At 67.3% G+C, this 57,671-nt stretch carries 48 protein-coding genes, 2 tRNA genes and 1 other RNA gene (2 of these 51 cut by a window edge); 38 read left to right on the forward strand and 13 right to left on the reverse strand.

Annotated features, from left to right (window positions below):
- Positions 1-827 carry the 3' portion of a carbamoyltransferase gene (locus HYZ11_00475; GenBank protein MBI3126063.1) on the forward strand. It extends 958 nt beyond the left edge of the window, so only the last 827 of its 1,785 coding nucleotides appear in the window; its start codon lies off the left edge, out of view; the stop codon is at positions 825-827.
- 605 nt (positions 828-1,432) lie between these two features.
- Here HYZ11_00475 and HYZ11_00480 read toward each other — a convergent pair.
- The 5 genes from HYZ11_00480 to HYZ11_00500 all read right to left on the reverse strand — a co-directional run bounded on the left by HYZ11_00480 (position 1,433) and on the right by HYZ11_00500 (position 7,477).
- Entirely contained in the window at positions 1,433-2,257 is an 825-nt protein-coding gene (locus tag HYZ11_00480; GenBank protein ID MBI3126064.1) for a hypothetical protein, read from the reverse strand.
- 185 nt (positions 2,258-2,442) lie between these two features.
- A complete protein-coding gene (locus tag HYZ11_00485; GenBank protein MBI3126065.1) occupies positions 2,443-3,939 on the reverse strand; it encodes a TM0106 family RecB-like putative nuclease in 1,497 nt (498 codons plus the stop codon).
- A gap of 231 nt (positions 3,940-4,170) precedes the next feature.
- Complete coding sequence (gene terL / locus HYZ11_00490) at positions 4,171-5,676, reverse strand: phage terminase large subunit (protein MBI3126066.1); 1,506 nt, start codon at positions 5,674-5,676, stop codon at positions 4,171-4,173.
- Positions 5,677-5,679: 3 nt separating this feature from the next.
- On the reverse strand, positions 5,680-6,132 hold the full coding sequence (locus HYZ11_00495) for a hypothetical protein (GenBank protein ID MBI3126067.1): 453 nt from the start codon (positions 6,130-6,132) through the stop codon (positions 5,680-5,682).
- Positions 6,122-7,477, reverse strand: coding sequence for a ParB N-terminal domain-containing protein (locus tag HYZ11_00500; GenBank protein MBI3126068.1), 1,356 nt, complete (start codon positions 7,475-7,477; stop codon positions 6,122-6,124). The genes HYZ11_00495 and HYZ11_00500 overlap by 11 nt, the downstream gene beginning before the upstream one ends.
- A 936-nt stretch (positions 7,478-8,413) precedes the next feature.
- Here HYZ11_00500 and HYZ11_00505 point away from each other — a divergent pair.
- Positions 8,414-8,584 carry a hypothetical protein gene (locus HYZ11_00505; protein MBI3126069.1) on the forward strand — a complete coding sequence of 57 codons (171 nt, stop codon included), beginning with the start codon at positions 8,414-8,416 and terminating at the stop codon, positions 8,582-8,584.
- Between the two features lie 53 nt (positions 8,585-8,637).
- Here HYZ11_00505 and HYZ11_00510 read toward each other — a convergent pair whose 3' ends face one another.
- Positions 8,638-8,856 carry a helix-turn-helix transcriptional regulator gene (locus tag HYZ11_00510; protein ID MBI3126070.1) on the reverse strand — a complete coding sequence of 73 codons (219 nt, stop codon included), beginning with the start codon at positions 8,854-8,856 and terminating at the stop codon, positions 8,638-8,640.
- A gap of 290 nt (positions 8,857-9,146) precedes the next feature.
- Between HYZ11_00510 and HYZ11_00515 the strand changes: the two genes are divergently transcribed.
- The 5 genes from HYZ11_00515 to HYZ11_00535 all read left to right on the forward strand — a co-directional run bounded on the left by HYZ11_00515 (position 9,147) and on the right by HYZ11_00535 (position 13,767).
- On the forward strand, positions 9,147-11,195 hold the full coding sequence (locus tag HYZ11_00515; protein ID MBI3126071.1) for an ATP-binding protein: 2,049 nt from the start codon (positions 9,147-9,149) through the stop codon (positions 11,193-11,195).
- A 10-nt stretch (positions 11,196-11,205) separates the two neighbouring features.
- A complete protein-coding gene (locus tag HYZ11_00520) occupies positions 11,206-12,168 on the forward strand; it encodes a WYL domain-containing protein (protein ID MBI3126072.1) in 963 nt (320 codons plus the stop codon).
- Positions 12,169-12,185: 17 nt separating this feature from the next.
- Positions 12,186-12,944 (forward strand): PD-(D/E)XK nuclease family protein, encoded by a 759-nt coding sequence (locus HYZ11_00525; protein MBI3126073.1) that lies wholly within the window; start codon positions 12,186-12,188, stop codon positions 12,942-12,944.
- A 214-nt stretch (positions 12,945-13,158) separates the two neighbouring features.
- Complete coding sequence (locus HYZ11_00530) at positions 13,159-13,485, forward strand: hypothetical protein (protein ID MBI3126074.1); 327 nt, start codon at positions 13,159-13,161, stop codon at positions 13,483-13,485.
- Positions 13,486-13,518: 33 nt separating this feature from the next.
- Positions 13,519-13,767, forward strand: a complete 249-nt coding sequence (locus HYZ11_00535) for a hypothetical protein (protein MBI3126075.1) — start codon at positions 13,519-13,521, stop codon at positions 13,765-13,767.
- A 1,001-nt stretch (positions 13,768-14,768) separates the two neighbouring features.
- Here the strand turns inward: HYZ11_00535 and HYZ11_00540 are convergent.
- From HYZ11_00540 to HYZ11_00555, 4 genes are all read right to left on the reverse strand, one after another.
- The gene (locus HYZ11_00540) at positions 14,769-15,146 is read right to left on the reverse strand and encodes a DUF5615 family PIN-like protein (protein ID MBI3126076.1); all 378 of its coding nucleotides are present in this window, start codon (positions 15,144-15,146) and stop codon (positions 14,769-14,771) included.
- Positions 15,143-15,370, reverse strand: coding sequence for a DUF433 domain-containing protein (locus HYZ11_00545; GenBank protein ID MBI3126077.1), 228 nt, complete (start codon positions 15,368-15,370; stop codon positions 15,143-15,145). Before HYZ11_00545 ends, HYZ11_00540 begins: the two co-directional genes overlap by 4 nt.
- A 338-nt stretch (positions 15,371-15,708) precedes the next feature.
- Positions 15,709-16,377, reverse strand: a complete 669-nt coding sequence (locus HYZ11_00550; GenBank protein MBI3126078.1) for a hypothetical protein — start codon at positions 16,375-16,377, stop codon at positions 15,709-15,711.
- Between the two features lie 13 nt (positions 16,378-16,390).
- The gene (locus tag HYZ11_00555) at positions 16,391-16,585 is read right to left on the reverse strand and encodes a hypothetical protein (protein MBI3126079.1); all 195 of its coding nucleotides are present in this window, start codon (positions 16,583-16,585) and stop codon (positions 16,391-16,393) included.
- A gap of 397 nt (positions 16,586-16,982) precedes the next feature.
- Between HYZ11_00555 and HYZ11_00560 the strand changes: the two genes are divergently transcribed.
- The 4 genes from HYZ11_00560 (at position 16,983) to HYZ11_00575 (ending at position 22,799) form a co-directional block, all read left to right on the forward strand.
- Complete coding sequence (locus HYZ11_00560) at positions 16,983-17,171, forward strand: hypothetical protein (protein ID MBI3126080.1); 189 nt, start codon at positions 16,983-16,985, stop codon at positions 17,169-17,171.
- A 362-nt stretch (positions 17,172-17,533) separates the two neighbouring features.
- The gene (locus HYZ11_00565; protein ID MBI3126081.1) at positions 17,534-18,940 is read left to right on the forward strand and encodes a hypothetical protein; all 1,407 of its coding nucleotides are present in this window, start codon (positions 17,534-17,536) and stop codon (positions 18,938-18,940) included.
- 249 nt (positions 18,941-19,189) lie between these two features.
- On the forward strand, positions 19,190-21,487 hold the full coding sequence (locus HYZ11_00570) for an LPS-assembly protein LptD (protein ID MBI3126082.1): 2,298 nt from the start codon (positions 19,190-19,192) through the stop codon (positions 21,485-21,487).
- 199 nt (positions 21,488-21,686) lie between these two features.
- The gene (locus HYZ11_00575) at positions 21,687-22,799 is read left to right on the forward strand and encodes a DegT/DnrJ/EryC1/StrS family aminotransferase (GenBank protein ID MBI3126083.1); all 1,113 of its coding nucleotides are present in this window, start codon (positions 21,687-21,689) and stop codon (positions 22,797-22,799) included.
- 220 nt (positions 22,800-23,019) lie between these two features.
- Here the strand turns inward: HYZ11_00575 and HYZ11_00580 are convergent, their stop codons facing one another.
- The gene (locus HYZ11_00580) at positions 23,020-23,919 is read right to left on the reverse strand and encodes a DMT family transporter (protein ID MBI3126084.1); all 900 of its coding nucleotides are present in this window, start codon (positions 23,917-23,919) and stop codon (positions 23,020-23,022) included.
- 173 nt (positions 23,920-24,092) lie between these two features.
- Here HYZ11_00580 and HYZ11_00585 point away from each other — a divergent pair, with 173 nt between their 5' ends.
- The 8 genes from HYZ11_00585 (at position 24,093) to HYZ11_00620 (ending at position 34,834) form a co-directional block, all read left to right on the forward strand.
- On the forward strand, positions 24,093-25,196 hold the full coding sequence (locus HYZ11_00585) for a prolyl oligopeptidase family serine peptidase (GenBank protein MBI3126085.1): 1,104 nt from the start codon (positions 24,093-24,095) through the stop codon (positions 25,194-25,196).
- 857 nt (positions 25,197-26,053) lie between these two features.
- Positions 26,054-26,806 carry a hypothetical protein gene (locus tag HYZ11_00590; GenBank protein ID MBI3126086.1) on the forward strand — a complete coding sequence of 251 codons (753 nt, stop codon included), beginning with the start codon at positions 26,054-26,056 and terminating at the stop codon, positions 26,804-26,806.
- Between the two features lie 292 nt (positions 26,807-27,098).
- Positions 27,099-28,193, forward strand: a complete 1,095-nt coding sequence (locus tag HYZ11_00595; GenBank protein MBI3126087.1) for a hypothetical protein — start codon at positions 27,099-27,101, stop codon at positions 28,191-28,193.
- A 134-nt stretch (positions 28,194-28,327) separates the two neighbouring features.
- On the forward strand, positions 28,328-29,626 hold the full coding sequence (locus HYZ11_00600) for a hypothetical protein (GenBank protein MBI3126088.1): 1,299 nt from the start codon (positions 28,328-28,330) through the stop codon (positions 29,624-29,626).
- Positions 29,627-29,769: 143 nt separating this feature from the next.
- Positions 29,770-30,078 carry an MliC family protein gene (locus HYZ11_00605; protein ID MBI3126089.1) on the forward strand — a complete coding sequence of 103 codons (309 nt, stop codon included), beginning with the start codon at positions 29,770-29,772 and terminating at the stop codon, positions 30,076-30,078.
- A gap of 217 nt (positions 30,079-30,295) precedes the next feature.
- Positions 30,296-31,537, forward strand: coding sequence for an aminopeptidase P family protein (locus HYZ11_00610; protein MBI3126090.1), 1,242 nt, complete (start codon positions 30,296-30,298; stop codon positions 31,535-31,537).
- A 249-nt stretch (positions 31,538-31,786) separates the two neighbouring features.
- Positions 31,787-33,649: an ATP-dependent metallopeptidase FtsH/Yme1/Tma family protein gene (locus HYZ11_00615; protein MBI3126091.1), complete on the forward strand. Its 1,863-nt coding sequence runs from the start codon at positions 31,787-31,789 to the stop codon at positions 33,647-33,649.
- A 9-nt stretch (positions 33,650-33,658) separates the two neighbouring features.
- The gene (locus HYZ11_00620) at positions 33,659-34,834 is read left to right on the forward strand and encodes a glycosyltransferase family 4 protein (GenBank protein MBI3126092.1); all 1,176 of its coding nucleotides are present in this window, start codon (positions 33,659-33,661) and stop codon (positions 34,832-34,834) included.
- Between the two features lie 127 nt (positions 34,835-34,961).
- Here HYZ11_00620 and HYZ11_00625 read toward each other — a convergent pair whose 3' ends face one another.
- Positions 34,962-36,134, reverse strand: a complete 1,173-nt coding sequence (locus HYZ11_00625) for a cobalamin-independent methionine synthase II family protein (protein ID MBI3126093.1) — start codon at positions 36,132-36,134, stop codon at positions 34,962-34,964.
- 262 nt (positions 36,135-36,396) lie between these two features.
- Complete coding sequence (locus HYZ11_00630; GenBank protein MBI3126094.1) at positions 36,397-37,392, reverse strand: amidohydrolase; 996 nt, start codon at positions 37,390-37,392, stop codon at positions 36,397-36,399.
- Between the two features lie 231 nt (positions 37,393-37,623).
- Here HYZ11_00630 and HYZ11_00635 point away from each other — a divergent pair, with 231 nt between their 5' ends.
- From HYZ11_00635 to HYZ11_00725, 19 genes are all read left to right on the forward strand, one after another.
- The gene (locus tag HYZ11_00635; GenBank protein MBI3126095.1) at positions 37,624-37,959 is read left to right on the forward strand and encodes a hypothetical protein; all 336 of its coding nucleotides are present in this window, start codon (positions 37,624-37,626) and stop codon (positions 37,957-37,959) included.
- Between the two features lie 20 nt (positions 37,960-37,979).
- Positions 37,980-38,795 (forward strand): GTP cyclohydrolase I FolE2, encoded by an 816-nt coding sequence (locus HYZ11_00640; protein ID MBI3126096.1) that lies wholly within the window; start codon positions 37,980-37,982, stop codon positions 38,793-38,795.
- Positions 38,796-38,975: 180 nt separating this feature from the next.
- Positions 38,976-42,686 carry a methionine synthase gene (gene metH / locus HYZ11_00645; protein MBI3126097.1) on the forward strand — a complete coding sequence of 1,237 codons (3,711 nt, stop codon included), beginning with the start codon at positions 38,976-38,978 and terminating at the stop codon, positions 42,684-42,686.
- 485 nt (positions 42,687-43,171) lie between these two features.
- Positions 43,172-43,256 (forward strand) — tRNA-Leu (locus HYZ11_00650).
- 51 nt (positions 43,257-43,307) lie between these two features.
- Complete coding sequence (gene tig / locus HYZ11_00655) at positions 43,308-44,636, forward strand: trigger factor (GenBank protein MBI3126098.1); 1,329 nt, start codon at positions 43,308-43,310, stop codon at positions 44,634-44,636.
- A 56-nt stretch (positions 44,637-44,692) separates the two neighbouring features.
- Complete coding sequence (gene clpP, locus HYZ11_00660) at positions 44,693-45,334, forward strand: ATP-dependent Clp endopeptidase proteolytic subunit ClpP (GenBank protein MBI3126099.1); 642 nt, start codon at positions 44,693-44,695, stop codon at positions 45,332-45,334.
- A 66-nt stretch (positions 45,335-45,400) separates the two neighbouring features.
- The gene (gene clpX / locus HYZ11_00665) at positions 45,401-46,642 is read left to right on the forward strand and encodes an ATP-dependent Clp protease ATP-binding subunit ClpX (protein MBI3126100.1); all 1,242 of its coding nucleotides are present in this window, start codon (positions 45,401-45,403) and stop codon (positions 46,640-46,642) included.
- Between the two features lie 97 nt (positions 46,643-46,739).
- Positions 46,740-49,187, forward strand: coding sequence for an endopeptidase La (gene lon / locus HYZ11_00670; protein ID MBI3126101.1), 2,448 nt, complete (start codon positions 46,740-46,742; stop codon positions 49,185-49,187).
- A 75-nt stretch (positions 49,188-49,262) separates the two neighbouring features.
- Positions 49,263-49,337: transfer RNA gene (locus tag HYZ11_00675), tRNA-Val, on the forward strand.
- Between the two features lie 143 nt (positions 49,338-49,480).
- The gene (thrS, locus tag HYZ11_00680; GenBank protein ID MBI3126102.1) at positions 49,481-51,304 is read left to right on the forward strand and encodes a threonine--tRNA ligase; all 1,824 of its coding nucleotides are present in this window, start codon (positions 49,481-49,483) and stop codon (positions 51,302-51,304) included.
- Position 51,305: 1 nt separating this feature from the next.
- Complete coding sequence (locus tag HYZ11_00685; protein MBI3126103.1) at positions 51,306-52,007, forward strand: translation initiation factor IF-3; 702 nt, start codon at positions 51,306-51,308, stop codon at positions 52,005-52,007.
- On the forward strand, positions 52,000-52,200 hold the full coding sequence (gene rpmI, locus HYZ11_00690; GenBank protein MBI3126104.1) for a 50S ribosomal protein L35: 201 nt from the start codon (positions 52,000-52,002) through the stop codon (positions 52,198-52,200). Before HYZ11_00685 ends, rpmI begins: the two co-directional genes overlap by 8 nt.
- Positions 52,201-52,384: 184 nt before the next feature.
- Positions 52,385-52,738, forward strand: coding sequence for a 50S ribosomal protein L20 (gene rplT / locus HYZ11_00695; protein MBI3126105.1), 354 nt, complete (start codon positions 52,385-52,387; stop codon positions 52,736-52,738).
- A 78-nt stretch (positions 52,739-52,816) separates the two neighbouring features.
- Entirely contained in the window at positions 52,817-53,923 is a 1,107-nt protein-coding gene (pheS, locus tag HYZ11_00700; protein ID MBI3126106.1) for a phenylalanine--tRNA ligase subunit alpha, read from the forward strand.
- A 275-nt stretch (positions 53,924-54,198) separates the two neighbouring features.
- Entirely contained in the window at positions 54,199-56,634 is a 2,436-nt protein-coding gene (locus tag HYZ11_00705) for a phenylalanine--tRNA ligase subunit beta (GenBank protein MBI3126107.1), read from the forward strand.
- A 93-nt stretch (positions 56,635-56,727) separates the two neighbouring features.
- Positions 56,728-56,988 (forward strand): hypothetical protein, encoded by a 261-nt coding sequence (locus HYZ11_00710; protein MBI3126108.1) that lies wholly within the window; start codon positions 56,728-56,730, stop codon positions 56,986-56,988.
- A gap of 39 nt (positions 56,989-57,027) precedes the next feature.
- Positions 57,028-57,303 carry a cell division protein ZapA gene (locus HYZ11_00715; protein MBI3126109.1) on the forward strand — a complete coding sequence of 92 codons (276 nt, stop codon included), beginning with the start codon at positions 57,028-57,030 and terminating at the stop codon, positions 57,301-57,303.
- 81 nt (positions 57,304-57,384) lie between these two features.
- Positions 57,385-57,568, forward strand: a non-coding RNA gene (gene ssrS, locus HYZ11_00720) — 6S RNA.
- Positions 57,569-57,601: 33 nt separating this feature from the next.
- Positions 57,602-57,671: the 5' end (the start) of a 5-formyltetrahydrofolate cyclo-ligase gene (locus HYZ11_00725; protein ID MBI3126110.1), read on the forward strand. Its footprint extends 536 nt past the window's final position; only the first 70 of its 606 coding nucleotides appear in the window; it begins with the start codon at positions 57,602-57,604; its stop codon lies beyond the right edge, outside the window.

The raw sequence follows: 57,671 nt of genomic DNA on the forward strand, positions 1-57,671 counted from the left end.
GCCTGTGCATGGCGGGAGGCGTGGCCCTCAACTCGGTGGCGAACGGCCGCCTGCTCCGGGAGTCGGGTTTCAAGGAGATCTACATTCAGCCCGCGGCGGGGGACGGCGGAGGGGCCCTAGGGGCCGCCCTCTATGTCCACAACGCCGTGCTGGGCCTCCCCCGCTCACCCGTGATGGGGCACGCCTACTGGGGGGAGGAGTACGGCCCGGCCGAGGCGGCGGGCCAGCTCCGGGAGGCGGGCGCTCAGTGGGAGGAGATCGGGGACGAGGAGAAGCTCCTCGAACGCGTGGTGGACCGCCTGCTCCGGGGCGAGGTGGTGGGCTGGCACCAGGGGCGCTTCGAGTGGGGACCCCGGGCCCTCGGCAACCGCTCTATACTGGCCAATCCGGCGCGGGAGGAGATGAAGGAGATCGTCAACACCAAGATCAAGTTCCGGGAACCCTTCCGGCCCTTCGCCCCCTCGGTGCTGGCGGAGCGGGCGGGGGAGTTCTTCGAGCTGAAGGAGCCCGAACGACATTACCCGGCCCGGTTCATGCTGCTGGTGGCCCCCGTCCGCGAGGAGAAGCGAGATGTCATCCCCGCCACTACCCACGTGGACGGCACCGGGAGACTCCAGACCGTTTTCCGGGAGACCAACCCCCTCTACTACCGGCTCATCGAGCGATTCGGCGCCGTCTCAGGTATCCCGGTCGTCCTCAACACCTCCTTCAACCTCCGAGGGGAGCCCATCGTCAACACTCCGGCCAACTCCTTCCGCACCTTCATGGCCTCCGAGATGGACGCCCTCGTGATCGGAAATTTCCTGCTGTCGAAGAATGGTCTATAGACGGCCGCCCAAGGACATGCGGGATGGGATGACATCTCTTGGATTCCCTGCTTTGCAGACGTTTCCAACCGAACCAGGGCATGAGCAGCCCCGGTGAATGGGAAGCAACGATGAAGAGAGTTCGCCGAATCCAGTCTATTTCTCTTCTCATGTTCCTTGCCGTCCGTGCCGCTCACCACCCCATCCCTGAAACTGACGAGTTCCAGATGCGCGCTCCTGAACGAAATTTCCACTGGCCGGGGTCGTAGACTGGCATATCAAGAAAATATCATCTTTGGTCTTCGAGGCGGCACCTTATGCGGTTTCCAAGCCGATAACGTGCAAAAGGCTTTCCCGGCAAAGAAAGAAGGCGAAGCAGGTTCGGCAGAGGGAGTTCGCCAGCGTTCCCACCCAGCCCGCGGCGAGGGCCGTCTCTGCCGAAGGCTCCGTCGCCGCGTCGATGGGCTTGTCGACATCTGGATGACTGAGGGTGACGCCGCAATGATATTTGATATGAAAGTCTGGGAGATCCCTATTGCCGGAGTTTGGCGTGGTTCTGGGCACGATATTCCAGAACGATCAACCCGGATAAAGCCTAAGCGCTAAATTCTTTCCGAAGCGCAGATCTAAGGAACGTCAACCGCTCGATCAAGGTGATAAACCACACTAGATAGAAGTTCCGCGAGCGGAAAGGCATCGGAAGCCGAGCATTTTCTCAAGACTTCCTCCCCTGTCGCGAAGGGAAGGTTGAAGCTTCGGGGCAGAGCCAGGAAATCAAATATGATCCAGATGTCTTCGCGCGTTTCCTGGCGAAAAAGGGCGGGTGTTCCTTCTCTAAGCCCTCGCAGGAGCCATCGCAGGTCATATCCCTCGTAGAACGAAGGGGGCGCGACCACCTGAGTCCTGAGCATATTCACCTTCATCAGGGGATGATGGAAGTATCCAAAAGCACGTTGGTTCACGCGGGAATGCAGGTAGATCAACCCGAGCCCGAGGAGCTCAAAGGCGGCGTGCACAGGCGTTCCGGATTCCCACCTTAGTTCCCAAAAGCGGCTGGTGCCATTGGCCGAATGAATGAGATGGACGGCCTTACCGTCGTCGGTTCCGTCTTCGAAGAAGCCTGAGGCGACTGGCATCTGGTTCGCCCAACCGTCCATCAGGCCCAATTCCGTCAGATTGGCGATGGCGCCCTCCAGGAGCACCTCGGGCCTCCTTTCGTCGGGATCGAGGCGGATCTGCCCGGAACCGTGCCAGTTCTCCTTGGAGGGTGTTCGGTTGGGCCAGTGGGGCGGCATGTTCCAGTAGAGGGTGGTGCACAACTCCCTGAAGTCCGCCGGGCTCCGATCTAGACCGTTGAGGCGGAGGCAAGCCGCTCGATCGGTCAATTCTTCCAATCCCCGGAGTCCCAAAAAGACTGCTACCGTTTCCCAGTACCCGTTGTAGATACTCATGTTTCCCTTTCGCCTCCCATACCGAAGAGAGCTGGCCGCAAGATGGTCATGGCGAGAGCCCTCCTTCTGTGGCCTGTGGCGGGGCCATATCTCCTGGAGGTGCTCCTCTTCCCACAGCTCGATCATTCTGGGGTTTCCATGGTTTCCTTCCCGGCCTGCCCATGCCCCGCTGGTCCATTCCGACTTCATTTTTGCCTGAGCCACTGCAGGACTGCCCAGGTCGCTTCCAGGTCCTCCCGGTTGTAAGCCAGGATCTTCTCCATGAGCGCGTCCCGCCTGACAGCGTCTTCGGTTTCGGTGGCCTCGATGTATCGGGCGATGGCCCAGTCTCCCCCGTTTTCCTTCTGGCTCCGCCGGAAGCCCACGTACTCTTCCACCACTTTGAGGCTGTAGCTGGGGAGGGGCAGGGCGATCGAGTCGCGCACGATCGGGAGCAGGTCCAGGAGGTTGTGCAGGACCTGCTGGGCCACCCCCTCCCAGTCCCCAAAGCGCTCCATGTATATTTTGATCTTGGTTTTCTCGTACGAAGCCCAGTGGACGAAGGGGATGTTCCCATAGGCTTCGAAAACCCCCCGCGCCAGTTTCAGAAACCCCTCCCAACCTTCCCGATCCCCCTCCTCCCCGAAGCCCCCCGTCGCCGCCCGGAACTCTCCCGGCCTCTCCCCGAACACTTGCATGCCCCACAGGTAAATCTTTTCGACGTCGTCCAGATGGGGAGGGAGGCCCTCCAGGTCGAACATGGCAAAGTTCGGGTGATGAGGGAGTCGAAGCGGGCAGAACACCAGCTCCCGGCCTGAGGCCAGGGACTTTGCATTCCGCAGGATTCCCGCCGCGCTTTTCCCCACCCGATGGAACCTCTGCCCCCATGGCCGCTTGAACTCCGATAGGCGGGCTTCTGGGAACTCCCGGAGAAGGTCATCGTAGGAGCGTATTCCCTCCTCCCGCAGCGCGATCGCCAGACCCTGGTCCACCCCGACGACCAGGGCCACGTCGTGTAACACCTCCGCCCTGGGCCAGCAGCGCCGCCGGAAGCCGCAGCCCCCGCACTTGGACCAGCCGACCGGGCTGTAGGGCTCCTCCTTGGCCAGCCGAAGCGCCAGGATCCGCTCGAGGACCTCTAGTGCCCGCTTCCCCCCATCGTAGGGGATAACGACAATTTCACCATTTCCCGAATAGATCTCCAGCCGGACCGGGGGCCGCCCGGCAACCTGCTCGTAGAGCCAGCCGTAGAGCTGGAGCTGGAGGAGGATCTCCGGGTGAGCCTCCTGGTCAATTCGGCGAGCGAGCTTGGCGTCCCGGAGAAGGTGCCCCGGATCCTCCCGAATCAGGAAGTCGGGCTCTCCCACGATCTCCACCCGGACCCCGCCCAGCGCGGCCACCGCCCGCAGGACCGGCCGGTAGAGCACAGGATGATCCCCTTGGAGCGCCTCCAGTGTCTGGCGTTCCCGTTCCTCCCGGCTGCCCTGCCGGAGGTCCAGGACTTCCGGGAAGGAAGCCAAGTGTGCCTGTTCGTGGCGCTCGCCCAGGCGGAATATGAGCTGCTCGAAGGGCCCCGGCTCCGCCTCGGGCTCGCCGAGGTGGCGGAGACGGACCCGCAGGCCGCACTCCGCAGGCTGGTATAGGAAGTGGATATCTGAAGCGGCGAGGTGCAAGGCGTCCTTGTTCATGGGTGTAAGAGCCATGAGTGCCACCTCCGAGTGAAGTCTCCTCTCTTCCTCCCGCGCGAGTAGAGTCGGGTTAGAGGGCAAGTTTTGGAGATCGGGCTACCCTGCGACCGGATTTGGCATGAAGCACCCTCGGTATGGCCGATGCGGGGCCACCCCCTCCTTGAGCCAAAAATCCTTTTGGGCTGGGAGCCCGCCCAGGCCCCCATTCCTGGCCCTGGGCGGGCTCCTGATGGACTGATTCAGGGGCTAGAAGAACCGAAACCTGTTGGGAAGACTGATGAATTGGCCGTCGTACCAGTATTCGAACCTATCGGCCCCGTTGGCCTCCCGAAAAGCCTGAATGACCTCCGGCGCCAGATCGCCGATTCCTTCGTTGCGCTTTCCCGCCCACGCCAGGTACTGTGCCATGCTGTCCACCTGATCGTCGTGCTTGCCATGGGGAAATTGGAGCACCTCCGCCTTGAACTCCTCCAGCCAAGACGCGTCCTCGGGCAGGAACACCCGCCCCTGCTCAATCTTGGCCGACTGGGCTTCCACGCGCGTTGCCTTGCTCCCCTGCGGCGTAATGGCAATGGGTTTGACGATGCCTTCTTCGCGCAGCTCCTCGATCAGAGGAGTGCCGGAGCCAGCATCCTCAATCAGAACGACATCCGCCTGATACTCCCGGGCGTGGGATATCACGAGCTTCTTGAGGGTCGGAAAATGGTAGCGGACGCGGCGCACGTTGATGAGATAGTGCTCCTTCCCCCGCCGCAGCCAAGTCGTGCACGCGGAGAAATCGTTGTTCTCCCCAACCTTTGAGGCCACGTCCCAGGACTGAACGACGAGGTCGTCGGGACCCTTCGGGGGCAACAGTGGATAGGACCGGAACCAACTCCAGCTGAGCATGTCGCCGTCCGATGGCATTGGATTCTGCAGATACTGGGCAGAGAAACGGTACGTCCCCATGTTCGCTTTGATCTCGTCGAGGATATGGCGGGGCTCACGTTCGGGGTGAAGAACCTCCCCGGGTAAACGCTCGTGAAACTCCTTATCGCCGATCTGGATGCGCTCCGCCTCTTCGGCAATGGCGGGCAGATTGAGGTGTGTCCAGCCGCCCGTCCTCAGGAGATAGCCCGCGATGTCCTCCACATGCAGCCGCTGCATGAGGAGGATAATGACGCCCTCGGCCTTGTTGTTCAGCCGGCTGAAGAGGGTGTTCAAGAGCCACTCTTTCACGGATTCGCGCGCCGATTCCGAGAGGGCGTCCATCGGCTTCATGAGATCGTCGAGGATGATTAGGTCGGCCCCGAGCCCGGTCACCGCCCCGCCTACCGAGGTGGCCAGGCGGAAGCCTCCCGCCGTGGTGAAGAACTCGCTCTCGGTGTTCTTCTGCTGGCTGATGCGGGTGCAGGGGAAGGCCTGCCGATACCATGGGCTCTGCATCACAGCCCGGCAATCCCGGGAGAACTTGGCGGCCAGGCTTTCTCCGTAGCTCACGCAGATGATCCCCAGCGTGGGGTCGTGACCAAGAGCCCAGGCGGGCAGGGCCACGGAGCCGTAGAGGGACTTTAGATTACGGGGAGGGACGTTTATGACATCACGCCGAATGTTCCCTTTGAGGATTTGCTCGAGACGCCAAGCGATGGCGTCATGGTGCCAGTTCGGCAGGAACACATCTCCCGGGCTTACGGTGTAGAAGCATCGCTGGGTGAAATATTTCAAACTCGACCGCAGAAGACCGTTCAGGATGATCGAATCAGAGGTGCGCATGATTTATACCTCCTCGCTGGGTGCGGCCGTGTCGGCCGCATCGGGTTGAATGGATTCCTCTGCTGCTTGTGGCGTGCCCTTCGCCTCCAGGAAGCGGCGGATGATCTCCTCCTCGTGCGCTCGGAGCACGGAGCGATCGTCCTCCGTGAGGCGCTCACCTTCCTCCGGTTCTTCGGTCTCCAGGAGGCGGAAGGCCATTTTCAAGATTTCATTTGCCGAACGCGCGTCCCCCTTGACCGCCTTGGACATCAGGCTCTTGAGCATCGCGCGTTGCTTGCTGATGTGCCGTTCCAGGTTTCCCTCCCTGACGAGGATCTCCTCGCCAAGTTCTTCCTCGAGGTCCGTCTTGAGATTTTTGGTCCCTTTCGGGCGGCCACTCGGGTTTCCTGATTGGCCTTTCTGGAATTGTGCGTGTTTGGGTGGTTTCTTGTATCCGCCGTTCTTCTTACCGACCATTGGCGCGCGCCTCCTTCACCTCAGAAAAGGTCTGGCCGGTCTCGGCGAGGGTTGCCTTTTCCCCCGTGAATTCCTCCCAGCGGCGGATGGCGGTGTCCACGTACTTCGAAGAGATGTCCATGGCGTAGGCCTTGCGGCCCGTCTTCTCGGCGGCGATGAGGGTGGTGCCGCTGCCGGCGAACGGGTCGAGGACGATGCCGCCGCGCTTGGAGCAGTCCAGGATGGCGTCGGCGATCATCGCGACGGGCTTGACCGTCGGATGGAGGGCGAGCTCCTCCTGCCTCCCCTCTCGGAACGTGTTGGCGCCGGCATAGGTCCAGACGTTGCTGCGGTGGCGCCCATGTTGCCCGAGCTCGAAGTTGTTGATATGGGGGGAGTCGCCCTTCTTGAAGGCGAAGATGAGTTCGTGTTGGGACCGATAGAAGGTCCCCATGCCCGCGTTCGTCTTGTTCCATACGATCAGGTTCTTGAGTTCGGGGTAGACCCCCTTGGCGGCGGCCAGGATTTCGTCGAGATGCCGCCAGTCCATGAAGATGAAGTGGATGGCCCCGTCGACGCTGAAGTACACGAGAAGGACGAATGTGCTATAGAGGAAGGCGATGAACTGGTCTTTGGACATCTCTCCCGAGGCCATGGCGAACTCCGCGTGTTGGATCCTTCCAAGGCCCGAGACGTGGCCGCCGATCGGGACGTTGAATGGCGGGTCCGTGATGACGAGCTGGGCCAGCTGCTCGCCCATGAGGAGCCGGTAGGATTCCTTCTGCGTGGCGTCCCCGCAGAGGAGCCGGTGCCTGCCCAGGCACCAGAAGTCGCCCAGCAGGCTGACCGCCGGCTCGGCAGGATCGATTTCCGGGACGGCATCTGCGGCGGCGTCTTCATCGGCGGGGCCCAGGATCTCGAACAGATTGTCAATCTCGGCGGTTTCAAAGCCGGTGAGCTCGAGGTTGAAGTCGATCTCGAGCTCGTGAAGGTATCGAAATTCCAGAGCGAGAAGCTTCTCATCCCACCCGGCGTTCAGGGCCAGCTTGTTGTCGGCGAGGATGTACGCTCGTATCTGCACCTCGGTCATGCCCTCCAGGCGAATGGCGGGAAGCTTCTTCATGCCGAGGAGCTTGGCGGCTTCGAAGCGGCCGTGGCCGGCGATGATCCGGTTATCGGCGGCGATGAGGAGTGGATTGGTGAAGCCTAGTTTTTTGATGCTCCTGGCGATTTGTCGAACCTGCTCCCGTGAGTGAGTCCGCGGGTTCTTGGGGTTGGGTTTGAACGAAGCGATCGGCAGATATTCGATGGCATGCCCGCAAGAGAACTTCTCAAAGCCATCTTCCGACTTCCTTTCCTTTTCCATCACTGACGCTCCTTTCTGGGGCGACTCGCCGCTTGAGCGGATGAGCCCCTGGACGGACATTCCCCTCCGCTCGCTGATGAGGTTGCGAGCGGAAGGCGTCTCAGTCTTGCGAGAACTGGTTTTTTTCTTTCATGCGGAAGGGATGTGCGTTAAAAACAAGCATGAAGCGTGCGTAATTCCCGTTTTGCCGTGACTGTACTCGACTCCCGGTAGCAGCCTCGCTGCGTGGAGTTATCTCTTTCTAACTGACTGAAGTCGCCAATCTCTTTTTTCCCTTCCCTCCTTCTTCCTTCATATCCTCCCTTCTTTACTCTCCTGGACCGCAACTGCACGCTCACGTTCCCTAAGAGAGCGCGCTCTCTTTTCGGTTTTTGTGGAGGCTTCACAACTGCTGCACGACCCAGAACCCAAAGCCTTTGCCGTGCCGTGCGCTCCTGCAACTGGCTTTAATATAATGATGCGAGTTCATTTCGGGCAAGAAAATTATTTTCCTTAAACCTCATATTCAATGCTATTTGTCCCACCCAAACGGCGAGTCTTGACGCTTAACTCAGGTTGTCCATTTCTCAAGTGTATATGAGCGCGGTCCCGAGGATGAGCAATTCAGTGTCGTTTATATCCGGGTTATTGGAATGGCGCATGAAGACTCTCCTCTCCTGGGAATGTGATTTGAGCCTTCTGGGGGGGCGCCCTATTGATTGCCTGTTCCATGCTATTGCGCGGCTTGGTCCGTGCGCTGCCCGGGAAGCAGCTTGCTTCAGGATTGCCCATTTGATTGGGCGGGGAACAGTATGGCAGGCAGCATGACCCGGCGGATCTGGATGAACTGGGGTGGGGGTTGAACGTGGGCACTTGCGGCGAAGGAAGAGAGTGAGGCGCATTCAGGCCTTCACTGGGGTTACGCCTAGGGATTTCTACTTGTCTGGAGGAATCGACATGGCAATGGCCATCCTCGTTCTGTGGTTCACGATGTCGCAGAACCCGTCTCTCCAGCAGGTCCCCGAGGCCCAATGCGAGAGCCTCGGCCAGCAGTTCCTGCAGAAGGCCCGCATCCACTCCCAGGGAGCGGGCGCGGGATATATTTGCCTGAGTCCGCCAGCAAAATGATATGGACAAGGAGCCGTGGGGGAAGCCATCCGCCGAGGCGGGAGAGGTGACCCCTACAGCAGCTCCCGGGGCGGCACCCCCAGCGCCTCGGCCAGCTTCTGGATGTTGCGCAGGCTGATGTTCCGCTCCCCCCGTTCCACCCCGCCCACATAGGTGCGGTCCAGGCCCGCCTCGTGGGCCAGCCCCTCCTGGGAGAGCCCCCGCTCCCGCCGCAGCGCCCGCACGCGCTTCCCGAACGCCTCCAGCACCCTCTGCCCGCGGTCCCTCGCCATGGATTCATCGGAGCACCCCCGATGACCATGCATCCACGGACTATAAGTATCATCTGGGTGTAAATTTCCGCGTCGCTATGGTAACAATGGGGGGATTTTCAGCCGCAAAGGAGGCATTGCCGTTCGGATTCGGCCCGGATTTGGCCGAAAAGGCCCGAACCACCGGGGGGTGGCGCCTGCACCGCCCGAACCTCCCCCGGCCGGCCCGATTCGAGGGTTGACTTCCCCGGGACACTATACGTCCATTCCTGACGCATACCCGTGCCAGGATCGGGTCGAGGAGGCGGGGCATGGATGACCTCTACGAGTGCCGGACGGCCCTGGGGTACGTCCGGAACCTCCTCCGCACCCTCCCGGACCTCTCCTCCCCGATGTCCGAAATCCTCGACGAGACTCTCTCCCACATCCAGGAAGCCTGCCCCTCCCACCGCAGGAGATCACTGGCCCCCCTCCCCGGGCGGAAGGAGGCCGGAAGCCTGGAGGAGCTGGTCCGCCTCCTGGACGGCTGGCTCGGGAATCTGCGGGCCTCCCTCCCCAGCCCCCTCCAGCAGAACCTCGAGGTCCTCGCCGACGCCCTCGGCCTGGACGGCCTGGAGGCCGAGATCCTGGGCCTGGGGGTCCGGGCCGAGGCCTCCCCCGCGGTCCTGGCCCTCTGCTCCGGCCTCAAGTACCGCTGCGGGACCGAGGCCCCCCGGATGCTCGCCCTCCTCCTCGACGCCCGGCCCGGGGACGTCGGCCGGCGCCTCGAGCCGGAGGCCGCCCTGGTCCGGACCGGCCTCCTGCGCCTGGGGGCCTTCTACAAGCCCTCCGGCTACGGGATCGACCTCGACGTCCTCCCCCGGGTGAGCCACGCCCTCCTCTCCCCCTCGGGGGGCTACGCCGACCTCCTCCGCCGGCTGCTGGGCGAAGTGGCCCGGACCCATCTCGCGTGGGAGGACTTCGGCCACCTCGCCGAGGAGCGGGACCTGGCCGCCCGCCTGCTCCACGGCGCCCTCGAGAGCCGCGCCCGGGGAGTCCACGTCCTCCTGCACGGCCCCACCGGGACCGGCAAGACCGAGCTCTGCAAGGTCATCGCCCACCACCTCAAGATCGACCTCTACTCCATCGGGGAGAAGAGCGAGGCGGAGGAGGAGTACAACCGCTCCGGGCGGATCGGCGCCTTCCAGCTCGCCCAGCGGCTGCTCCAGAGCCCCCGCGCCGCCCTCCTCTTCGACGAGATGGAGGACCTCTTCGAGGGAGGCCTGGAGCTCGCCTCCCCCCTCCTGGGCCCCTCCCGCCTCCGGAGGTCCCACGCCGGGTCCAAGGTGTTCATCCACCGCCTCCTGGAGGAGGCGCCGGTCCCAACCCTGTGGACCACGAACAGCCTGGCCGCCCTGGACCCCGCCGTCGTGCGGCGGATGAGCCTCGTGATCGAGCTGAAGGCCCCCTCCCGGGGGGTGCGGGAGCGGATCTGGCGCCGCCACCTCGCGGAGCGAGGGCTCGATCTGCCGCCCGGGGAGGTGAGCGCCCTCGCCCGGGAGGCCGACGTCCCGCCCGGGGTGGTGGCCAAGGCGGTCGAGGCGGCCGGGCTGACCGGGGACCCCCGGAGCCTCCGGCTGACCGCCCTCTCCCTGGCCCGGGCGCTCCGGGGGAAGTCCCTCCCGCCCCGCCGGGCCCCCCAGGAGGCGCCCTTCGACCCCGGCCTCCTGAACGCCGACCCCGACCTCCGCGGGATCCCCGCCGGGTGGAAGGGAGGGTCCTTCTCCCTCTGCCTCTATGGACCCCCGGGCACGGGCAAGAGCGCCTGCGCCCGCCACCTCGCCGAGCGGCTGGGGCTCGAGGTCCTCGAGAAGCGGGCCTCCGACCTCCTCTCCATGTGGGTGGGCGAGGCCGAGAAGAACATCGCCCGCGCCTTCGAGGAGGCCCGGGAGGAGGGGGCCTTCCTCCTCCTCGACGAGGCCGACTCCCTCCTGGGGGACCGGCGGCTGGCGCTGCGCTCCTGGGAGGTCACCCAGGTGAACGAGATGCTCGCCCGCATGGAGGCCCACGCCCTCCCCTTCGCCTGCACCACCAACCTCGTGGAGCGCCTGGACCCGGCCTCCCTCCGGCGGTTCACCCTCAAGGTGCGGTTCGGCTACCTGGACCCCGACCAGGCCCGGCGCGCCTTCTCGCTCTACCTCGGATGCGAGGCCCCCCGGGAGCTGGCCGCCCTCGCCCGGCTCACCCCCGGGGACTTCGCCGCCGTCCGCCGCCGGGCGGAGGTGCTGGGCGGCCTCGGGGACCCCGCGGAGCTCCTCCGGATGCTCGCCCATGAGTGCGCCCTGAAGGCGGGACCCGCCCGGGCCATCGGCTTCGCCTGAGGGAGAACCCATGCGCTACGAGAGAATGGAGACCCTCCTGCGGCTCGCCCTCCGGATGCAGGGGAGCCCGGGCGGCCTCTCCCTCCAGGACATCCAGGCCGAGCTGGGGGTGGCCCGGCGGACCGCCGAGCGGATGCGGGACGCGGTCGTCGATCTCTTCCTCGGGGAGGAGGTGGAGACCGGGGAGCGGACCAAGCGCTGGCGCATCCCGCCCGGCACCCTGGACCGGCTGGTCCGGTTCCGCGCGGAGGAGCTGGCCGGCCTGGAGGGCGCCGCCCAGGCCCTCGACCGCGAGGGGATGAGGGATCAGGCGGCGGCCCTGCGGGCCGTCTCCGCCAAGCTCCGGGCCCTCCAGCGGCCCGCCGACGCCCGGCGGGTCGAGCCGGACCTCGAGGCCCTGGTGGAGGCGGAGGGCCTCGCCCTGCGGCCGGGCCCCCAGGAGGCCGTCCGGCCCGGGGTCCTCGGCCGGATCCGGGAGGCCATCCTCCGGGGGGTGAAGGTGAGGCTCCACTACCGCAAGCGGGAGGGAGGAGGCCGGGTCCGGCGCACGGTCGGCCCCTGCGGGGTCCTCTACGGGAGCCGCCATCGCCTCGTCGCCGAGGGGGCGGAAGGCCTCCGGCAGTACGTCCTCTCGAACATCGAGCGGGTCGAGGTGACGGAGGCGCCCTTCGAGCGGCCGGCCGGCTTCTCGCTGCGGGCGTACGCCGAGCGCTCCTTCGGGACCTACCAGGAGGAGGAGGGGCCCTTCCACGTGGTGTGGAGGTTCACCCCCGAGGCGGCCCGGGACGCCCGGAACTTCCTCTTCCACCCGACGCAGGAGGCGGCCGAGGAGCCCGGCGGCTCCCTCGTCGTCCGGTTCCGGGCCTGCGGGCTCAGGGAGATGGCCTGGCACCTCTTCACTTGGGGGGAGGGGGTGGAGGTGGTGGAGCCGGAGGCGCTGAAGGAAGTCCTGTCCGACCTCAAGGGCCGTTAAGTTAAGGAGGGACCCGCGTGACCCGATCATCTCCAGAGAACGTCTCCCTCGACCGGATTGCCCGCCTGTTGGAAGGGTATGTCGGCCTCGCCTTCACCGCCCGGCGGCGAGAGGTGGTCGGCTTCGACCGGCTCCTCCGGGGCTTCCGCCCCCATTGGGAGGCGCTCCAGGCGGACCGCTGCCGGGACGCCTTCCGGTTCAACGTGTTCGACGCCCTGGCCGTCCGCGACAAGGAGGTCCTCCACTCACGGTTCCTGGCATACCTGCTCGACCCCGGGGAGCGCCACGACCAGGGCGAGAGGTTCCTGAGACGGTTCCTGCAGGGCGTGCTGGAGGAAGGGGATCCCCGGCTCGGGACTACCCAGGCCGTCGTGCAGCGGGAGGTGCCCGTCGGGGACTGGGGCCAGCTGGACATCTGCATCTGGCTGCCGGGGCACGTCATCGCCATTGAGAACAAGGTCCATGCCCTCGAGGGCGACAACCAGATCGGGCGGTACCACGGATGGCTCGCGTCCCAGCGCGGGGAGAAGACGCTGGTCTTCCTGACCCCGAGGGGGGACCGGCCCGTGTCGGCCCCGGACGGAATCGCGGCCGAATGCAAGTGCCTCTCCTACGGGGATCTTGCGGACATCTTATGGGCGTCCATCCAGGACATGGGCGAGAACGCCCTGAAATACATCATGGGGCAGTACGTCGGGGTGTGCCGGGACCTGCACAGGAGCTATGGAGGGGAGGTCAATGAACAAAGAAGTCCATCAGTACCTGACGGTTCCTGAGAACCTGGAGGCGGCGGTCCAGATCGCAAGCGTTCTGCCTGAGGTGACGCTCAGGGTCTATGAGGATTTCTGGGGAGGGGTCCGTGATCGGTTGGCTTGGAGTCTTCAGCAGGAAGACCTCGCGGGTCTGTGGTGCCCTGACCTGAATGAGGTCGACGCCGGATGTGATTCATGGGCGGGGATAATTTTCCGTGAGAGAGGGGAGGTTTTTTGCGTGGGCGCGGCGAACCTGACGGGTGGACCCGCGGGCTGCGGCTTCGGGGTCAACCGGGGCCGGGCGGTCCCCCGGGACAAGTGGGTCCCGCGCGACCAGGAACTGGCGGGCGCCCTCGCGCGGGAGGACTATAAGTCTGAGCCGTGGTGGGCGGGGTGGAAGAGGTTCTCGCACGCGGGCGTGGTCTCTCTGGACCTCCTTTCGATCAACCAGGACAACCGGGAAGGGGGGAGAGTCGCCAAGCAGGTCGCGGACCTCCTGTGGGACCTCTTCAACCGGCACCGCGCGGTTCTGGAGGACCTGAACCAGGGCTACCCGTACCTATAAGCCTCGGCCACCTGCCGAGGAGGAGCGAACGTCATGGGGAGATGCCGGTTCTGCAATTCCATGGCCTATGGTTCCTGCACCCTGAGCCCCCATAAAAAGCACGAGCACGACAACGACGAGAAGAAGTGCGTCTTCTGCGGCTCGGCGGCGTACGGGTCGTGCCCCCAAAGCCCGGTGAAGAAGCACAGGCATGGGAGCGGCGCGAACAAGTGCGTCTGGTGCGGCTCCACCGCCACGGGGCGCGGCTGCGCCCACGGCCCGAGCCGCGTGCATGAGAAATAGGGACCGCGGAGGGGGACGGGACGACGGGAGCGAGCACGGATGGTTTCCGTCCGTTTTCACCGCTTCGGCGCGTACTCCCGGCCAGTGGCGTACTGTGTTGCGAATCCGAGGATGATGCCCAGCTCACGGTCTTCGGTTTGAGCCTCGACCCGAGGGAATTCGTCGGCCTCTCGGAGGTTGAATGGTTTCGCGCGATGAGTCAGCAGAAGACACCCATCCGAAGGATTCGCTCCACCGCGCTTCCCGTCCTGATGCCGGCCGAGGCGGCGCCCGAGAGGGCGCGCGCGGATGGCCATTCCGAGAGCGAGTGGCGCAGCCTCGCCGCGGTCGTTCGGAGGCGCCCGGGGGTCCGCTCCCGGGTGCCCGGGGCACTGAAGGTGGGGCTCGGATGAAACCCTCCTCTCTTCATTTGGAGGAGCGGCTATGCGATGGATCCCCTACCCCCTGGGGCCACGAAACGATGGCGGAGTTTCACGCTGTCGATTGGCCGGAGCGGCTCGCCCTGGCCAGAAGGATCCGGGATCCCCGGTTCCAGGAATGCGCCTGGATCCTCATCTATGCCGAGCGCATCGTCGAGGGCGGTCGTAAGTGGCGCGCGGCATGCCCGAAGGAAGGGATCCAGTCCCAGGCATATTCTGAAACCCGGCGGAACCCCCGTCGCGCGTAATGCCCCCTCGGTCCAGCGCGGCCGATGGATCCACCCCATCATCCAATCGTAGGAGCTACCGGCAACCCGGCGCCCCGGGATGGGGGGCATAGCACCTTCGGGGCGGGGGCGAAACCGGTCGGGTGTTCCCGCCGGTCATCCCTCCTCCCCGCCCCCGATTTCGGCGAGCAGGGCGTCCAGTTGGGATTCCAGCAGGGAGCGAAGCTCCCGCGCCGCCCGAGCGGGGTCTAGTTTGTTCCTTCTACCCTTCTACCTTTTTTCTATCGATTCTCGCGCATCGCCCCAAGGTCCTCCCGGGGCGTGTTTGTGGGTCCATTGAAATTTCTTCGTGCGCCTATCCTCCCTCACCAATCGGTAGCGGCCGGACACGGGTGCGGGTCTCCTCGAAGACAACCACGCTTCCCCGTTCCAGGGCGCCTTGGATGGCGGGTAAATTGGCCAGGAAGAGGGCCAACTGCCTCTCTGGCCGCCGATCCGCCGTGCGGCGGTAAAGAACCACAGAAGGCCTCGTCTCGCCCTTTAAGGCCAGCAGCGCGCCGAAATCGGTGTCCGCGGAGACGAGAACGCGCTCCTCTGCGGCCGCCCGTTCGAATACACGATCGTCCTCGGCCGCTTCCAAACCATAGTCACGGACGTGAACGGCGTCATGCCCGCTCCGCCTCAGTCCCTCGGCGATCAAGGGCGACAGCGCATTGTCCACGAGGAATTTCACGGAATCGTCAGCGGCAACTCGCGCTCGCGCACGGCTTCGGCCGCATACTGGAGCGCTTCATGGATGTCGGGGGACTCAAGGTCGGGATACGCCTTGAGAATCTCACTCTCCGTCATTCCGTCTGCGATCATCCCCACCACCGCCGCCACCGGGATGCGAAGGCCCCGAATGCACGGCATGCCCCCCATCTGTTGGGGATTCACGGTGATCCGGGTGAACTTCATTCCGCTCTCCTTTGAAGGAAATGAATCTGTCATTCGCGCCGGGTTTCGCCTGGACCATTCGACCGGCGGGCTGAGTCCCCCAATGGTGGCGTTGGGGAGAGGCTGGCCGGGCGTCGGAGGACCTTCCCAAACCCGGAAGAAGAAACAATGCTAGCATTCAATTTGAATCATACACGAAAACCCCTCGCCCGGCGGTCTTCTCCGGCTGGAGAGTAGGGCCCATGTCTGGTTCGCTTGCCGGGCGGGCTTCCCCTTGTATGCCATTCCAGCCGGCCAAGGCGGGAATCCGGACCCCATTGAAAATCCCCGGACCTCAAGGGGGTCTACTCGAAGGCGCCTCAATCCTCCCCGGGCTCCCCTATCTCCTGCAGCAACGCGTCCAGCTGGGATTCCAGAAGGGCTCGAAGCTCCCGGGCGCCCGTCAGCCTTTCCACGGAGTCCAGGATGCGCTCTCGGTCCCAGCCGGCATCCAGCGCCTTGCTCCAGAACTCCCTCGCCTGCTCCTCGGTGACGGGGATATCCCCCCATGCCTCCCCTTTCCCGGGCGAGCCGTTGGCGTGCGATCCGTTGGCGCCTGCGCCCTCCGCCCGGCTCCGCGCGTCCTTGTCCTGGAGGTAGAGGCCAACCCCCATCAGCGAGGCGCACTTCTTCAGGGCGTCCGAGGCCGCCGACTTCAGATCATTCCCGATGTCGATGACCTCTCGGATCTCCAAGCGGCGTTTGATCTCCGCTGAGCCGAACTGCTCCTTGGTCACCCCGCAGGCCGAAAGCCTTCCCAGGACCCACACCTGGTCCCGGCCGATCTGGTGCTTCACAATCTCAAAGCACCATCTGCCGCCAAACGCCTCGTTCAGCCGCTCGGTCACGGTGCGGGCCTCCAGGTAGGGAATGGGATTCCCCCGCTCATCCCTGCGGGGCTGGCCATCCCGCTCCAGCTTGGTCCGGATCGCGCTCTCCGGGAAGGGCGCCCGGAGGGCCTTGATGGGAAACGCCTTCGCCGTGGCCATGGGGTGTCTCCTCTCAGGCACTGCCCAGGTAGTATTTCTCGTACTCCAGTTGACTGATCCAGCCGTTCCCCACCTGGTAGAGCCCATCGAAGAAGTACCCCCCGTCCCGGTCCCGGTGAAAGACCGGCGTGACGCGGGGGGAGGCTTCCTTCGGACCGTCAGGGAGGGGGGCCGCCGGGGGGACCGAAGCGGGCTTGGGGGTGGTCATAAGGGGTTCTCCTCAGATAAGTGGACTCCAGTTATTTATAATACATGGACTCCAAATAAAAAAATCAACTGAATACTTGCACTCCAATAAAAATGTTCCGCTGAAATTTCCGCCCCAAGATCGCCTAAAATCGGGCCTTTTTGGGGCCGATTCACGTTTCGCGGCTACTGCCAGTCGGGGTGCTGGTTCCGTCGCCGTGATTTCGCCCGGGGGATGGATCCTGGGGCCGAGCTTGGGCAGCGATTATTCAAAAAACGAAGCACACCTGGGGGAATGCCGTTTCTTCCAGGCAAATGATTACTTGCACTCCAATAAAATACGTTCTACATTGGCCGCCATGAGCGCCAGAAGGGGACAGCCGCCAAAAGGGGAGAGGGCCCTCAGGGGGGGCATCAAGGTGCGCCTGACCGAGGCGGACCGCGCCCGGCTCGACCGCTTGGCCGGCCTGTCCGGAATGGGGCCCGCGACGAAGGCGAGGATGTATGTCCTCGAGGGCATGGCGCGGGAGGAGGAAGCCGCCGCGGTCCCGGCTCAACCGGAGCCTAGCGCGGATGCCCAGCCGGGCCAGGGCTCAGAGAACGTCTAGGCTGGAGGAGCCGTCCAAGCCCCTGGGGAGGCCACCCGAGGGCTGCATCGACTTCGCCGTCCCGGGGTGGTGGGGGAATTCTCCCCATGGCAGGATGCGCCCTGTGGGACCTCTCATCTTTTCGTCTTCGTTTTTGGGTTCCTGCCTTGAAGATTCCTGACGGATAGGGATAGGAAGTGCGGAAGGCCCGCGCGCGGGATCTGGGATACGCTGAAGGTCGGGCGGTTCCTCCGAGGCCGGCCTCTAAGGATGCGGTTGATCGCACATGAGCAGGTTCCTGCCCGACGGGAAGGGCGAGTCGAGTCTAGCCTTTCTTTCTTCTACGAAGGCGTCTCCCGATGCTCTCCTAGGATGGAGCCCGGATGAAATTCCCTCGGCTTTGGTTCTGGCTCGCCCCTATCCTCCTCATCTCTTGCGCGAATTATCTGCCGATCCCATGGCAGGAGGCCTCGGGCCGGCCCGACTCCGTCCGGGCGCTGGGCGCGCGCCTGGCCGCCGGCCTGGCCGAGGGCCTGCGCAAGTCGGATTTCAAGAATGTCAGCCGGTTCAAGGCCCGCCCGGATCCCAGCAAGGAGATGGAGACGGTGCTTCGGGTCGTGGTCGCGGGATTTCCCGAGGCGCGCACCGGCGTCCGGACGGCCTTCAGCCGCGAAGTGGAGGAGGCCGTCCGCCGGGCGCTGGGGGCCTCGGGCCAATTCCGCATCGTGGATGGAGGCGAGGGCGTGGCTTGGCAGGAAGCGAAATCCTTCCGCCTTCCGTTATCGATCCCTGAGGATCAAGGCGACTTCGATAATCCGCCGGAAGCCGTGACGATAGGGGACTGGCGGGATGTAATCGAGCGGGCGAAGCTCGAGGGCCGGGCGGAGCCCCCCAGTCCGGAAGAGCTGTCGGCCCAGCTGGATGGGGATCATCCTCTCCAAGGGCTCTGGGCCGGAGCAAAGGGCGGCACGTACGGAGAAGAATCCGCCGTTTACTCGGCCTCCATCCTGGGGGCGGATGCGGCCGTTTTCGGCGCCTACGCGCTGGGGCCCGGGCGCGTCCGCATCTGGGCCGCCGTGGTGCTGAACGCTCCGCCCCAGGCCTTCTATTATGTCAGGTACAGCCGCGGCCTGGAGGATGTCTTCAGCCTGCCGGAGCGTGTGGAACGGGGGCGCCGGTATCTCGCCTATGCGAGGGATGAGCTTCCGGAGAACACGGTGAGGGAGGCGCTCAGGGAGCGGGTCGAGCCCAACCCGCGCTCGGCTCCGGAGCACCCGCCCTATTGGGGGGAGCCGGCGCTCGACGTGAGGCTGGAGGAGATCGACGCGCGGGGCCAGCGCCAGAGCCTCGCCGTCCGCAACGTGGTGGGAGCGAGGTCGCTCGTGGTGGGGCGGCTGGCGGCCCGGTCGGTCCGCCATGTGTACGCCTTCGTCATCAACCGGAATGGAGAGGCGGAGGAAATCTTCTCTTCCGCCGATCCGGGAAGGCAGGGCTGGTCCCGGCGGGTGGAGCCGGGCCATTTCCTCCCCTTCCACGCGCGCATGGCCGAGAGGGGCCAAATCTACCGGCTCTATTTCATTTCGACCCCCCAGCCGTTCGAGGGGGAGTCCGCCATCCAGGCGGCGCGCCGGCGGCTCGGGCTGGGGACGGCGGGCCGCGCTCAGGCGTCGCGAGGCGTGGAACGGGCAGGGCCAGATCCTTGGTTCGCGGCCGGAGGCCAGGACAGGCTCATCCTGGAGCGGGGCTGGGATCAGCAGGTATTCTGGTTGTTCCGCCGAAAAGGCTCTTAGCGGAAGGGTTGCCTGAGGTCTTCGGCCCGAACGAGGCCTGGGAGGGCATCCGGTGGGACTTTGAGTTTCACCGTTTCGGGCTGACGCATATCCGTTGCGGTCCCGGCGCTATGGTCCCATAATGCGCCCGTTCAGATGCATTGAGTCTCAGGCTCATACTCGGAATCCGCCCCATCGGCCCAGGATCGGAACGTGCCCGTTCGAGCCGCCGAGGCTAAGGGAAATTGCGCCTCCATGCGCCGGAGGCGCATGCTATTTGCGTTGGCGATGGCTCTTGTCTTGTACGCGGCTCCCGCCGCGGCCCAGTTCGCCCCCCCCTCGGCCCCTCTCCCCCAGCCCCGCTCCCCCCTTCCCAGGGAAGGAGAGAGAAAGGAGGGGCTCCGCTTCCTGCAGGATCCGACCGCCGCCGCCGCCATCTCGGCCGACCAGCTCACCGAGGACCGGGAGCGCCAGCGGGTCGTCGGCCGGGGCTTCGCCGACATCCGCTTCGGGGACAAGCGCATCCAGGCGGATTTCGTCGAGGTGCAGTCCGGCACGCGCGACGGGGTGGCGACCGGCAACATCGTCTTCCAGGCCGGGAACGACCGGATCGTGGGCACCCGGATCGAGTTCAACCTCGACAGCGAGCGGGTGGTCATCTATGACGCGCGCGGCTACCTCGGCGGCACCTATTACATCACGGGCGATCTTCTGCGCCGCCTCGCCCAGGATCATTACGAGGTCGTGGACGGCACCTTCACCACCTGCGAGGGAGACCGCCCCGACTGGGGCTTCCGCTTCAAGCGCTCCACCTTCCGGGTCGAGGGCTACGCCATCCTCGATGGCCCCGCGGTGGAGGTGGCCGGCGTGCCGGTCGGTTATCTTCCGGTCGCCGTCCTCCCGGTGAAGACGCGGCGGGCGACGGGTTTCCTGGTTCCTCAATTCGGCGCGGGGAACCGCAACGGCTTCGAGTTCTCGCCCGCCTTCTTCTGGGCCATCAACGAGTGGTCCGACGCCACCCTGGGTTTCGACTACTTGAGCAAGCGGGGCATCCGTTACAAGGGCGAGTACCGCTACATCCTGAGCGGGAACACCCGCGGCCGAGTCCAGGGGAGCTTCCTCAGGGACAAGCTTGAGAAAGGGCAGTTCTGGGACCTCAAGGTAGATCACCTCACCCTATTCCCTGAGACGGCCTCCTCATTCAACGCCTTCATCGATCTGGCCAGGCGGGATGTCATCGACCGCTCCCTCGAGCGGGATCTGGTCGAGCGGGTCCGCCAGAACACCGACACCACCATCCAGTACACCCGGAATTTTCCGCGGGCTGACACCCAGTTCAAAGTCGGGATGCGGCGCCAGGAAGGACTCGACGAGAGCGATGGGCAGCTCTTCCAGAAGCTTCCGGAGGTCAGGCTGGACATCTTCTCGTCGCGGATCGGGACATCGGACTTTTACAAGGAACTGATCAGCTCCTACACCGCCTTCCGCCGCGACCTGAACCGCAATTCCATCGAGCTGCAGCGGGTGCATCTGGAGCCCTCCGTCTCCCTGCCCTTGCAGACCGTCCCCTGGCTGGGCGTCACCCCCGAGTTCGGCATCCGTGAAACTTTCTGGACCGTCCAGAAGATCAACTCGTCCGTGGGCTCGAACCCCACCGACGCGGAGCGCAGGGAGGAGATACTCTCCCGCGAGATGTGGTTCGCCTCCCTCAACGTGCTCGGCCCCCGTTTCAGCCGCGTCTATGAGGGACGGGTGGGGCCGCTGCAGGACTTCAAGCACATCATCGGGCTCGAGACGGTCTATTTCTACAGCCCGGCGATGGATTCGGAGGACCGCCGGCTCATCATCCCGCTCGATGAAGTCGACTCTCTCCAGGACCAGAACACCATCACATATGCGATCGTCAACCGGTTCCTGACCAAGCTCGAGAAGGAAGAAGGCGGCTTCGAAACCCGCCAGCTCGCCCGCATCGCCCTGAGCCAGACCTTCGATGTCGCCGAGGCGCGGCGTACCCAGGACCTGGAGACCCGGGAGCGACGCCCCTTCGGCTTCATCCTTTTCGACGTCACATCCCGCCCGACGCGCCAGATCCGGCTCTTCCACCAGACCTTCTACAATCAATACGAGCAGGAGATCGACCTGCACTCCACCGGAATCCTCCTCGACGGGGGGCGCAACTGGTTCCTCAACGTCGACCGCACCTGGTCGCGCCAGCGCAACGAGTTCCCGTTCAGCACCGGCCAGAGCTTCATCAACTTCACAGGAGGGGTCGCCCTCGGCCGCCGGTGGTTCATCGAATACCTCACCCGCCTCAACAAGGTCGAGAGAGCCACCCTCGAGCAGAGCATCATCCTGCGCTACCAGAGCTGCTGCTGGGGGGTCGCCCTGACCTTGACCGACACACGCGACAAGAGCGAGATATTCGTCAACTTCAGCCTCCTGGGCATCCTGGAGGGGGAGCGTGTGCCGACCTTCAAGACCCGCCGCACGGTGACGGACGAAGGCCGCTTCCTGGGGGGCTCGGGCGGCCTGGCCCCGATGCGCTTTCAGTCCCCTCTCCCCCCTTGAGGCGGGGCCTCCGCCTCGCCATCCCCGGCGCCCCCATGCTAGGTTGCGGCCGAAGTCGGGTTGTTCGGCCGTCCGTTCGGTTTGACTTGGTTGGGGCGAGGGAGCCGATGGGGCGGGGATTGCCGGACCCCCTGGCGGGGCGGGCTAGCACCTTGCGTTGCAACATTCTTCGGCATATGCGCGCGGAGAGATTGACGCCTTGAACGTCCCCTTGATGGATCTGAAGGCCCAGCTCGCGGGCATCCGGGGCGAGGTGGAGGAGGCCATCCGGAAGGTCCTGGACTCAGTGGCCTTCATCCAGGGGCCCGAGGTGGGGCAGTTCGAGGAGGAGTTCGCCGCCTACTGCGAGGTCCCCCACGCCGTCGCCGTGGGGAACGGGACGGACGCCCTCGTCCTGGCCCTCGATGCCCTGGGGGTGGGGCCGGGGGACGAGGTCATCGTCCCCACCTTCACCTTCATCGCCACGGCCGAATGCGTGGTCCATGTAGGGGCCACGCCCGTCTTCGCCGACGTGAGCCTGGAGGACTTCAACCTCGATCTTGAATCGGTCCGGGAGAAGCTCACCCCGAGGACCCGGGCCATCATCCCGGTCCACCTCTTCGGCCACCCGGCCGACATGGAACCCCTGATGCAGCTCGCGGGTGAGCGCGGGCTGGCCGTCCTGGAGGACGCCGCCCAGGCCCACGGCGCCCGCTACAAGGGAAGAAGGACCGGCGGGCTGGGCCACGCCGCCACCTTCAGCTTCTATCCCTCGAAGAACCTGGGCGCCTGCGGCGACGGGGGCATGGTGGTGACCCGGGACGGAGAGGTGGCCGAAAAGCTCCGCTACCTCCGCAACCACGGGAGCTCCAAGGAGGACAAGTACCGCCACAGGGTGATCGGCTACAACAGCCGCCTCGATACCCTGCAGGCGGCCATCCTGCGGGTGAAGCTCCCCCATCTGGACGCGTGGAACGAGGCGCGCAGGCGCTGGGCCCAGGCCTACCGGGATCGCCTGGAGGGTGCCGAGGGGCTCGTGCCTCCACAGGCGCGCCCGTGGGCCGAGCACGTCTACCACCTCTTCGTGGTCCGGGTGAAGGACCGGGACCGCGTCGCCGAGCGGCTGCGGGCCGAGGGGATCTCCGCCCCCGTCTACTATCCGGGCTGCCTGCACGAGCAGGAGGCCTTCGCTGGAGCCGTCCCGCCCGGCCTAAAGCTCCCTCATGCCTCCCGGGCCACGAAAGAGGTCCTGGCCCTCCCCCTCTTCGCCGAGATGACCGAAGCCCAGATCGACCGCGTGGCCGAAACCCTCCGCCGCGCCCTTCGGGGGTAGGCCCCCCCGGTTCTTGCCTCGGGGCCGGCTGTTTTCCCTGATCATTCCCTGTTAATTCCCTGTTATCGCCGCGCCCCGGCCGGCCGCCGTTCCTTGAATGCAATTGAAAAGGAAGGGTTTGGGGGCTCCCGCCCCGAATCTGGGCGGGCCCATCGGGGAAGAATTCCCTGTATCTTCCCTGTTAAACAGGGAATTGGGATGAAAGCCCCGTGCCTCCCGCCTACCTGCTCAGAATCAAAACCCCCGTCCCCACCACGATGGCGGCGGCGCCCCAGGCGACGCGGCGGTTCACGCTCTCGTGCGCCTGGAGGAAGAGCCAGGAGACCAGCACCAGGAAGAAGGGCCGGGACTGCGAGATGGGGGTCACGAACACCACCGGGGCCCGGGCCAGGGCGAGGTACATGAAGGTCACCCCCAGGCTCGCGGCCGAGCCCGCGGCGATGAGATAGGCCCAGGCGCCGAGGGACCACTCGCCCATCCGGGTCGCGCCCAGGCGGCCCCAGCAGAAGGGGAGGAAGCACAGCGCCGCGAAGAGGTTGGCGTAGAGGTTGGCGAGGTTCGGGGAGGCGAAGTCGTTCACGGCCGGGCGCACCAGGACCGAGGAGGTGCCGAAGACGAGGGCGCTCAGCAGGGCCAGCGCCACCCCCTTGAGGTAGCTCAGCCCCTCCGCCTGGGGGGAGGCTCCCCCCGGCCGGCTCCTGGCCATGAGGACGCTCCCGCCGATGACGAGGGCGGCCCCCGCCGCGATCATGAGGGTCAGCCGCTCGTCCAGGAAGGCGATGCCCAGCGCCATCGAGAAGAAGGCGCTGGTCGTGCCGAGCGTCCCGGCCCGCGCCGCCCCGATGTGCTGGGAGGCCGCGAAGAGGAGGGTGCGCGCCGCCGTGATCCGCAGGATGCCCGCCAGGGCGATGCTGGCCATGGTCCAGGAGCGCGCGGGCCAGGGCCGGGCGAAGTCCCCGAGGGCGAGGGAGATGGCGAGCAGCACCGGGAGCCCGGCCACCGCGCTCACCGCCGTGCCCACGATGGGGTCGAGCCCCCGCACCCCGAAGCGGCCGAAGATGTCCCGCAGCGCCAGCAGGAATGCCGCGCACAGCGCGAAGAGGGCCGCCGTCTCGATCATCGGGTCTCCTCGGCCGGGGCCGGGGCGGGACTTCGGGGACGTGGGGATTCAGGCCGCCGGATTGTAGTCCCGTGCCCCCGCGCAACACCAGCGCGCCTCGCTTTCTCGCGTGGGCGGGCGTTGCTAGGATGCGCCGTCCGATCCGGCTTTTTTCGTCTCAGGGGGGAGACGCCATGCCCGTGTTCCAGTTCTGGCCGTCCGACTGGACGATGTCCTGGCAGTTCATCCGCCTGGTTTCGGAGGCCCACTACGGGGGCGGGGACTTCCATGAGCTGCACAGCGCCGCCCGCGACATCCAGGCGGGGGACGCCGAGGCCTGGCACCGCGAGTTCTACCAGCTGGGGGAGCGCATCGCGCGCCTCGCCGGGGAGGAGATGGCCAGGGGCCACCGGCTCACCGCCCGGGCCGCCCACCTCAGGGCCTCCAACTACTTCCGCACCTCCGAGTTCTACCTCCTGGGGGACCCGCGCAAGATCCGGGCCTACAAGCGGAGCGCGGCCGAGTTCGAGAAGGGGGCCGCGCTCTTCGACCCGCCCTTCGAGCGCGCCGAGATCCCCTACGAGGGGACGAGCCTGCCCGGCTGGTTCATCCAGGCCTCGGGCAAAGGCAGGCGGCCGGCCTGCCTCCTCGTGGGCGGGGCCGACACCACGGCCGAGGAGCTCTGGTTCCTGGGGGGCCGCGAGGTCCTCGACCGGGGGATGCACCTCCTCATCGTGGACGGCCCGGGCCAGGGGGCGGCGGTGCGCCTGAGGGGCCTCTACATGCGGCCGGACTACGAGGTCCCCGTCATCGCCATGCTGGACTGGCTCTGCGCCCGGCCCGAGGTGGACGCCGATCGGATCGGCCTCGTGGGGCGGAGCGCGGGGGGCTACTTCGGCCCCAAGACCGCCGCCGTGGACGGGCGCATCAAGGCCATGGTGCTCTGGGGGGCGTGCTACGACTGGCTCAAGGACGTCTACGACTTCTACCCCCCCATCCAGCGCCAGTTCCAGTACATCCTGGGCGCCCAGGACGACGCCGGCTGCCGCGAGAAGCTCAAGGCCTACACCCTGGAGGGGGTGCTCCCCAAGGTGCGCTGCCCCACCCTGGTGAGCCACGGGGAGCAGGACCGCATCGTCCACCCCGAGTCGGCCCGCCGCACCTACCGCGAGCTCGGCTCGGCCGATAAGGAGCTCAAGATGTGGACCCCCGAGACCCTCGGGGAGAACCACTGCCAGAACGACAACACCCTGAACGCCGTCCGCTTCATGTACGACTGGCTGGCGGACCGGGTGTAGGGGGGGCGGGGTGGGAGGGCGGAAAGGGGCGCGGTCAGACCGGCGGCAAAAGGGGGGTTTTATCCGATCTTTTTCCGTCCCGGCGCGGCAAGATCAGAGGGGAAAAAGAGTCTTTATCTGTCATTGGCCCTCACCAAGCGTCAGCAGGCCGATCCTCCCCTCCCTTCTCCCCCCGTGGTCGGACCACAGAGGGGTTTTGGGTCTTTATCCATCCTTTACCCCTCAATATCCGTTATTATCCGTGACGACTGCCTCCGCCCCCCATTCCCCTTATGCTTCCTCCTTCCTTGCGGGTGGCTTTGGGGTGCTTTTCCCCTCAATTCGCGAGACGCCTCCGGCCCCCTGATTGGGGGAGGAGGGCGCGCGCGGCGCTCCCGCCGGGAATATAGGCCCGGCGCGGGGAAAGCCACTTACCGCAATTTCGCGCAATTTCGCGCACCTTCATGGTTCTTGCGCTTTTTCGCGCGGGGAGAGCGCGGCGCCCGGCCTGTGCTAGGATCGCCCCGCCGGCCGGAGCGCCGGCGCCTCTTCCATTCCTTTTTTCATCCATCCATCGCAGCCGAGGAGACCGCCCATGGAGCCGACGCCCAAGTTCATGGCCATCAACACCGACGAGATCGAATGACAGGGAAGGAAAGCAGATCCCGGGCTGCCGCCGGGCCTGGGGCGGCAGGGGGCCGCACGGTCTGCTCGGCCGACCGCAGGAATATCCGCCGGTGGGGAAAATCAGACTGAGCCACTTGAGGCGAGAAAGATGAAGATAATACCGGCCAAAAGCAAAAAATAGTAGTTTCGTCTTTGAATTTTTGTTACTTTAATTTCATATCGATTCTGGTTATGACTCGGAGGAAGTGCCTGTGCCCACGCCCGCTCGGATTCGTCAGGCACGCCCCGGACTTCCGGCTCTCCTCGCCCTTTCCTTGCTGCCCCTGGTGCTCTCCGCCTGCGCGGCGCCTCCCAAAGCGGAGATCCATCACATCGGCACCACCCGCCTCATCTACACCGACGCCAGCAAGCGGCACACCCTGGTCAAGACAGACAGGTCGTATCTGCGGATCTGCGCCGAACCGAGCCCCGACGTGAAGGTGGATGAGCAGCAGGACATCGATATCGATTTCAACATCGCCCTCATCGGAAGGGCGGGTTCCCAGGATCAAGAAGCTTCCCGGGCCGAGTCCGGCTTCACGGAAGGGGAACTCACCGGCCGCACCCCTTCCGTCCTGCTCTCCCGCGAGCTCTTGTTCCGGCTGTGCGAAGCCAGCGTCAACCATGACATCGATCAGAAAACCTTCATCAGCCTTTACCTGAAAATCATCGCCCTGATCGAAAAGATTGCCCTTGCCGAAGCGCAGCAGACCAAGATCACCATCGGCGAGACCCTCTCGAAAAAAGAAATCACCGACCTGATCCAGACCATCAAGTCGTCGACGGGGCTGGTGGGCCTCCCCCCCGCGCCGCCGCCACCCCCCGCGCCGGCGCCGCCGCCCCCTCCCGGACAAGCGGGGCAATCCCCTCCCGGCTCGGGGGAGGGATCTCCTCCGAGTCCTCCGGATGGGGGTGATCAAACTCCCGCTGGCGGGGACACGCCTCCGCCCGGCGGGGGCTCCTGATCAACTGCTCTCTCGCTCCACGCTTTTTGTTAAGGACCACCTGAACTAGCCGCTATTGGGGGGTTTCGTGCACGGATTATGATTGAAGAAAGGGTAAGCCATGCGACAAAGATCGCCTTCCTTATGTCTCCGTGTCGCCTCCGTTGCATGCTTTTTGCTGTTGTTTGGCTTCATGGGTTTCTCCCCTCCCTGCTCATACGGCGCGCAACAGTACGACCTTAAGACACTTCTCGCCGCTTCTCTATACCTGAGCAAGGACAACAAGGTATCCCTCCCGGTCTCACTAAAGCCGTTGACGGAGCTCACCCGCTTCCCCTCCGGGGTGGAGGCCCGCGCCTACGAGAACGCCGCCCATCCCGACAGCGTTCTCGTGGCTTTCCGGGGGACCCAGACGGACGACCCGCGGGACGTCATGGCGGACATGGGAATCGTGGACTCGCAGATCAGCGGGCAGGGGAATGATTTCCTGTGGCGCCAAGTGACCGACGCCGAGAAGTTTATCGATATGGTGTCCCGCATGAGGCAGAAAAGCCACGGTAACCGGCCGATCCGCACGCGCGACATCACGGTGACGGGCTGCTCCTTGGGGGGGTTTCTCACACAGGCCGTCACCGTCCGAAAGAGAACCCTCAAGGGGATCACCTTCAACGCCCCGGGCGCCCTGAAATTCGTCTCGGGTCCCGGTTCCGCCGGCATGGCGGCGGTCTCCGCCGCGACGCGCGGCATGGTCGACAACCACCGGCGGGACAGCGACCCCGTCGGGAACTCCGGGCGGCACGTCGGGCGCGTATGGAAGTACCCCGACTACGTGCGGCGGGCCACCTACGTCAGCAAGCCCGGCTGCGGCAAGGGCAATTTCGCAGACCCGCGGAACGGGGGCGAGTGCTGGTCGTGCGAGGGCTGGAACCGGACGGCGTTCCACGCCGTGGACAGCGGCAAGGCCTGCGCGAGGACGGTGGCCGCCTCCTACCACAGGGCGGAGAAGAAGCGGCAGAACACGCACGTCGGCCAAGGCTGCCCCCGCGGGGAATTCTGGGACGTCAAGGGCGGACACGGGGTCCTCGGCGCCTGCTACTCTTGCGACGGGAACAAGCGGACGGTGTTCGCCGTGGACAGCGACAAGGCCTGCGAGCGCCCGGCCTACGAAACCTTCAAGCGGGCCAAGTTCATCCGAAAGTCCGCTCTTTGCCCGAGCGGAAGCTTCTTCGACCCCCGCAATCTGGGAGAGTGCTGGTCCTGCCCCAAGGGGTTCGACCGCGGAACGGCGCCGGTGGACAAGCCCAACGCCTGCCTCCCGCCCAATTTCCGCGTGGAAAACCACAAGTGCGACGGTTTTTACGTCGACATCTCCCGGGGAATGAAGGGAGTCCCCGTGGCGGAAAAATAGACGGGGGCGGCGGGAGGCCCCGCCCCCCATTCCGCGCGCGGCCGGGCGGATTTCCCGGCCCGCGAGAAGGTCGCGGGCGCGCCGCAAAGATGGTTCGTTCGGGGAATCGCGGGAAGCGAAAAAAGGGAGGAGCGATGGAAAAAATAATCTGCACGGCTTATATGGCCGCAGCGGCTTTTTCCGCTATCTTGCTGTTCACCGTCTCGGGCCCGGCCGAGGGAGCGACCCTCTTCTCCTGCGGCAAGGGCAGCTTCTACGACCCCCGCGACAAAGGCGAATGCTGGACCTGCGAGGGCTGGAACCGCACGGCGTACGCTGTGACCGACGGCAAGTCCTGCTCCCGGTGGGTCCCCGAGCACCTTTACCGCGCCACCCGGCATCAGAAGGCCAAGGGGCTCTCCTGCCCGAAGGGGCAGTTCTTTGACCTCTACGACGGGGGCGCGTGTTGGTCGTGCGGCGGCGGGGGGCACCGGACGGCCTACCACATCAACTCCACCAAGGCCTGCTCGAAGCCGGGCTACGAGCAGTTCAAGCACGCGAAGCACGTCGCGCCCGTGAGCACCTGCGGCGGCAAGGGCAAGCGCCCCTGCTACCTCATCGAGAGGGTCCCCTCCTGCGACAAGGGCCTCTACGAGAATTTCAAGGACAACCGGTGCGATACGCTTCCTCCCGGGAAGAACGCGGTATCCGCCTCGGTCGACTCCATGGACAGGGCGGTCCACAGCGTGAACAAGAGTTGCGCGGGCTTCCTGAATGCCATGGGCGATGAATCGGCCATGACCGCGGCGAAGTTTTATCATCTCGGGGCGACGGGCGAACTGGCCCTGAGGGGCTCCAACCACTTCGTAACGGGCTTCTACTGCGGGGTGTTCCCCTACGCGAGCGGTATCCTGCAGGAAGTCTCGTTCGTGGCCAATGCGCCCGAGATGTTCAAGCAAGGCGCGAAGGAGGCGCAGAAGCGGAAGGCACAGTATGCGAAGGCCTTCGATCACGCCTACTGGCATAAACCCTGCCTGGACCTGAAAGCCGGCTACCGGGAGCTGTGCGCCATCGTCGAGGCGCTCCCGCAGAAGGCCGCGGCGGACTGCGTAAGCGGGTTGTGGACGAAGGTCCGAAACGAAATTTATCAGGCGGGGCTGAAGAAGAACACGCAACCCGACCCGGAGCCATATATGCAGGCCATGGAATTGGCTGGGAACATATATTTTGCCGAAAAGGTCGACGAGGTATTCGCTCTGGCCGAGCTAGCCGCCGCCGTTGCAACCGAAGGAACGTCCGAGGCGGTGACCGTGGCGCAGAGAATCAAGAAAGTATACGACTTTCTCAAGAAGATCCGCACGGCGTACAGAATCGTCATGAAGGTCCATAGCGCAACGAACGACATGCGGGCCGAGCTGAACACCGTGCCCGCCTGCCGGCCGCTCATCAACTAGGCGGAGAGGTTCGGCTCTTTCGTCATATGATGCCGCACTCGCAGGCGTGGGAGGAGGATCTCCTGAGATGTTTTGAAGAGTGGGGCCCGGCGTTCGTCTCCTCTCCGACCTCGACATGGTTTTTTGATGGGGGCAGCGTGCCCATGAGGGTAATCACGCTCCTTCTCCTGCTGGCTGGTTTGGGTGGGTGTGTCACGCCCGCCCCGAAAACAACTAGGGAGTTCCGCTACGCCTGCGCGGAGGGCAAGTCCTTCGTGGCTGTGTACGCGGCAGACGGAAAGAGCGCCATCCTGCGCTTCCCCGGAGTGGCCGATCCCATGGTGCTCCCCCGCGCCATCTCCGGCTCGGGCGCGCGCTACGGCGACGGCACCACGACGTTGTGGATTAAGGGACGCACGGGGTTCATCGAATCCGGGAAGGAGAGAATCTACCGGGATTGCCGGACCGATTGATCGATGGGCAACTCTTCGAAACCCACCGTTGCCACGGCAAAAGCGGCAACCAGAAATGGACCTTGGTCGCGGTGCCCTGAGGCAGCCTGACGCGCCCCCTGCGGATCTCCCAACCTCCCCCTCTCCGCCTCGCCATCCCCGGCGCCTCCTGCTAGGTTCGTGGGGGCGTATCGCACCCATGCCTTGGCGTCGGTTTTGTCCTCATGAGGAGCCCTCGATGCTGTTCAACCGCGAGCGGGCGCTGGAGCTGATGGAGCGCCACCGCCTCGACGCCCTGGTGGCGTCCTCCCGCCACAACGTCTTCTACCTGGGCGGGCTGAGCGGCTGGGCCCAGGCCACCTACGGCGACTCGGCGACCGAGACCTTCGCCGTCTTCTTCCGCCGGGAGGATCGGCCCCCGGCCCTGATCGTCTCCCGCCAGGACGAGACCTACTACGCCGCCGAGGGCTCCTGGATCGGGGACGCGCGGGGCTACGGCCCCCCCTCGGCGATGGAAATCCCCGCCGGCGAGAAGCCCCGGACGCCCGAGGAGGAGCGCCTCCTGCGCCTGCTCCCGGGCGGGGGCGCCCCCCGCGAGGGGAACCCGGCGGCGGCCCTCCTGCGGGTCCTCGGGGACCGGGGGCTCTCGAAGGGCCGCCTCGCCCTCGACGAGGAGGGGGTGAGGCCCGCCACCCGGGCCCGGCTCGCGGACGCCCTCCCCGGCGCCGAGTGGCTGGACGGGGCGGGGCTCTTCCGCCTCATCCGGCTCCAGAAGACGGACGAGGAGGCCGGGCGCATCCGGGCGGCGGCGATGGCGAACGAGCGGGCGGTCGAGGCCTTCCACGCCGCCCTGGCCGAGGGCCGGAGCGAGAAGGAGGTGGCCCTGCACTACTACCGCCGGGTGGCCGAGGAGGGGGGCCGGTGGAGCTGGCTCCACCTGGCGGGGGGCCGGCGCTCGGCCACCATCTTCCCGCCCTCGGACTACCGCTTCCGGCGCGGGGACCTCTTCTTCTTCGACGCCGGGATGCGGCTGGGCGGCTACTGCGCCGACGTGGGGGGCTGCGGCGCCTTCGGGGAGCCCACGGCGGAGCAGCGGCGGAATTACCAGGCCATCCGGGCGGGGCTGGAGTCCGCCTTCTCGGTCATCAAGGAGGGAGCGAAGCCCTCGGAGATCTTCCGGGCGGCGGTGGCCGGGGCGCGCAAGGGGGGGATGCCCGGCTACGGCGGGGCCTTCTGCGGCCACACCATGGGCATCGAGGCGCGCGAGTTCCCCTACACCCTGAGCGAGCCCTCCCCGGTTTCCGATCCCTTCCTCCCCCCGACGAGCGACGTGCCCCTCCCGGCCGGAGCGGTGCTCTCGGTGGAGCTCCCCTCGGGGCGCTTCGGGCAGGGAGGCGTCCACTCGGAGTTCACCGTCCGGGTCACCCGGGACGGCTTCGAGCACCTGGGCGCGCCCGAGCGGAGCTTCCACATCGTGTGAGGGGAGGATTCCAGGGAACGGTGTGGCATTCCGTAGGGGCGGCCCCCTGTGGCCGCCCCTATCGCCTGAGAACGAGGGGCAGGCATCAAATTTGGGGTCCCCGCGCGGCGAGCCGCGCGGGGCGGGGGGGCCTGCCCCTACTAGGCCTCCCGTTTATCGGCGACAGGCCGCGAATCTGCTATGCTGGCGGGAGCGCTCGCCGTCGGGAGCGTGCCTTCTGTCTCCGGCCGGATGAGGAGGGCCGAGCGAATGGACAAGAAAGCCCAATTCTCCCTTTTGTACTTCCTCTTCATCTTCCTCATCATGTACCTGATCCAGTCGCTCTTCTTCCAGGGCGCGCAGTTCCAGCGCATCTCCTACAACGAGTTCCGCCGGCTCGTCCGCGAGGCGAAGGTGGAGCGGGTGGACATCCTCTCCGACCGCCTGCGCGGCCGCCTCAAGGCCACGGACGCCAACGGCCAGAAGCGCATGTTCGAGACCCCCCGGGTGGAGGACTCGAACCTCATCCCCCTCCTCGAGCAGGCGAACGTCACCTTCCAGGGCCAGTACGAGCCGCCCTGGGTCGTCACCTTCATCAGCACCTGGATCCTGCCCCTCGCCATCCTGTTCACCATCTACGCCTTCGTCCTGCGGCGGATGGGGCCGGGCCAGGGGGTGATGGCCTTCGGTCGCAACAAGGCCAAGATCTACGCCGAGAAGGGGGTGGGGATCCGCTTCACCGACGTGGCCGGGGTGGACGAGGCCAAGGAGGAGCTGGCCGAGGTGGTGGACTTCCTCAAGAACCCGGACCGCTACCTCCGCCTGGGCGGGAAGATCCCCCGGGGCGTCCTCCTGGTGGGGCCTCCCGGCTGCGGCAAGACGCTGCTCTCCAAGGCGGTGGCGGGGGAGGCCGGGGTGCCCTTCTTCAGCATCAGCGGCTCGGAGTTCGTCGAGATGTTCGTGGGGCTGGGGGCCGCGCGGGTGCGCGATCTCTTCGCCCAGGCGATGGAGAAGGCCCCTTGCATCGTCTTCATCGACGAGCTGGACGCGCTCGGCAAGGCGCGGGGGATGAGCGGCATCATGGGCGGACACGACGAGCGCGAGCAGACCCTCAACCAGCTCCTGGTGGAAATGGACGGCTTCGACACCCGCAAGGGCGTCATCATCCTGGCGGCCACGAACCGGCCCGAGATCCTGGACTCGGCCCTCCTGCGCCCGGGCCGCTTCGACCGGCAGGTGCTCGTGGATCGGCCCGACCTTGAGGGCCGCAAGCAGATCCTCAAGGTCCACGTCCGCAAGATCGTGCTCGCCCCGGGCGTGGACGTGGACCGCATCGCCGAGATGACGCCCGGCCTCTCGGGGGCGGACCTGGCCAACCTCGCCAACGAGGCGGCGCTCCGCGCCGCGCGGCATAACCGCAACTCCGTCGCCATGGAGGACTTCGAGGAGGCCTTCGAGCGCCTCGCGGCGGGCCTCGAGAAGAGGTCCCGCATCATGACGCCCGAGGAGCGCAAGCGGGTGGCCTACCACGAGCTGGGGCACGCCATGGTGGCCGAGCTCGTGGGGACGGCGGACCCGGTCCAGAAGGTTTCGGTCATCCCGCGCGGCATCGGCGCCCTGGGCTACACCCTCCAGAGGCCCACCGAGGACCGCTATCTCCTCTCCCGCACCGAGCTGGAGGACCGCATCGCCGTCCTCCTGGCCGGCCGGGCCGCCGAGGAGGAGATCTTCGGCGAGGTTTCCACCGGGGCCCAGAACGATCTCCAGCGGGCGACCGATATCGCGCGCTCCATGGTCACCGAGTTCGGGATGAGCGCGCGCTTCGGGCCCCAGTCCCTGCGCACCGAGTCCCGGCCCCTCTTCCTGGGGAACACCTTCTCCCCGCAGACGGGCCCCTCGGGCATCAGCGAGGTCACCCTGCGCGAGGTGGATCAGGAGGTCGAGAAGATCATCTCCGCCGCCTACCAGCGCTCGCAGAACATCCTCCGCGACCGGCGGGGGGACCTGGAGAAGCTCACCCTCCGCCTCCTGGAGCAGGAGACCCTGAGCGGGGACGGCCTGCGGGCGGCGCTGGGCGTCGAGCGTGCGCGCCGCGAGCGGGTCACCGCCGCCTCCCAGGCGCAGGCGGGCTAGCGGGCCGCCGTGCCGCTGCGCATCGGCATCCTCTGCCCGAGCTTTCCGCCCGGCGAGCGGCCCTGCGGCGTCGGGGACTTCACCCGGCGCCTCGCCTCCGCGCTGGCCGAGGGCGGGACGGAGATCGCCGTCCTCACCGGGACGGGCTACCGGGGGGCGGAGCGCATACCCGGCGGCAAGGTGCGCGGGATCGCCCGCGAGTGGGGGCCGCGAGCGCTTGGGGCCGTGGCCGCCGCCTGCCGGGAGGAGGGCGCCCACGCCCTCCTCGTCCAGTACGCCCCGGACCTCTACCCGCCCGGCCCGGGATGGATCAACTCTCTTCCGCTCGCCATGCGGGCGCTCTCGCCCGGCATCCCGGCCGTCGTCTCGCTCCACACGGTGGGCGTCCCCGCCCCCGGCTCCATGCTCGGGGCGGCCCTCATGATCCTCTCGGCCCACGCCCTCATCGCCACGAACGAGGAGGTTTCGCATCTCCTCGGCAAGTACCTCCGGCCTTCTTTGCGAAAGACAGTGGAGATCCCCATCGGGGCGAACGTCGAGCCCCCCCGCCGGGACCCCGGGGCCCGCCGGGAGGCCCGGGCGCGGCTCATCGCGGAGAGGGGAATTTCTGCCGATGCGGCCCTCCTCGCCCACTTCGGGCTCTACTACCCGGGGAAGGGGGCCGAGCAGATCCTCGAGGCGGCGGGGGCCTGGAAGCGCGAGGGGAGGGCCTTCCGCCTGTTCATGATCGGGGCGAGGCGCGAGGGGGACGGGGGCTTCTACGAGGGCCTCCAGGCGCGGGGGCGCGGACTCGGGCTCGCGGAGGAGGTGATCTGGACGGGCTATCTCCCGGAGGAGGAGGCGAGCGCCCTCCTGCTCGGCGCCGACCTCTTCCTCGCCCCCTACGAGGGGGGCATCTCCACGAGGCGGGGGAGCCTCATGGCTGCCCTGGCCCACGGCCTGCCCGTCGTCAGTACCCCCCCGCGCCTCCCGACGCGGCACTTCCGGGAGGGGGAGAACTTCGAGCCCGTGCCCTTCGGGGACGCCGGGGCCCTGGCGCGGGCGGTCCCGGCGCTGCTCGGCGACCCCGCCCGGCGGGAGAAGCTCGCCGAGGGCGCCTCCGCCCTGGCCCGGGAGTTCGAGTGGGGCCAGATTGCCGAGAAGACGCGGGATTTCGTGGCAGGGGTGGCGGCGCGGATGCGGTAGAAGATGCGTTAAAGCAAAAAGCAGATTCCTCGCTCGCACGGCTCGCCCGGAATGACATCAGGCGCTGCTTGATGTCATTCCGAGGGCCGAGGCCCGAGGAATCTGCTTCTTGTTTCCCGGTTTCGTCCTACTCCTCATCCGCCAGGGCGAACCGGCTCTCGGCGGCGGGGATGTACGTCTCGGGCAGCCCCAGCTCCTTCTTGACGATATTCGTGCCCCGCACGAGCGCCACCATCTTGTAGAAGGCGTGGCGGCGGCTCATGCCCTCCCGCCCGAAGCCGCAATCGGTGGAGATGCACAGCCGCTCGGCGGGGATGTATTGGAGCGCCTTCCGGATGAGGCCGGCCACCTCCTCGGGGCGCTCCACCTGGAGCCCCCGGTGGTTGATGACCCCGATGGCCACCTTGGGCTTGGTGATCTTCTTCCCGATGGCCTCGAGGTCCATGCCCCCCGTGCTCGCGCACTCGAAGGTCAAGACGTCCACGTCGAGCGCGTTCATGTACTCAAGCGCCGGGGCATAGCTCTTGGCGGCGTCGTAGAAGCGCTGCTGGGCGGGGTTGCCCCAGCAGGTGTGGCACCAGAGCTCCAATTTGCCGCGGAGCCCGCGGACGCTCTTGTTGAAGGCGTCCACGTAAAACTCCATCGTCATCTCCTGGTCTTCCTTGTGGTGCTCGAAGCGGTGCACCCAGGGCTCCTCCACCTGGAACACCGAGCAGCCCGCCCCGGCCAGGCGCGCGAACTCCCCGTGCATCACCTCGCAGAGGTCGAGGACGAGCTCCCGGCGGCTCTTGTAGTGGTGGTTCGAGACGATGGACTCCAGGCAGTCGGCGCTGATGGAGCCGAACTTGACGTGCTTCCGGGTCATCTGCTGGGCGGTGCGCCAGAGCTGGGGGTACTCGAGGGGCCCGGGGCCCACCTTGCCCGTCACCTTGGGCAGCACCCGCGCCTCCAGCACCTCGTACATGATCTCGCCCGGGAAGGAGCCGCCCCAGCCCGCGTGCTTGCGGGAGGTCTCGTAGCCCGAGAAGCCCTGGAGCCGCTGGACCACGTAGCCCACCCAGGAGCGCCCGCCCACGTCGGTGTCGAAGCGGTTGTCCCCGTCGGTCACGATGTCGAGGCCCGCCCGCTCCTGGTCCCGGATGAGGCAGGAGACGGAGTCCTGGTACTGTTCGCGGTAGTTCTTCTCGGCCATCGCCACCCGGAAGGGGCGGCCGTGGAGGTTCTCGGTGTACCAGGCCGGCCGGGGGAGGCTCCCGGTGATGGTGGTGGGGAGGACGAGGTCCCTGGTGGCGGTGTACATGGGGGTCTCCTTGGACAAATCCGCTCGGGCAGTCACGCGCCCGCATGCATGAACCTCGGCGGGCGGGTAGGGGCATATGGCAATTATGCCCCTCCACGAATTCACCCTCCCCCTCCGGGAGGGCCGGGATGGGGGGAACGGAGAAAGACTCTGTAGGGGCGAACCTTGTGTTCGCCCCCGCGGGGTCCCGTTCGAAGAGGGCGATGACAAGCATCGCCCCTACGGAATCCCTCGCCCCCTCCCGAACCGGCGGGCCGGTTCGCTACAGCTTGATGAGCCTCGCGGGATTCGAGCGCAGGACCTTCTCCTGGTCGGCGGCGCTCAGGCCCGCGCCCTCGACGAAGTCCACCACCCGCTCCTGCATCATGTCGTAGGGGTAGTCCGTGCCGCAGACCACGCGGTCGGCCCCCAGCTCCTCGACCATCCAGCGCAGGGCGCTCTGGCTGAAGGTGATGACGTCGAAATAGAGGTTCTTGAAGTAGTGGCGGGGCGGGTGCGGGGTGTGCACCTTCGTCTCGGGCCGCGCCTCCCAGGCGTGCTGGATGCGCCCGACGGCCCAGGGGAGGTTGCCCCCGGCGTGGGCCAGCATGACCTGGAGGCCCGGGTAGCGCTCGAAGTGCCCCGAGAGGATGAGGCGCGCGGCGGCCACGGTGGTGGCCAGCGGGTTCCCCACGCAGTTGGCCATGTAGTAGGGGTAGAGCGGCTTGAAGTCGGCGAAGTCGGGGTGGATGAAGATGAAGGCCCCGAGCCGCTCGGCCGCCGCCCAGAAGGCCTCGTACTGAGGCTCGTCCAGGGCGTGGGGGCCCACCCGGTCCGGGATGATGCAGCCCAGGAGGCCCCCCTTCATGGCCCGCTCGAGCTCCGCGGCGGCCGCCTCCCCCCCGTTCTGGAGGGGGACGTTGGCCAGCCCCCGGAAGTGGGCCGGGTCCTTCTTGCAAAAGGCGGCCACGCCGTCGTTCGTGATGCGGGCGACCTCCTCCCCGAGCTTTCCGGTGATCCAGTAGCAGAAGGCGGGGGGCGGCGGGGAGACCAGCGCCATGTCGAGCCGATCCGCCTTCATGTCGGCCAGCTTCTGCCCGGCGTCCCGGAGCTGCCTGCCCCACTTCTCCTGGGTCATCTTGCGGTTGTACTCGGCGGAGACGGGCGGGAAGAAGTTCTCGAAGCTGTCGGCGTGCTGGGGCCGGCGCCTGCGCTCGGCGGCGGCGACCTCCTCGACCTCGGGGATGTAGATGTGGTGGTGAAGGTCGATATTCGGCAAGGCGAGTCTCCTCGGTTCTCGAACGGAATGCCCGGATTGGAGTGGGGAAAAAGGCGCGGAGCCCGCCCCGCGCACCCGGCCCGAAGGGTATTCTCCCGGCCCGGAGGCCGTCAAACCGCGGAGGCCCTCCTGTTTCCGGACTCGCGTTGACGGGGGCGGGGGGCGGGTGAGACAATTTGCCGCTGGGATTGCGCCGCGGGCGCGGCGCGCCGAAGGAGGCGGCCGTTTCGCATGATGGATGAGGGCACCTCGCGCCTTCCCCGCTCCTACGAGGGGCTCGGGCGCCTCCAGGGCGAGTTCGACGCCTACCAGCGCGCCGCCTTCCCCGAGCGGGAGCCCCGCTTCTTCGCCCTGGAGCTGGCCGGGGAGACGGGCGAGCTCGCCAACCTGGAGAAGAAGGCCTGGAAGGGGCGGGAGGTCGGGGACGCGGCCTTCCGGGACGAGGCGGCCGACGTCCTGATCGCCCTGCTCAACTACTCGAATGCGCGCGGCATCGACCTCGCGCGTGCCGTTTCGGAGAAGATGGCCGAGATCGACCGCCGCCGGCTCCTCCATCCGGAACGCTGATCGGAGAGGAAATCCCCCTGATGCCGGAAATTCCGCTGGAGTCCGCCGAGCTGGCCGACGTGCAGGGCGGCTCGGACTTCCGCAACGTTAAGATCGACAAGGTGGGCGTGAAGGACATCCGCTACCCCATCGTGGTGCGCGACCGGGCGAAGAAGTCCCAGCACACGGTGGGGACGATCAACATGTACGTGGACCTGCCCCACCAGTTCAAGGGCACCCACATGAGCCGGTTCCTCGAGGTGCTGAACGAGCACCGCGGGGTCGTCGGCGTGGAGCACGTGCGGGGCATCCTGGCCGCCATCCTCCAGCGGCTGGACGCCCGGACGGCCCACTTCGAGGTGAGCTTCCCCTACTTCATGGAGCGCGACGCCCCCGTCACCGGGGCCTCGGGCATGATGGCCTACGAGTGCGGCTTCGACGCCTCGGCCGGAGCGGTGGACGACTTCGTCCTGAGCGTGAAGGTGAACGTGGCCACCCTGTGCCCGTGCTCGAAGGAGATCAGCACGCGCGGGGCCCACAACCAGCGCGGCAACATCCACGTCAAGGTGCGCTTCGAGGGGGAGCTCTGGATCGAGGAGCTGGTCGAGATCGCCGAGGAGTCCGGGAGCTGCGCCCTCTACCCCATCCTGAAGCGCGAGGACGAGAAGTTCGTCACCGAGAAGGCCTTCGACAACCCCCGCTTCGTCGAGGACGTGGTGCGCGAGACGGCCATCCGCCTCAGGCGGGACCCCCGGATCCGCTGGTTCCAGGTCCACGTCGAGAACTTCGAGTCCATCCACGACCACAACGCCTACGCCTTCGTCGAGGAGTGGCGGAAGCCTCCCAAGATGGGCTAGCGGCGGGCATCATTTTCCCGGTTTCCCCTGCGCAAATTCCAAGGGGCTGAAATTCCGCCCGCGATGGCCTATAAAGGCGGATGCGGCGCCCCCGATTTTCAAGAAAGAGCGGGGGGAGCCGCCCTGGATGTCTCTCGGCCCTTCCGCCGGGGCGCGGCCCGGACGCCCCGAGGAGTTACGATGTCCACGCGCGGCGCGCGCACGCAAGAGCTCCTGAGCCTCCTCCGCTCCCGCATCCTCGTGATGGACGGGGCGATGGGGACCATGATCCAGGGGCACCGGCTCTCGGAGGAGCAGTTCCGGGGCGGGCGCTTCAAGGACCACCCCGTCGAGGTGCGCGGGAACAACGACCTGCTCTGCCTCACCCAACCGGCCCTCATCCGGGGCATCCACGAGGGCTACCTCGAGGCCGGGGCGGACATCCTCAAGACCAACTCCTTCAACTCGACCGCGGTTTCCATGGCCGACTACCGCATGGGGCCCCTGGCCTACGAGCTGAACCTCGCGGCCGCGCGGCTCGCGCGCGAGGCGGCCGGCGCCGCCGAGGCGCGCTCCTCCCGGCCCCGCTTCGTGGCGGGGGCCATCGGCCCGACGAACCGCACCGCCTCGCTCTCCCCGGACGTGAACGACCCGGGCTTCCGCAACATCACCTTCGACGCCCTGCGCGAGGCCTACGCCGAGGCGGCCCGGGGGCTCCTCGACGGGGGGGCGGACCTTCTCCTCATCGAGACGGTCTTCGACACCCTGAACTGCAAGGCGGCCATCTTCGCCGTCGAGTCGCTCTTCGAGGAGCGGGGCGAGCGGGTGCCCCTCATGATCTCGGGCACCATCACCGACGCGAGCGGGCGCACCCTCTCGGGCCAGACCACCGAGGCCTTCTGGAACTCGGTGGCCCACGCCCGGCCCCTGAGCGTGGGCCTCAACTGCGCCCTGGGGGCCAAGCAGCTCCGCGCCTACGTCGAGGAGCTCGCCCGGGTGGCCGGGGTGCCGGTCTCGACGCACCCGAACGCGGGGCTCCCCAACGCCTTCGGGGGCTACGACGACAGCCCCGGCTACATGGCGGATCTCCTGGGCGAGTTCGCCCGGAGCGGGCTGGTGAACATCGTGGGGGGCTGCTGCGGCACGACGCCCGAGCACATCGCCGCCATCGCGGAGGCCGTGAAGGGCGTGGCCCCGCGCCCCCTCCCCGAGGTGCCGCGGCGCCTCCGCCTGAGCGGCCTCGAGCCCCTGAACGCGGGGCCCGAGACGGGCTTCGTGAACGTGGGGGAGCGCACCAACGTCACGGGCTCCTCGCGCTTCGCCAAGCTCATCCTGGAGGGGAAGTACCCCGAGGCCCTGGAGGTGGCCCGCCAGCAGGTGGCGAGCGGCGCCCAGGTCATCGACGTGAACATGGACGAAGCCATGCTGGACTCCCAGGCGGCCATGTCCACCTTCCTCCTGCTCGTGGCCTCGGAGCCCGACATCTGCCGCGTGCCCGTCATGATCGACTCCTCCAAATGGGAGGTCATCGAGGCGGGCCTCAAGTGCGTCCAGGGGAAGGGGGTGGTCAACTCCCTGAGCCTCAAGGAGGGAGAGGATGAGTTCCTCCGCCGGGCGTCCCTCGTGCGGCGCTACGGGGCGGCGGCCGTGGTCATGGCCTTCGACGAGCGGGGCCAGGCCGACACGGCCGAGCGCAAGTTCGAGATCTGCGCCCGGGCCTACCGCCTCCTCGCCGGGAAGGCCGGCTTCGCGCCCGAGGACATCATCTTCGACGTGAACGTCTTCGCCGTGGCCACCGGCATCGAGGAGCACAACGGCTACGGCGTCGCCTTCATCGAGGCGATGCGCCGCATCAAGCGGGAGCTCCCCGGCGCCTTCACCAGCGGGGGCATCAGCAACGTCTCCTTCTCCTTCCGGGGCAACAACGCCATGCGCGAGGCCATGCACTCGGCCTTCCTCTACCACGCCATCCGGGCGGGCCTCGACATGGGCATCGTGAACGCGGGGGCGCTCCCGGTGTACGAGGACATCCCCAAGGATCTCCTCGAGCGCATCGAGGACGTGCTCCTGAACCGCCGGCCGGACGCCACCGAGCGCCTCCTGGAGGCGGCCGAGAAGGTGAAAGGCGCCAAGGGCCGGGAGCGCGTCGAGGACCTCGCCTGGCGCGGGTGGCCCGTCCAGAAGCGCCTCGGGCACGCCCTGGTCAAGGGCATCACGGAGTTCGTCGTCCAGGACACGGAGGAGGCCCGGGGGCTCTACGCGCGGCCCATTCAGGTCATCGAGGGCCCCCTCATGGACGGGATGAACATCGTGGGCGACCTCTTCGGCTCGGGCAAGATGTTCCTGCCCCAGGTGGTCAAGAGCGCCCGCGTGATGAAGCTGGCGGTCGCCCACCTCATCCCCTACATCGAGGCCGAGAAGGTGAAGGGCTCGAGCGGCTCGAACGGCAAGGTGCTCCTCGCCACCGTCAAGGGGGACGTGCACGACATCGGCAAGAACATCGTGGGCGTGGTGCTCCAGTGCAACAACTACGAGGTGATCGACATGGGGGTGATGGTCCCCTGCGCGAGCATCCTCGAGAGGGCGCGCGAGGAGCGGGTGGATGTCATCGGCCTGAGCGGCCTCATCACCCCCTCGCTCGACGAGATGGTGCACGTGGCCCGCGAGATGGAGCGGGAGGGCTTCACCGTGCCCCTCCTCATCGGAGGGGCCACCACCTCGCGGGTGCACACGGCGGTCAAGATCGAGCCCCAGTACAGCGGCCCCACCGTCTATGTGACGGACGCCTCGCGGGGGGTGGGCGTGCTGGGGAGCCTCATGAGCCCGGAGCAGCGCGGGGCGTTCACCGCCAAGGTGAAGGCCGAGTACGAGGGCATCCGCGCCCAGCACGCGGGCCGCCGCGCCCGGGTCGAGATGCTCCCCCTCGAGGAGGCCCGCCGGAACCGCCTCGCCGCGGACTGGGAGGCCGTCCCCGCGCCCGGCTTCACCGGGGTGCGCGTCCTGGAGGACTACCCCCTCGCCGAGCTCCGCTCGCGCATCGACTGGACGCCCTTCTTCGCCACCTGGGAGCTCTCGGGCACCTTCCCGAAGATCCTGGACGCCGGGCCGGCGGCCGAGGCCGCCCGGAGCCTCTACCGGGACGCCCAGGCCCTCCTCGACCGCATCGTGGAGGAGAAGCTCCTGCGGGCCTCGGGAGTGTTCGGCATCTTCCGGGCCAACGCCGCGGGGGACGACGTCGAGATCTACGGCCCGGACGGGAGGCCGCTCGCCACCGCGCATTTCCTGCGCCAGCAGATGGCCAAGGCGCCCGGCAGCCCCAACCTCTGCCTGGCGGATTTCGTCGCCCCCAAGGAGAGCGGCCACGCCGACTGGATCGGCGCCTTCGCCGTCACGGCCGGGCTGGGCTCGGAAGAGCTGGTCCGCGAATTCGAGCGCGGGTCGGACGACTACAGCGCCATCATGGTGAAGGCCCTGGCGGACCGGCTGGCCGAGGCCTTCGCCGAGCGGCTCCACGAGCGGGTGCGGCGGGAGTTCTGGGGCTACGCCTCCGGGGAGAACCTCTCGAACGAGGAGATCATCCGGGAGGCCTACCAGGGCATCCGGCCCGCGCCCGGCTACCCGGCCTGCCCGGACCACACCGAGAAGGCCCTGCTCTTCCGGCTCTTGGACGCCGAGGGGCGCGCCTCCATGCGGCTCACCGAGAGCTTCGCCATGCTGCCCGCCGCCTCGGTGAGCGGCTTCTACTTCGCCCATCCCCAGGCCTGCTACTTCGGGGTGGGGCGCATCGGGCGCGATCAGGCGGAGGACTACGCCCGCCGGAAGGGGATGGACCTGCCCACGGTGGAGCGCTGGCTCTCCCCCGTCCTGGGGTACGAGCCCGCGGGAGCCGAGGTGGCCACCGGGCGGGGGTAAGCTGTGGATTCTAGACAGGTTTTTTAGTACCAAAACCTCTGCGCAGGAGGTTCCCGCTTGGGTCATGAAACCCTCTCCCTCTTGGAGAGGGTAGGGTGAGGGAAACGGGCGCCAACCCCCCTCACCCCGGTCCTCTCCCAAGGGGAGAGGCAGCTCGGCGTGGATGCTCCATGCGCCTCGGCTTGCCGCCGGGTGCCTGGGCAAGGGTTTGGATTCTCCATCTGGCTTGTTCCGGTCGGCCTAAGCCGTCTCATTTCAAGACCTTTGCTCCCGCGGCCCCGGCCGGGAGGCTCGGGGCGCGCCCGCGTTTCGGCTTTGTCCGGGCCGAAAAACCCCCTTCTTCTTTCGCAATTGACGCCCGGTGTGGGGGGGGCTACATTGGGCGTTCGCGCCGGGGCTGGCCGGCCCGCATGGCGTCCTGCGCCGCCTTCCCGGGCGGCGCTGGCCTGAGCGGGGCCCGGAAACCGCGCCCGAGCGATGAGCGTGCGAGGGTGGCGGAACTGGTAGACGCGCAGGACTTAGGATCCTGTGCCTTCGGGCGTGGGGGTTCGAGTCCCCCCCTTCGCACCACGGCCCCCGGCCCAGCCCGAGGGAAGCCAGAAACAAGGAGATGAGCAGGGCATGCCGTCCACGGTGAATGACATCGATGCGTGCACCAAGCGCCTGGAAGTGAGCGTCCCCCGGGAGGAGGTGAGCCGGGAGATGGACCGGGCCTTCGCCCGCCTCTCGGGCCGGGTCCGGATCAAGGGCTTCCGCAAGGGCAAGGTTCCCCGGCGCATCCTCGAGCGCTACTACGGCGAGGAGATCCAGGCCGAGGTGCTGAACCAGGTGATTGGGTCCTCCTACCGGCAGCTCCTGGCCGAGCGGGGGATGCGCGCGGTCGGCGAGCCCAACGTGACCGACATCTCGATGGAGAAGGATGCCCCCGAGCTCCAGTACAAGGCCACGGTCGAGGTGATCCCCCCCTTCGAGCTGGGAGAGTACACGGGCCTACCCGTCACGGTGACGCGCCGCCCCGTGACCGAGGAGGCGGTGGACGAGCAGATCAAGCTCCTCCGCCAGCGCGCCGCGCACTTCCACGAGGCCGACCGCCCGGCCCAGGCGGGCGACTACGTCCAGTTCGACATCGAGGGTTTCGAGGCGGGCGAGCCCGTCCCCGGCACCAAGGGGGAGAACCAAGCCCTCCTCCTCGGCGAGGGCGAGAACGAGAAGGCGCTCGAGGACGCCATCGCCGGGATGCGGGCGGGCGAGGAGAAGGAAGTCGACATCGAGATCCCCCCGACGGCCGCGCCGGCCCTCGCGGGGAAAACCGTCCGCTTCCGGGTGCAGCTAAAGGGCGTCCGGGAGCCCCACCTCCCCGACCTGAACGAGGACTTCGTCCGCTCGATGGGCCGGGGTTTCAATACGGTGGAGGAGCTCCGCGCCCAGATCCGGCGCGAGATAGAGGGCATGGAGGACGCCCAGGTGCGTGGGCAGGGGATGGCCGAGCTGCTCCGCGCGCTCGTGGAGACCCACGCCTTCGACGTGCCTCCCACCCTGGTCAAGGCGGAGATCGAGGAGCGCGTGCGGGAGGTCGAGCGGCGCCTGGGCCAGGAGCAGGGGGGGCAGGCCGTCCGGCTCTCCCCCTCCCAGCAGGACGAGGTCCGCGAGCGGCTGCGGCCCGAGGCCGAGGCGAGGGTGCGCGAGCTCATCCTGGTCGAGCGCATCCGCGAGAAGGAGGGCATCCGGGCCGAGGCGGGCGACGTGGAGCTCCAGGTCCGCCGCCTGGCCGCCCGCTACGGGATGGACCCGGAGAAGCTCAAGCGGCGCATGGCCGTGACGGGCGGGCTGGATTCGCTCATCTCCAACATCAACTATAATAAGACCGTCGAGTGGCTTTACGAGAGGGCGAAGGTCGAGGTGAAGGTCGAGGAGGCCCCGGCGCAGCCCGGCGCCTCCGCCGCTCAATAGAAGCCAAGAGGCGCGGGGCGCCTGCAGAAAGGGACACAACGGTGGCACTCATACCCATGGTGGTGGAGCAGACGAACCGGGGCGAGCGGGCCTACGACATCTACAGCCGGCTCCTCAAGGACCGGATCATCTTCCTGGGCACGCCGATCGACGATCACGTCGCCAACCTGGTGATCGCCCAGCTCCTCTTCCTCGAGGCGGAGGAGCCCGAACGCGACATCTACATGTACGTCAACAGCCCGGGCGGGCACGTCACCGCCGGGCTGGCCATCTACGACACCATGCAATATATCAAGCCCGACGTATCGACCATTTGCATCGGCCAGGCGGCGAGCATGGGAGCGCTCCTGCTCGCGGCGGGCACCAAGGGCAAGCGCTACTCCCTGCCCTACTCGCGCATCCTCATCCACCAGCCGCTCGGCGGCGTGCAGGGGCAGGCATCCGACATCGACATCCAGGCGCGCGAGATCCTCCGCATGCGCGAGGAGCTCAACCGCATCCTGGCCAAGCACACCGGCCAGGAGATACCCACCATCGAGCGCGACACCGACCGCGACCGGTTCATGACGGCGGCCCAGGCCAAGGAGTACGGCCTGGTGGACGACGTCATCGTTTCGCGCCACGTCTCCTCCCAGAACGGCGCGGGCCGGAAGAAAGAGGAGCCCAAGGAAGAGAAGAAGGAAGGCGGCGGCTCCTAGGGGCGGCGCCGGCCGCGGGCGGGGCGGGAAGTCCGCCCGCCCCATGGAAGGCAGGAGGAGGAAGGAATGCCGAAACGCGCTTCGGAGAAAGGCGACGCCCTGCGCTGCTCGTTCTGCGGGAAGAGCCAGGAGGAAGTGAAGAAGCTCATCGCGGGCCCCCACGTATACATCTGCGACGAGTGCGTCGACCTCTGCAACGAGATCATGGTGGAGGAGTGGCAGGAGGAGCGGAAGCGCGAGCAGAAGGCCCTCCTCAAGCCGGCCGAGATCAAGGCCATCCTCGACGAGCACGTCATCGGCCAGGAGCGGGCGAAGAAGATACTCTCCGTGGCCGTCTATAACCATTACAAGCGCATCGACGCCCGGGCGGACCTCCACGAGGTGGAGCTCCAGAAGAGCAACATCCTCCTCATCGGCCCCACCGGCTCCGGCAAGACGCTGCTGGCCCAGACCCTGGCGCGGCTCCTCGACGTGCCCTTCGCCATCGTGGACGCCACGACCCTGACCGAGGCGGGCTACGTGGGCGAGGACGTCGAGAACATCATCCTCAAGCTTCTCCAGAACGCCGACTACGACGTGGCCAAGGCGGAGCGCGGGATCATCTACATCGACGAGATCGACAAGATCAGCCGCAAGAGCGAGAACCCCTCCATCACCCGCGACGTCTCGGGCGAGGGGGTGCAGCAGGCGCTCCTCAAGATCATCGAGGGCACCGTGGCCAACGTGCCCCCGCAGGGCGGGCGCAAGCACCCCCACCAGGAGTTCATCCGGGTGGACACGACGAACATCCTTTTCGTCTGCGGCGGGGCGTTCGTCGGGCTGGACGGCATCATCCGCCGCCGGGTGGGCCGCCGGAGCATGGGCTTCGAGGCCTCGATCAAGTCCGAGAAGGACGGCTCGGTCACCGAGCTCCTCCCCATGGTTCGGCCCGAGGACCTCATCAAGTACGGCCTCATCCCCGAGTTCGTCGGGCGGCTGCCCGTGGTGGCCACCCTCGGCGACCTGGACGAGGGAGCCCTCATGCGCATCCTGACCGAGCCGCGGAACGCCCTCGTCAAGCAGTTCCGCAAGCTCGTCCAGTTCGAGGACGTCATCCTGCACTTCACCGACGAGGCTCTCCACGCCATCGCCAAGCAGGCCCTCGAGCACAACACGGGGGCCCGGGGCCTGCGCGCCATTATCGAGGACCTCATGCTCGAAACCCTCTTCGACCTGCCTTCCATGGCCGGCGTGAAGGAGGTCGTCATCAACGAGCAGGTCGTCCAGCGCAAGGAGAAGCCCCTCCTCGTCTACGAGAAGGCCAGCTGATCCCCTTGAAGCCTGCCGAGCCGCCTGCACGCCGTCTCTCCCCGAGGTGCTTGTGAAGCCGGAAACCGTCCATCTGCCCTGCGTCCCTCTGCGGGACATGGTGCTCTTCCCCCGCATGATCTCCCCCGTCTTCATCTCCAGGGGCCGGGCGCTGGCGACGGTGGAGGCCATCCCGCCGGACGTGCGCCGCGTCGTGGCGGTCCTCCAGCGGGACCTCCGCGAGGAGGAGCCCGAACCGCCCAAGGGCTTCCACCGCATCGGGGTAATCGCGGAAATCGTGCAATCCCTCCGCCTGAGCGACGGGACGGTGAAGGTCCTCCTGGAGGGAGCCGAGCGCTGCCGCATCGAGGGCTTCCGGGCCGAGGGCGAGGCCATGTGGGCGGCGGCCTCCCCGGTGCGGGAGCCCGCGGGCGACCCGGTCGAGCTGGGCGCGCGCTGCCGCACGCTCCTGGCCCGCTTCGAGGACTACCTGCGGGTGAATCACCGCATCCCCCACGAGGCCTACGCCTCGGTCGAGGCCCTGGAGGGGCCCGCCGCCATCGCCGACGGGATCGCGGCGAACGTCCCCTTCAAGCTCGCGGACAAGCAGCGCCTCCTCGAGGAGGCGGACCCCGCGGCGCGGATCGCCGCCCTCGCCGGCCTGCTGGAGGGAGAGATCGAGCTCCTCAAGGTGGAGCGCCGGCTGCGCTCCCGGGTGCAGCGCCAGATGGACCGCAGCCAGAAGGAGTTCTTCCTCACCGAGCAGCTCAAGGCCATCCAGCGGGAGCTGGGGCAGAGCGAGGGCCTCTTCGCCGAGGGCGAGGAGCTCAGGCGCAAGGCGAAGGAGGTGGAGCTCCCGCCCGAGGTCGCCGAGAAGGTCGAGAAGGAGATCAAGCGGCTGGAGATGATGACTCCGCTCTCCGCCGAGGCGTCGGTGGTGCGCTCCTACGTGGAGTGGCTCCTCGACGTGCCCTGGACCCGGGAAACCCGGGACCACGACGACCTGATCGCGGCGCGCGCGGTGCTCGACCAGGACCACTACGGGCTGAAGAAGGTGAAGGAGCGCATCCTCGAGCACATCGCCGTCAAGATCCTGAACCAGGCCATCCGCGGCCCCATCCTCTGCTTCGTGGGGCCCCCGGGCGTGGGCAAGACCTCCCTCGGCCGGAGCATCGCGAGCGCCCTGGGGCGCAAGTTCGTGCGCGTCTCCCTGGGCGGGGTGCGGGACGAGGCCGAGATCCGCGGCCACCGCCGCACCTACATCGGGAGCCTGCCGGGGCGGGTCATCCAGTCCATGAAGCGGGCGGGGACGGTGAACCCCGTCTTCATGCTGGACGAGGTGGACAAGATGAGCGCCGACTTCCGGGGGGACCCCTCTTCGGCGCTCCTCGAGGCCCTCGATCCCGAGCAGAACAAGAGCTTCAGCGATCACTACCTCGAGGTGGACTACGACCTGAGCCGGGTCTTCTTCATCACCACGGCCAACACGACCGACCCGATCCCCTCGCCCCTCCTCGACCGGATGGAGGTCATCCACCTCCCGGGCTACACCGACGAGGAGAAGATGGAGATCGCCCGGCGCTTCCTCGCGCCCCGGCAGCTCGCCGAGAACGGGCTGAGGCCCGGGCAGCTCGACCTGCTCCCTGAAACCCTCGCCCGCCTCATCCACGAGTACACGCGGGAGGCGGGGGTGCGCGGCCTCGAGCGCGAGATCGGCACCCTCTGCCGCAAGGTGGCGCGGAACCGGGTGGAGAGGCGCGCATCCGCTCCCAAGGCCCCGAAGGGCAAGGGCAAGGGCAAGGCGAGGGAGGCCCCCATCCGCCTCGCGCCCGGGGACCTGGAGGCGCACCTCGGGGCGCCCCGCTACTTCCCCGAGCGCCCCGAGACGCGGGCCGGGGTGGGGGTGGCGACCGGGCTGGCCTGGACCCCCTCGGGGGGGCTCCTCCTGCCCGTCGAGGTGAGCGTCATGGACGGCAAGGGCCACCTCATCCTCACCGGAAAGCTGGGCGACGTGATGAAGGAGAGCGCCCAGGCGGCGCTTTCGTGGCTCCGGGCGCGCGCCCGGGAGCTCGGCATCCCGGCGGACTTCCACGAGAAGCGCGACATCCACATCCACCTGCCCGAGGGCGCCGTGCCCAAGGACGGCCCCTCGGCCGGCATCACGATGGCGCTGGCCATGGCGAGCGCCCTGACGGGGCGCAAGGTGCGCCACGACGCCGCCATGAGCGGCGAGGTGACGCTCCGGGGCCGGGTGCTGTGCGTGGGGGCCGTGAAGGAGAAGCTCCTCGCGGCGCGGCGCGGGGGCATCCCCCGGGTGGTCCTCCCCCGGGAGAACGAGAAGGACGTCCGCGAGATCGAGGCGGACTCGCCCCTGGGGCTGGAAATTACCTTCGTCGAGAGCATGGACGAGGTGGTGCGGGCCTGCCTGCTGCCCCTCCGGCAGAAGAAAGGGGCGGAGGCCCCGCTCAAGGCGGGGCGGCTCCCGGCCGGGGCGGGGCGCGCCCATCCTGCGGCGCCCGCGCGGCGCAAGGGCGGCGGCCGCCGCCCAGCCCAGCCCGCGCGCTGAGGAATTCATGCCGCCGGATTCGAAAAGCCCAGGTTTGACAAGCCCCGCGGGGCTTCCCTATCATCGCCTTGGCGAAGGCGCGTAGCTCAGGGGGAGAGCGCTTGCTTGACACGCAAGAGGTCGGCGGTTCGAAACCGCCCGCGCCTACCATCTTGATTGCCCCGGGCCCGCCGGAGCCGAATTCCGCCGGCAGGGCCCGCTGGTTTCTTGCAGAGGAGCGTTAGGCACTCGCCTCCATTATGTCTGTCCGATCCCCGCATACGCATCCGCCCAAAGACGCCCTGGCGCTCCGCGTGAACGGCCAGGTGGTGGACCTCAACCGCTCCCTTCCCGCCGAAGCCGAAGTCGAGTACGTCACCGCCGACTCCGAAGCAGGGCTGGAGATCCTCCGCCACAGCACCGCGCACCTCATGGCGCAGGCCGTGCTCGAGCTCTTCCCGGGCGCCAAGCTCACCATCGGCCCCCCCATCGAGAACGGCTTCTACTACGACATCGACTACGAGCGGCCCTTCACCCTGGAGGACCTCGCCCGGATCGAGGAGCGCATGGGGGAGCTCTCCAAGAAGGACTTCCCCATCGAGCGCGCCGAGGTGAGCCGCGAGGAAGCCCTCGCCCTCTTCGAGAAGCGCGGCGAGAGCTACAAGATCGAGATGATCAACGAGCTTCCTCCGGGGGAGGGCATCTCGACCTACGCCCAGGGGGACTTCGTGGACCTCTGCCGGGGCCCCCACGTGCCCTCCACGGGGTGGCTGCGCCACTTCAAGCTCCTGAACGTGGCCGGGGCCTACTGGCGGGGGGACGAGAAGAACAAGATGCTCCAGCGCATCTACGGCACGGCCTTCCCGCGCCGCGAGGAGCTGGAGGGCCACCTCAAGAAGCTCGAGGAGGCCAAGGCCCGCGACCACCGCGTGCTGGGCAAGCAGCTCGGCATCTACCTCGTGGACGAGCAGGCGGGCGGCGGGCTCATCTACTGGCAGCCCAAGGGCACCATCGTCAAGAAGACCATCGAGCGCTTCTGGGAGGACGAGCACGTCCGCCGCGGCTACGAGCTCGTCTCCATCCCCCATATCGCGAGGGACACCCTGTTCCGCATCTCGGGGCACTACGACTACTACCGCGAGAACATGTACGTCCTGAACATCGACCAGGACGAGTACGTGCTCAAGCCCATGAACTGCCCGGGCCACATCCTCCTCTACCAGCAGCAGCTCCACAGCTACCGGGAGCTGCCGGTCCGCTACGCCGAATTGGGCACCGTCTACCGCTACGAGCGGAGCGGCGCGCTCCACGGCATGCTCCGGGTGCGCGGCTTCACCCAGGACGACGCCCACATCTTCTGCACCCCCGAGCAGGCGGGCGAGGAGGTCGTCGGCGTCATCGACCTGGCCCACTTCATGCTCAAGACCTTCGGCTACGAGGATTTCCAGACCGAGCTCTCGGTGCACGACCCGGCCAATTTCGGGAAGTACGCCGGCGTCCCCGAGGACTGGGAGAAGGCCGAGGCCGCGCTGCGGGCGGCGCTCGAGAAGCGCGGCATCCCCTTCAAGCGCTACGAGGGAGAGGCCGCCTTCTACGGCCCCAAGATCGACATCAAGATGCTCGACGCCCTCGGGCGCGGCTGGCAGGGCCCCACCATCCAGTTCGACTTCAACCTCCCCAAGCGCTTCGACCTGAGCTACATCGGGCCGGACAGCCAGCGCCACCCCGTGGTGATGATCCACCGCACCGTGCTGGGCTCGATGGAACGCTTCGTCGGGGGGCTGGTCGAGCACTATGCCGGGGCGTTCCCCGCCTGGCTCGCCCCCGTGCAGGCGCGGGTGATGACGATCACCGACGCGCAGCTCCCCGCGGCGCGCGAGGTGGAGAAGCGGCTCCTGGCCGAGGGTGTCCGGGTCCACGGCGATTTCCGCAATGAAAAAATCGGTTATAAGATACGGGAGGCCCAGATGGAGAAAATCCCCTACATGCTGGTGATCGGCGCGCGCGAAGCGGAAGCAGGCCAAGTCTCGCTCCGGGTTCGGGGGGCGGGAGACGTGGGAGCCATCCCCGTGGAGGAGGCCGTCCGCCGCATCCGGGCCGACATCGCGGGGCGCAAGCTGGCGCCGGGGGGGATTTGATATGGGTTTGAGATTCCGCGGCAGGGACATCCGTCCGACCCAGACGGGGCCGCGCGTGAACGAGGACATCCGGGCGCGCGAGGTGCGCGTCATCGACGACGAGGGCGAGCAGCTCGGCGTCATGACCGTCCCGGACGCCATCCAGGCGGCCCAGGACCGCGAGCTCGACCTCGTCGAGGTGGCCCCGAACTCCGATCCGCCCGTCTGCAAGATCATGGACTTCGGGCGCTACAAGTATTCCCTCCAGAAGAAGGCCCAGGAGGCCAAGAAGCGCCAGAAGGTGGTCGAGCTCAAGGAAGTGAAGATGCGCATCAAGATCGAGGACCACGACTACAACATCAAGAAGAAGAACGCCGAGCGCTTCCTGCTCGACGGCAACAAAGCGAAGGTGACCATCATGTTCCGGGGCCGCGAGGTCACGCACCCGGACTTCGGGCGGCGGCTCCTCGACCGGCTGGCGAACGACCTGATCGAGATCGCCACGGTCGAGCAGACCCCTCTCCTCGAGGGCCGGAACATGGTGATGGTGCTGGCACCCAAACCGGGCGTCCGGCCGCCGGCCAAGCCGGCCGGCGCCCCGGCCACGGAGGCTCCCCCCAAGGCGGCGGACGAGGCCCCTCGGACACCCCTGGCCGATGCGATGGAGAAGGCGGGCGGCGCCCGCGAAGAGCGAGAAGAGGAGAAGGGAAGCCCAAATGCCTAAGCTCAAGACCAACCGGGGCGCGGCCAAGCGCTTCAAGTTCACGGGGAGCGGCAAGGCCAAGCGCAGCAAGGCCCACCACCGCCATATCCTCACCAAGAAGACCACCAAGCGGAAGCGCGGCCTCCGGCAGGGGGCGATCGTCGAGGGGGCGGACATGAAGGAGATCCGCAGGCTCCTCCCCTACGGCGGCTAGCCCGGCCGGGCGCCCTTCCGGGGGCTTGCGGAAGTCCCGCGGGGCGGGGTATAGTCCTCTCCCGGCCGGGAAAACGGCTGAAAACCCGCCGAAATCGCGGTCAATCGGCCAGAATCGGCGTAGAGGCAGTCCCGGGTCCGGCGCCCCCAGCGGGGCGCGGCCCTTTTTCATGGAGTTTTCCGCCATGCCCCGCTCCACCGCCAAGCCCGCCTCGCGCGAGCGCCACCGCCGGGTCCTCAAGCAGGCGAAGGGCTACCGCGGCGCCCGCTCCAAGCGCCTGAAGTCCGCCCGCGAAACCGTCCTGCGGGCGATGGCCTTCGCCTACCGCGACCGCCGGACCCGCAAGCGCGAGTTCCGCCGGCTGTGGAACGTCCGCATCAACGCGGCCGCCCGCGAAGCCGGGATGAATTACAGTTGCTTCATGGGCGCCCTGCGCAAGGCGGGGGTCGAGATCAACCGCAAGCTCCTGGCCGACTTGGCCGTCGTGGACCCGGCCGCGTTTACCCAGCTCGTGGAGATCGCCCGGGCGCAGGGCTGAGGAAGGACCCGGACACAAAGGCCCCGCCCGGCCGGGCGGGGCTCTTTTTTTTTGCTGGAAACTGTGGATAGAGCGGTCATGAGCGAAAGTAAAATTAAGCAAATTGAAAACGAATTAATCAAGGCACTTTTGCGTGCGAAGGATGAAGCTGCTGCCGAGGAAGTGCGCATCCGTTTCCTTGGGCGCAAGAGTGGCGAGTTGACTGAAATCATGCGGAATTTGAAAAATCTCTCGCCCGAGGAAAAACGGGAGATCGGTCCTGTCGCTAATAAACTTCGTGATCTGACCGAGGAGGCCACCGCTACAATCTCCCGAGGGGATCTTGGGTCGCTTCGTGAGGTAATTCGTTCTTACGGTGATTGGCGCAACGACCAAGAGATCACTATTCAAATCGACCAATGGGTCGAAAGCGTGGCCGGTGCTGTAGTTGAAAAAGAATCCCCCCGCCTCGACCTCACCATCCCCGGGCCGCAAGCTCCCGTCGGGCACAAGCACCCCCTCACCCGGACGATGGAGGACATCGTCGAGGTCCTGACGCGCCTGGGCTACACCGTGGCCGAGGGCCCGGAGGTCGAACTCGACCATTACAACTTCGAGGCCCTGAACATCCCGCGCGATCACCCCGCCCGGGACATGCAGGATACGTTTTATGTCGCGGACGACGTGCTGCTCCGCACCCACACCTCGCCCGTCCAGATCCGGGTGATGGAGAAGCAGAAGCCCCCCGTAAAGGTCATCGCGCCGGGCAAGGTCTTCCGCTGCGACGCGGACGTGACCCACTCCCCCATGTTCCACCAGGTCGAGGGCCTCTACGTGGACAAGGGGGTGACCTTCGCCCACCTGAAGGGCACCCTCGAAACCTTCGTGCGCGAGCTCTTCGGCCCGGAATTCAAGGTGCGCATCCGCCCGAGCTTCTTCCCCTTCACCGAGCCGAGCGCCGAGGTGGACATCTCGAGCCCCTTCCTCGCCGGGGGCCGCTGGCTCGAGGTGCTGGGGGCGGGGATGGTGGACCCGGCCGTGTTCGAGGCGGTGAACCAGGCGAGGGGGAACCGGGACTACGACCCCGAGGCGTGGACCGGCTTCGCCTGGGGCCTGGGGGTGGAGCGGGTGGCCATGCTCCGCTACGGCATCGGGGACATCCGCCTCTTCTACGAGAACGATCTGCGCTTCCTGAGGCAGTTTTGAGGAAGAGGAGGCAAGCCAGAGTCTGGGGCGCTCGTGCCGTCATTCTGAGCGAAGCGAAGAATCTGCTTTTGATCTTGGCGAATGGAGAAGCAGATTCTTCGGTCGCCCTATTTCCAGGTTCCCAGGCGGCGAGCCGCCTGGGCGGGCTCCCTCAGAATGACGGCGAAATGCCAGCGTGCAGGATGACGGGCTTGATCTTCTCTCCTCCAAAAGGGGGGCGGCAACCGGATGAGCAACGCGATGGAATTCACGTCTAGCTCAAGGATTGTCTGATCATGCGCGTCAGCCTCGAATGGCTCTCGGATTACGTCGAGATCGATCCCTCGGACGCCGATCTCGTCCGGCGGATCGCGGAGGGCCTCCTGCTCGCCGGGCTGGAGGTCGAGGCCGTGGAGCGCCCGGGCGAAGCCCTGGAAGGGATGGTGGTGGGGGAGGTGCTGGAGGCGGCCCCCCACCCCAGCGCCGATCGGCTCCGGCTCTGCCGGGTGAGCGATGGGAGGAGCGCCCGCCCGGTGGTCTGCGGCGCCCCCAACGTGGCGGCGGGCCAGCGGGTGGTGCTGGCCCTCCCCGGCGCCAGGCTCCCCGGCGGCCAGGCCATCGAGGCCGTCACCATCCGGGGCCAGCGGAGCGAGGGGATGATCTGCTCGGCCCGGGAGCTGGGGCTGGGGGACGACCACAGCGGCATCCTCGTGCTGGAGGGGAGCCCGGCCCCGGGCTCCCCGGCGGCGGCGGCCCTGGGCCTGGACGACGTGATCCTCGACATCTCCATCACCCCCAACCGGGCGGACTGCCTCTCCGCCTTCGGGGTGGCGCGCGAGGTGGCTGCCCTCCTGGGGCACCCGCTGCGCGCCCCCGAGGTGCGGGTGGAGGAGGACCCCTCCGGGGACGCCGCCTCCCTGTGCGCGGTCGAGATCCTCGGCCCGGACAAGTGCCCCCGCTACGTCGCCCGCGTCATCCGGGGGGTGAAAATCGGCCCCTCGCCTGCCTGGATGCGGCGCCGCCTCCGGGCCGCCGGGATGCGCCCCATCAGCAACGTCGTGGACGTGACGAACTACGTCATGCTCTCCCTGGGCCAGCCCCTCCACGCCTTCGACCTGGCGCGCCTGGCGGAGTCGCGCATCGTGGTGCGCCGCTGGCGGGGGGAGGACGGCCCCTTCGTCACCCTGGACGGCCAGGAGCGGCGGATGGACGGGGAGGATTTGATGATCTGCGACGCCCGCCGCCCGGTGGCCATCGCGGGGGTGATGGGAGGGCGGGAGTCCGAGGTCGAGGACACGACCCGGGACATCCTCCTCGAGAGCGCCTACTTCTCGCCCTCCACCATCCGGCGCACCCGCAGGCGCCTGGGGCTCTCGACCGAGGCCTCCTACCGCTTCGAGCGGGGGGTGGACCCGGGCGGGACGGCCCGCGCGGCGGCCTGGGCGGCCGAGCTCATCCGCCGGACGGCGGGGGGCGCGGTGGCGAAGGGAGAGGTGGACTGCCATCCCCGGCCCGCCGCCCCGGCGCGCGTGAGGCTCCGCTACAAGCGGGCCGCGGACATCCTGGGGGCGGAGGTACCGCCGGACGAGGTGCGGCACGAGCTCGGGGCCCTGGGGATGAAGGCGGACGGGGCGGGCGAGGACGCCTGCGAGGTGGAGGTGCCCACTTTCCGCCCCGACATCGAGCGCGAGATCGACCTCATCGAGGAGATCGCCCGCCGGCGGGGGTATGACCGCATCCCCTCCGAGCTCCCCCCGATGCGCGCCCCCGCCGCTCGGCGGGGCGGCATCCGCAGGCTCGAGGACGAGGCGCGCGAGGCCATGATATCGGCCGGGTTCAGCGAGGCGATCAACTACAGCTTCGTGAGCGGGGAGGGCCTGAGGCGCCTCGGCGCGGGGGAGGGGGCGGTGCCGCTCCGGAACCCCTTGAGCGCGGAGATGGATGTCCTGCGTACCACCCTCCTCGCGGGGCTGCTCGGGAACGCGGCGCTGAACCTCAACCGGGGGGTGGAGAAGGTGCGCCTGTTCGAGACGGGCCGCACGTTCCACCCCGATCCGGGCCAGCCCCTCCCCAGGGAAGCCTCCCGCCTGGCCGCCGTCCTGGCCGAGGGGGAGGCGCCCGCCCTCTGGCCCGAGGGGCCGGCCCCCGGGGGGGAGCAGCCCCTCCCCCGGGCGGTGTTCGAGCTCAAGGGGGCGGTGGAGCGCCTGGGGACGCTCCTGAACCTTCCCGGGCTCTCCTTCGAGCCGGGCGGGGAAGGAGGGGCCTTCGAGGCGGCGGCCTGCGCCCGCATCCGGGTGGAGGGGGCCGAGGCGGGGGTCATCGGCGCCCTGCGGCGGGAGGTCCTGGAGGCCTGGGGGCTCCGCCAGGGGGCGGCGGCCTTCGAGCTGGACCTGGGGGTCCTCCTGGCCCGGGAGCGCCCGCCCCGGCGCTTCGAGGCCCTGCCGCGTTTCCCGGCCAACCTCCGGGATCTGGCCGTGGTGGTGCCCGAGGGGGTGACCCACGGGGAGGCCGAGGCCCTCATCCGTGAGGCGGCGGGGGAGCTGCTGGAGTCCTCGGCCCTCTTCGACGTTTACCGCAGCCGGGAGATGGCCGCGGCGGGGGAGAAAAGCCTGGCCTACTCGCTCGTCTTCCGGCACCCGGAGCGCACCCTGACCGACGCCGAGGTGAACCGGGCCTTCGAGGCCATCGCCGGGCGGCTCGCCCGGGACCTGGGGGCCCGCCTGCGCGCCTGATCGCTTTTCGTTGACACCCCCCCAAGCCCCCTCTAGAATGGCCGCCGTCCCCTGAAGAAGCGGCCATTCCCGCCCGATGGGAAGCCAATCCGGATGGTGATGGACAAGCTGGACGCGCTGGAGGCGGCCCTCCAAAAGGTGCTGGGCGAGCTGAACGACCTCCGGCGCTCGCGGATCGAGCTGGAAGCCGAGCTGAGGCGGGTGCAAGCCGAGGGCCGCGAGGCGGCCGAGGCGGCCCGCGCGCGCGAGGAGGAAGCGGGCAAGCTGCGGGAGGAGAACGGCCGGCTGGCCCGGGAGCACGACGAGGTGCGGTCCCGGATCGAGCGCATCATGCACCATCTGCCGGCCGGCTAGGGACGGCGTCCGGCGCGCCCGCCGGGGGAGGGGTGAGGCATGGAGCCCAAGGTGATCTCGGTGGAGATCTTCGGGCAGCAGCTCCATCTCAAGAGCGCCGCCGACCCGTCCTACACGGCCCAGCTCGCCGAGTACGTGGACGGGCAGATCCGGAAGGTCTCCCGCCAGAGCAACGATCCCCTCAAGGTGGTTCTCCTGGCGTCGATGAACATCGCCAACGAGCTCCACGAGGAGCGGAAGAAGCAGGAAGAGAGCGCGGAAATCGTGGCCCGGCGGGCCGATTCCCTCCTCCAGAAGATCGAGAGATCGTTCTAGGCCCCCCCCGGCCGGCTGCCCCTTCCGGTGTACCCATCCTCTTGATTTGGTGCGATAATAGCCGCTGGCTTGCGACTGAATTTGGCCCTGCGGTGTGCGAGATGAAGGACGGCTATTTGACCCAGTAACGATACCTCGGGGGCCCTTCCCTGCGGTGGTGAGCCTATCTCCACGGAGAAAATGGCCTGAAGCCGCAACGTATGGGGCACCCACCTGGCGAAAGCTGGGTTCAAAGCCACCTTCACACGGCATTTGCGGGGCTTCTTTTTGAATTCACCCCTCCCGGCGGAGGCGGAGGTTGGAAGGCGCCCGGACGAAAGGGGAGTGGCGGCTCCGGATGCGGCAGCTCCGGGAGTCGCTCCCCCGCG

Source organism: Candidatus Tectomicrobia bacterium (assembly GCA_016192135.1).
In the GTDB taxonomy this organism is placed as follows: Bacteria; UBA8248; UBA8248; order UBA8248; family UBA8248; genus 2-12-FULL-69-37.

Bases quoted from the DNA above. Each gene is read 5' to 3' on its own strand.
- HYZ11_00640 (MBI3126096.1), top strand. From the start codon at position 37,980: ATGCCGGAAATTCCGCTGGAGTCCGCCGAGCTGGCCGACGTGCAGGGC.
- HYZ11_00510 (MBI3126070.1), bottom strand. From the start codon at position 8,856: ATGGCGAGGGACCGCGGGCAGAGGGTGCTGGAGGCGTTCGGGAAGCGC.
- HYZ11_00615 (MBI3126091.1), top strand. From the start codon at position 31,787: ATGGACAAGAAAGCCCAATTCTCCCTTTTGTACTTCCTCTTCATCTTC.
- pheS (MBI3126106.1), top strand. From the start codon at position 52,817: ATGAGCGAAAGTAAAATTAAGCAAATTGAAAACGAATTAATCAAGGCA.
- HYZ11_00520 (MBI3126072.1), top strand. From the start codon at position 11,206: ATGCGCTACGAGAGAATGGAGACCCTCCTGCGGCTCGCCCTCCGGATG.
- clpP (MBI3126099.1), top strand. From the start codon at position 44,693: ATGGTGGTGGAGCAGACGAACCGGGGCGAGCGGGCCTACGACATCTAC.
- HYZ11_00600 (MBI3126088.1), top strand. From the start codon at position 28,328: ATGGAAAAAATAATCTGCACGGCTTATATGGCCGCAGCGGCTTTTTCC.
- HYZ11_00570 (MBI3126082.1), top strand. From the start codon at position 19,190: ATGCTATTTGCGTTGGCGATGGCTCTTGTCTTGTACGCGGCTCCCGCC.
- HYZ11_00685 (MBI3126103.1), top strand. From the start codon at position 51,306: ATGGGTTTGAGATTCCGCGGCAGGGACATCCGTCCGACCCAGACGGGG.
- HYZ11_00485 (MBI3126065.1), bottom strand. From the start codon at position 3,939: ATGGCTCTTACACCCATGAACAAGGACGCCTTGCACCTCGCCGCTTCA.
- HYZ11_00545 (MBI3126077.1), bottom strand. From the start codon at position 15,370: ATGAAGTTCACCCGGATCACCGTGAATCCCCAACAGATGGGGGGCATG.
- HYZ11_00535 (MBI3126075.1), top strand. From the start codon at position 13,519: ATGGGGAGATGCCGGTTCTGCAATTCCATGGCCTATGGTTCCTGCACC.
- HYZ11_00555 (MBI3126079.1), bottom strand. From the start codon at position 16,585: ATGACCACCCCCAAGCCCGCTTCGGTCCCCCCGGCGGCCCCCCTCCCT.
- HYZ11_00550 (MBI3126078.1), bottom strand. From the start codon at position 16,377: ATGGCCACGGCGAAGGCGTTTCCCATCAAGGCCCTCCGGGCGCCCTTC.
- HYZ11_00635 (MBI3126095.1), top strand. From the start codon at position 37,624: ATGATGGATGAGGGCACCTCGCGCCTTCCCCGCTCCTACGAGGGGCTC.
- HYZ11_00625 (MBI3126093.1), bottom strand. From the start codon at position 36,134: ATGTACACCGCCACCAGGGACCTCGTCCTCCCCACCACCATCACCGGG.
- HYZ11_00705 (MBI3126107.1), top strand. From the start codon at position 54,199: ATGCGCGTCAGCCTCGAATGGCTCTCGGATTACGTCGAGATCGATCCC.
- HYZ11_00715 (MBI3126109.1), top strand. From the start codon at position 57,028: ATGGAGCCCAAGGTGATCTCGGTGGAGATCTTCGGGCAGCAGCTCCAT.
- rpmI (MBI3126104.1), top strand. From the start codon at position 52,000: ATGCCTAAGCTCAAGACCAACCGGGGCGCGGCCAAGCGCTTCAAGTTC.
- clpX (MBI3126100.1), top strand. From the start codon at position 45,401: ATGCCGAAACGCGCTTCGGAGAAAGGCGACGCCCTGCGCTGCTCGTTC.
- HYZ11_00710 (MBI3126108.1), top strand. From the start codon at position 56,728: ATGGTGATGGACAAGCTGGACGCGCTGGAGGCGGCCCTCCAAAAGGTG.
- lon (MBI3126101.1), top strand. From the start codon at position 46,740: ATGGTGCTCTTCCCCCGCATGATCTCCCCCGTCTTCATCTCCAGGGGC.
- HYZ11_00480 (MBI3126064.1), bottom strand. From the start codon at position 2,257: ATGAGTATCTACAACGGGTACTGGGAAACGGTAGCAGTCTTTTTGGGA.
- HYZ11_00585 (MBI3126085.1), top strand. From the start codon at position 24,093: ATGCCCGTGTTCCAGTTCTGGCCGTCCGACTGGACGATGTCCTGGCAG.
- metH (MBI3126097.1), top strand. From the start codon at position 38,976: ATGTCCACGCGCGGCGCGCGCACGCAAGAGCTCCTGAGCCTCCTCCGC.
- HYZ11_00505 (MBI3126069.1), top strand. From the start codon at position 8,414: ATGGCAATGGCCATCCTCGTTCTGTGGTTCACGATGTCGCAGAACCCG.
- HYZ11_00605 (MBI3126089.1), top strand. From the start codon at position 29,770: ATGAGGGTAATCACGCTCCTTCTCCTGCTGGCTGGTTTGGGTGGGTGT.
- HYZ11_00610 (MBI3126090.1), top strand. From the start codon at position 30,296: ATGCTGTTCAACCGCGAGCGGGCGCTGGAGCTGATGGAGCGCCACCGC.
- HYZ11_00500 (MBI3126068.1), bottom strand. From the start codon at position 7,477: ATGGAAAAGGAAAGGAAGTCGGAAGATGGCTTTGAGAAGTTCTCTTGC.
- HYZ11_00495 (MBI3126067.1), bottom strand. From the start codon at position 6,132: ATGGTCGGTAAGAAGAACGGCGGATACAAGAAACCACCCAAACACGCA.
- HYZ11_00515 (MBI3126071.1), top strand. From the start codon at position 9,147: ATGGATGACCTCTACGAGTGCCGGACGGCCCTGGGGTACGTCCGGAAC.
- terL (MBI3126066.1), bottom strand. From the start codon at position 5,676: ATGCGCACCTCTGATTCGATCATCCTGAACGGTCTTCTGCGGTCGAGT.
- rplT (MBI3126105.1), top strand. From the start codon at position 52,385: ATGCCCCGCTCCACCGCCAAGCCCGCCTCGCGCGAGCGCCACCGCCGG.
- HYZ11_00565 (MBI3126081.1), top strand. From the start codon at position 17,534: ATGAAATTCCCTCGGCTTTGGTTCTGGCTCGCCCCTATCCTCCTCATC.
- HYZ11_00580 (MBI3126084.1), bottom strand. From the start codon at position 23,919: ATGATCGAGACGGCGGCCCTCTTCGCGCTGTGCGCGGCATTCCTGCTG.
- tig (MBI3126098.1), top strand. From the start codon at position 43,308: ATGCCGTCCACGGTGAATGACATCGATGCGTGCACCAAGCGCCTGGAA.